Below are 57,671 nucleotides of genomic sequence, written 5' to 3'. Positions count from 1 at the left end.
GCAGTTCGGCGCCCTCCAGGACGTCCCGCAGATGTTTCTCGACGACGGGCAGCACCTCGGCGATGGTGATCTCGCGGCCCAGCTCGTTGGCCAGCGAGGCGACGCCGGCGTCACGGATGCCGCACGGCACGATCTTGTCGAACGAGGTGTTGTCCGGGTTCACGTTCAGCGCGAAGCCGTGCATCGTGACGCCCTTGGCGACGCGGATGCCGATCGCGGCGAGCTTGCGGTCCTCGCGGCGCTGGCCGGCGTTGGACGGCGCGTACTCCGGGCCGTTCAGACGGGGGTCGAACAGCTCGTCGGCCGTCCGCGGGTCGAAATCGAGGTTCAGCCCGCCCAGGGCCGCCCGCTGCTCGGCTGCGCCCACGGTGTCTCCCAGGATCCACACACCGCTGCGGCCCTCGACCCGGGTGCCCTCCACACCGAACTCGGCGCAGACCCGGATCAGGGCCTCTTCGAGACGGCGGACATGGGCCACGACGTCAACCGGGCGCGGCAGCTTCTGGATGGGGTAGCCCACCAGCTGGCCGGGCCCGTGCCAGGTGATCTTCCCGCCGCGGTCCACGTCGACGACCGGGGTCCCGTCCAGCGGGCGCTCGTCCTCGGACGTACGGCGGCCCGCGGTGTAGACGGCCTGGTGCTCCAGCAGCAGACAGGTGTCGGGCAGCTCGTCGGCGAACCGGGCGGCGTGCACCCGGCGCTGCTCCTGCCAGGCCGATGCGTAGTCCACGGCGTCGGCGCCGAAGCCCAGATGCACAAAGCGCAGCCCCTCGGGTGCGGGGGTCTCCCCCCGAGAGATCGCAGTCACGGCAGCTCCTCTTCGAACCTCTGTTGCACTTTGCTGCAACGTTGATGCCACTTCGCGCCCATGCCACTGTACGGCCGCCTCGCCCGGACCCCGCAGGCGGCCGGTGTCCCGCCCTCCCGTCCCTGCTCACACGATCGGATGAACGCGAGGGACAGGCGGCGATTGGAGGGCCGAAGGCCGTTACATTCACGCCGTTCCACAAGGGCGATGAGCATGCCGGACAGGGTCCGCCGAACCCGGCAGCGGCCCGGAAGGCAGGAGACCGGTAAAGCTGATGACGGAACGACCCCCGCACCACACGCCCAACCGCCAGCTCGCCGCGCTCATCGCCGAGGCGGGATTCTCCAATGCCGGCCTGGCCAGACGGGTTGATCAGCTCGGCATCGAGCACGGCCTCGACCTCCGTTACGACAAGACGTCGGTGACCCGCTGGCTGCGCGGCCAGCAGCCCAGGGGCACCACCCCCGCCCTGATCGCGGAGGTGTTCACCCGCCGGCTGGGACGCCGGCTGTCCGCCCAGGACCTCGGCCTGGACGCCTGTGCGCCGGTGTACGCCGGGCTGGAGTTCGCCGCGAGCCCCAGTGAGGCGGTGGACATCGTCAGCGGGCTGTGGCGCAAGGACTCCGGCAGCCACGCGGAGCTGCGCAAGATCGCCTTCACCCCGGCCGGACTCGTCGTGCCCAGCCGGGACTGGTTGATCGGGCGCGCGGACGAACGTGTCGCCCGCGGCGACACCCACGACGACGGGGCGGGCCGGGTGCCGGTACAGGGCCGGGTCACGGTGCCCCGTCAGCGCCGCACCGACCGGGTCGACCGCACCCAGGGCTCCCGGGTCACCTCCGGCGACATCGCGGCGCTGCGCTCGGTCGGCGAGCTGTTCCGGGCGCTGGACCACGCCTACGGGGGCGGCCACGCCCGCCAGGCCCTGGTGCGCTATCTGGAGCACGAGGCCGAGCCGATGCTGCGCGGCAGCTACGGGGAGGCCACCGGCCGCCGGCTGTTCGCGGCCGCCGCCGATCTGACCCGGCTGGCGGGCTGGACCTCGTACGACATCGCGGCCCACGGCCTGGCCCAGCGGTACTTCGTCCAGGCCTTGCGGCTGGCCCAGGCCGCCGGGGACCGGGCGTACGGGTCCTACGTCCTGGTGACGATGAGCCGGCAGGCCGTCTACCTGGGGCACGGCAGGGAGGCCGTGCAGCTGGCGCGGGTCGCCCAGCAGGGCATCGGCAGCAGCGCGCCGCCCGCCGTGCAGGCGTTGCTGCACTCCGCGGAGGCGCGCGGCCACGGCGTCCTGGGCGAGGTCCGGGCCTGCACGGCGGCGCTGGCCCGCGCCGAACGGGCGCTGGAGAGCGTCCGCCCCGGCGACGACACCCCGTACTGGGCACGCTTCTTCGACGAGGCGCAGCTCGCCGACGAACTGGCGCACTGCCACCGCGATCTCCAGCAGTACCGCGCGGCCTCCCAGCACGCCGAACGCTCCCTCCAGCTGCGCGCGGCCGGCTTCGCCCGCAGCCGGCTCTTCTGCCGGGTGGTGCTGGCGACCGCACGGCTGGGCCTGGGCGAGCTGGAGCAGGCCTGCACACTGGGCGCCGAGGCGGCGCTCCAGGCCTCCGAGATGCGCTCCGTACGGGCCCATGAGTACGTCAGGGAGTTCGAGCGCCGCCTGGAGCCGTACCGGGACGCGGCGGCGGTGCGGGGGTACCGGGAACGGGTGGCGGCGCTGGGGTGAGGCGGGCCGGGCCGCCGGGCTCAGGCCGCCGTGGGCAGGGTGTCCGGTTCCGTCGTGAAGGCCGGCAGTCCGAAGTCCTGGAGGAGCGCGCGGGCGGCGCGGCGGCCCGAGTTCAGCGCGCCCTGGAGGGTGCTGGTGTCGCGGTGATCCCCGCACACATAGAGACCGGAGAGCACCCGCACCGTCCGTTCCGGATCGTGCGGAGCCGGCATCGCGGGTACCGCGTACGGGTCGTGATGGGCGGTCAGCAGCTGCCAGTCGTCGGTGTGCGCCCCGTAGATCCGGCCGAGCTGCGGGCGGACGGTCTTGTCGAGCACGGACAGCGGCAGCATCGCCGCGGCGCCGAGCACGGTCGTGGTGAACAGGGACCGGCCCGGCGGCGTACGGGACGGGTCGATGGCACCGGCGGCGTAGGTGTAGGCGACGGGGCCGTCCGCCGGCAGGATCAAGGTCGTGTCGCGCGACGGTGCGCCGCGGCCCGCGGAGGCCGTCGCCGCGGTGTGGTGCAGCACGGCGACCGGGTGGAAGGCGGGCACCCGCAGGCCCGGCAGCAGCTCGGCCGCATCGCGCGCCCCGGTGGCCACCAGCACCGCCCGACAGGGGATCTGGCCGTGCTCCGCGGTGCTGACGCCAGTGGTGGAGACGGCCGTGACCTGCACGGACGTCCGGACCGTGCCGGGCGGCAGGGAGGCGGCTAGCAGCTCGGGGACGGCCGCGGCGCCGCCGGCCGGGAGCCACAACCACCCCTGGGCGTAGCCGCGGAGGGCCGCCGTCGCGCCCCGGCTGGAGCCGCGCAGCTGCGGATCGCACAGCAGCGCGGCCAGCAGGGGCCGCAGGAACGCGTCATGGCCGCGCGGCAGGAAGGCGGGGCGGCTCGCCAGGGCGTCGCGGATCGGCCGGTCGGCGGGCGGGGCGTGGGTGACGGCGGACGGGGGAGCGGCGGGGTCGGCGCGACGGTCCGTACGGCGGTCGATACGGCGGACCGTACGGCGGTCCGCGGGCTGGTCGGTCCGCCGGTCGGTGAGGCGGACGGTCTGACGGTCCGTACGACGGTCGGCCCGCGAGAGGGCTCGTGCGGCGGCGAGCGCGCCCTTCGTGCTCCGGGGCGCGCTGACGCGCTGTGTCCGTTGGCCGTTGTGGACGCTCAGGCCGGGGGCGAACGGACGGAGCGTCAGATCGCCGAGGCCCGGGGTGCGGTGCAGCTCGGCGGCGGAGACGGCCAGCGGCCGGCCGCAGCGGTCCAGCCGGAAGCCGTCGAGACGGTCGGTGACGGACCGGCCGCCGATCCGTGGGGCGGCCTCCAGCACGGTGACCGACACTCCCGCGCCGGTCAGATGGCGCGCGGCGGCGAGCCCGGCCGGACCGGCCCCCACGATGACGACGTCCACGGCCGATGCGGTGCGCAGCACATGACCCTCCCGAGGTCGGTCCCAACGGCGGCGCACCCGAGTCGTGCCGGTGCCGCCGTGAGGGCTACCGAGAGGGGGTGCGGGGACGGTGAGAAGACGGCGGACCGTTCGACAGGGGGCGTCCAGGGGGCGCATCCACACGCCCCTTGGCCAAAGCTTCCCGTGTGGCCCCGCAGCTATGCCGTCCGGAGCGCGGTGTGACGCGGACGACTCCGCGGCCCGGACGGCTACGTGGCCCGAATGACTCCGAGGCCGGCCGGCTACGCGGCCCGGACCGCCTCGATGATGCGGGGACGGTGGAACGTGAACCCGGAGTCCAGCAGCCGCCGCGGAACGACCCGCTGGCTGCCCAGCACATCACCGGCGAACTCGCCCAGGGCGATCCGCAGGACCGGTGCCGGAACGGTGAACAGCGTCGGGCGGTTGAGGAACCGGCCCATCACGGCGGTGACCTCGCGGTTGGTGACCGGTTCGGGGGCCGTGAGGTTGACCGGCCCGGTCAGGGCCTCGGTGTCGATGAGGTGGCGGAGCGCCCTGATGTGGTCCTCCAGGGAGATGAAGCTCCAGTACTGGCTGCCGTCGCCGAGCCGGCCGCCCAGGCCGAGCCGGAAGAGGGGGAAGAGCCGGCCCCAGGCGCCGCCCGAGCGCGCCACCACCAGGCCGGTGCGGGCGAAGACGGTACGGATGCCCGCGTCCCGGGCCGGCTGCGCGGCGTCCTCCCAGGCCACACAGAGCTCCGGCAGAAACCCGCGGCCGGCCGGCGCGTTCTCGTCCGTGCGCCGGTCGCCGGTGTCGCCGTAGTAGCCGATCGCGCTGCCGCACACGAAGACTTTCGGCGGGGTGTCCATGGCGGCGAGGGCCGAGGCGAGCGTCCGGGTGCCCAGGACCCGGCTGTCGTAGAGCTCCTGCTTGTAGGCGGCCGTCCAGCGGTGGTCGCCGACCCCGGCGCCGGCCAGATGGACGACCGCCTCGCAGCCGGCCAGCCCGGCCGTGTCGATCTCCTGGCGCTTGGGCTCCCAGCGCACCTCGTCGGCGGCCGTGGGCTCGTGCCGGACGAGCCGGACGACGTCATGGCTGTCCGCGCGCAGGGACTGCACGAGCGCCGTGCCGATGAGTCCGGTCGAGCCGGTGATCGCGATCCGCATGGGTCCATACTGCCCGCAGCGACGGGCCGGCGGGGCACCCGGGCCCCGGCGAGCCCGCCATGATCCGTACGACACGCCTTACGGCTTGAAGCGGTCCCAGAGGGTGGGGAAGCGCTCCGTCAGGGCCTGGGAGTCGTCGAAGTCGAGGTAGGTGCCGAGCGGTTCGCGCGGCGCCGGGGGGAGTCCCAGGTCCGGCATCACCCCGCCGGTCAGCTGCTCGTACGCCTCGTCGGCCGCGTAGCCCAGCTCCTCGGCGTCGCCGTCCACCGCCTCGTCGAAGTCGTCCAGCAGCTCCGCGAGCTGGTCCGGGTCGTGCAGTGCGCCCTCGAAGACCTCCCGGCCCTGGCCGATCAGCCAGCAGCGGAAGTAGTCGAAGGCGTCGTCGCTGGCGCCGCCCAGCATCACGGAGGCCGCGGCCCACAGCTCCCAGGAGTACGCCCGGTTGTAGCGGGCCTCGAAGTGGCGGGCGAAGTCCACGACGGCATCCGGGTCGAGCCCGAGGAGCCGCTCGACCAGCGCGTCGGCCTGCTCCTCGGGGTCGCCCTCGGCGGCCTCGCGGGAACCGTCGATCAGTTCCCAGAACTCCGTCTCGTCCATCACCGCTCCAGCATCTGCCCTGGCGGCGCCCGTCGCATGCGGACTCCCCCGGATGCGACGGGTCGTTATCCGGATCGGTGACGTGCGGTGCAACACGGTGACGCGATGTTCGGGTCGGGCTCGCTCACCCCGGACGGTGCTCCTGTGACCGTCCCAAGAATCACTCGTTGGAAGCCGTGCAACGACCGAACGACGGCATATCCACCACTTCGCGAAGGGCTGTTCCAGGCCATGCCCATGGACGAACGCACCCGGGCCGAGGTCGAACGGGCCGAGGCGGCCATCGTCGAGCACTATCCACGGCTCGTCCGCCTCACCTACCTCGTCCTGCCCCCGTCGATGGGCCGCCACCGCCGGGTCCTGACCGCGCACCGCCTGGTCCAGCGGGCGCTGCCCCGGACCCGGCTGCGCCGGCCGGACGGCGGACTGCCGGCGCAGCGCGGCCCGGCGGCCGAATCGGGTTACGACGAGGTGCGGCTGCGGGCCCTGCGGCCCGCGCTGGCGCACGAGGGAGGGCCGGGCCGCGGAGTGGCGGTCATGCCGCTGGTCTGGGGGCTGCGGCTCTTCCCGCGGGCCGGCGGCGCCGATGAACTCGCCCTGGACCAGGCGCTGTCCGTCGTGCCGGCGCCGGTACGGGCCGCCCTGGGGCTGTGGCATCTGGAAGGCCTGGACGAGGACGCCGCGCGCAGCGTGCTGTCCCGGGCCGGGGCCGAGGACCCGGACGCGGCGCAGCGGGCGGCGGCGCAGCTGGACCGGGAGACCGGGGCCGGGGCCGCGACGCTGCTGAACTCGGCGGAGTTCGATCCGTGCACGGTGCAGACCCGGCCGACGGACCTGCTGCGCCGCCGGCAGCGGGTGCGCGCGGTGGCCGCGCTGGCGGCCGTACTGGTGGCCGGCGCGGTGGCGGCCGGGGCGCTGCGCGGCGACGGGGAGCGGGTGCGGCCTCCGGAGACCACCGCGGAGCAGGCCCTGGACCCGGGCCGGCTGCTGCGCACCCCCAACGAGCAGTGGACGGACACCTCCCGGGTGGACTTCACCGCCTGGCCCGCCCGCGGCCGGCAGGCCGGCGACCGGGAGCTGCTGGCGCGGGCGCTGCGGGTCTGGGCGGCGCCGCCCGCCGATGCCCGGATCACGGCGGCCGCCGGCGCCTCCACCCGGCCGCCGGACCATCCGCCGCAGCTGCTGTACGCGGGACTGATCGACAACGTGCTGGTCGTGGTCCTCCACGACGGTGAGCGGCTGGTGCGCTACGCCGAGCCCGAAGACGCCACACCCACACTGCACTTCGCACGGGTCGACGGCGCGGACCTGACGACCGCCGCCGCGCTGGTGATCGGGCGCGGCAACGGCTGGATGCGCTATCTGCTCGCGCCGTGGATCTCCGACATCGCCACCCGCGACCTGCTGGCACCGGCCGCCCCGGTACACGGGCTGCATGTCGCCCCGGACGGGGTCACCGACCGGATCCCGACACCGCCCGAGGAGGGTGCGGGCTGCGGGCGCTGGCCGGTGGCCCAGTTCCGGACCTCTACGCGCATCGGGGCGAGCGGCCAGGTCCCGCCCTTCCTGGTGGCCGACCTCGACGACCTCGTCCCCGTCCACCTCACCTATCTGCCACCGCCGTCCGGCGGCGCACCGGCCGCCGGGCCGGGCGAGGCGACCGGCGCTCCGGCGCTGGCGAGCTGGGCCCGTACGGCCTGCTCGCTCGGGTCGCTGCGGGGCGCGGGCGTACGGTCCGTCAACGACTGGGCCTTCGCCGGGCAGCGCCTCCCGGAGGACGGCGGCAGCGCGACCTGGGTGTGCACCCGTGCCGACACCTGGCGCGGGCCGGGCAGCGTAATGCTGCGGTTCCTGCCGCCCGCCGCGCGCCCGGCCGACCCCGGGCAGCTCGCCGGACGGGCCGCGAACACCGCCGCCTGTAGCCGCTTCGGATCGCCTGTGGTGGGTGGCGTCCACTGGCAGGCGAAGTCCGGCAAGTGGTACCTGCTCGCGGCGGGCAGCCAGGGGGTCGGCGGCCTCGACGCCACCGGCGGCGTACGGGCCACCGGCGACGGGAACACGCTTGCCGCACCGGCCGGGCGGGATGCCCCGGCCGAGGTCGCCGGACGGCTGGCCGACGGGGGGAGCGTGCACGCACTCCGTCCGTAGGCGGTACGCCCTCCGTCCGTGAGCGTGCATGCCCGCCGTCCGTGGAGGTGGGCGGATCGCCGTACGGCGCCCGATGAATCCGGACAGGAGATGTCGGGTTTCGCTGCCAGGGTCGCTGTGCAGGGATGCGAGACACCGGACAGCGAGGAGTGGCGTACGTGACGGAACAGCAGGAGCTGACGGGACAGGTGGCGCTGGTCGCCGGGGCGACCCGGGGCGCCGGCCGGGCGATGGCGGTGGAGCTGGGGCGGGCCGGGGCCCTGGTGTATGTGACGGGGCGGACGACCCGGGAGCGGGTCAGCGAGGTGGGCCGGCCCACGGAGACGATCGAGCAGACCGCGGAGCTGGTGACCGCCGCGGGCGGCATCGGCATCGCCGTACCGACCGACCACCTGGACCCGGCACAGGTCAAGGCGCTGACCGAGCGCATCGACCGGGAGCAGGGGCGGCTGGATGTGCTGGTCAACAGCGTCTGGGGAGGTGACCGGCTGCTGGAGTTCCACACCAAGCTGTGGGACCTCGATCTGGAGAACGGGCTGCGGATGTTCCGTCTCGGCATCGACACCCACGTCATCACCAGCCATTACGCACTGCCGCTGCTGATCAGGCGGCCCGGCGGCCTGCTCGTCGAAGTCACCGACGGCACCGACACCTTCAACCGTACCTACCGCGAGAACCTCTGCTTCGACCTCACCAAGAACGCCCCGCACCGCATCGCCTTCGGCCTCGCCGCCGAGCTGAAGGAGTACGGCGGCACGGCGGTCTCGCTCACCCCCGGCTTTCTGCGGTCCGAGGAGATGCTCGACCACTTCGGGGTGACGGAGGAGACCTGGCGCGACGCGGTCGCCGCGGAACCGCACTTCGCCATCGCCGAATCGCCGGCCCTGATCGGCCGCGGCGTCCGCGCGCTGGCCGCCGACCCGGACAAGGAGCGCTGGAGCGGGCAGTCGCTCTCCAGCGGGCAGCTGGCGAAGGAGTACGACTTCACCGACACGGACGGTTCGCGGCCCGACGCCTTCGGCTACTTCGAGGAGGTCGTCTTCGGCGGGAAGGACGCGGGCGCGGACGACTACCGATGAGGGGGCGCCGGTACCGGTAGGGGGCCGCGGGCCGGATCGCACTGCTCCCGCCCGTGCCTCGCCGGCCCACGCCCCGCCGCGGGCCGTGCCACGGCCCCGCCTACTCGTACAACGCGGCCATCCGGCGGGCGGCCGACGCCAAGCGCTCTCGCAGCTCGGTGGGTGCGAGTACCTCGCCCTCCGGGCCGAGCGCCAGCAGCTGCGCACAGGCGACCTCCACGGACTCCACGGCGAGCGTCACCGTCAGCCGGCCGTGCTCGTCGGGGCCGCCCTCGGCCTGCGCCCGGGCGATCGCCTCGCGGGCCGCGGCGCGTTCGGTGGCGTACGGCAGCTGGAGGACGCCGCGCGGGGAGAGCCGCAGCACCACCTCCTCGCGCAGGATCGACCGGGCGAACTGGGCCGCCCGCTCCGCCCAGAACGCCGGGAGGTCGAAAGAACCGTCACGGGTGAACCGCTCCCCGGCGTCGTCGGTGCCGGAGGTGCTGCCGCTCCCGGCGCGCGCCACGGCGGTGAACCGGTCGACCCGGTAGACGCGGTAGTCCCCCTGCGTGCGCGCCGCGAGATACCAGACCCCGGCCTTCAGCACGAGGCCGTACGGCTCCAATTCCCGCTCCACCTCGGTGTCCTTGCGGAGGTAGCGGGCGGTGATCCGGCGGTCGTCCCAGACCGCGTCGGCGATCTCGGGCAGCAGGGCGGGGGTCTCGGGTTCCTGATACCAGGCGGGTGCGTCGAGGTGAAAGCGCTGGGCGGCGCCCGTCGCGGCATCGCGCAGCTCGGGCAGGAGGGCGGCGGAGACCTTCAGCCGGGCGGCGGACGCGGCGTCCGCCAGGCCCATCTCGCGCAGGGCCAAGGGCACTCCGGACAGGAAGAGCGCTTCCGCCTCGCTGCGGCCCAGGCCCGTGAGCCGGGTGCGGTAGCCGCCTATGAGGCGGTAGCCGCCGGCCCGGCCGCGGTCCGCGTACACGGGCACCCCGGCCTCGGAGAGGGAGAGGACGTCCCGGGCGACCGTACGCTCGGAGACCTCCAGCTCCCGCGCCAGCTCAGCGCCCGTCATCGACGGCCGCGTCTGGAGCAGCAACACCATCCTGATCAGCCGGGCAGCACGCATGGGTCCATGATGCGGGGGGCCACTGACAATGGTCGGGGTGGTGGGGGCCGGCGCCTTCTGGGCCCGTGGAGTGAGCCGGTGGGGGCCGGGGCTTGCGGGTCTCGTGCGTTCCGCTGGTGCCGGTGGGGCTTGGCGGCTTTCGGGGTTCGTGAGTGCCGCGGGGGTCGGAGGGGACGCACCGGGGCCCTCCCCCAGCCTTCGGCCGGGAGGTGCCCCCACGGCGCGGGCGCATCTGGTCCATGGGATTGCGTACCCCGGCGTGTGCTCCGGTCCTGCGGGCGGTCCCCGGTACATCCCCTCCGACCTACGCCCGTTCCCGGCTGCGGGCCGGTGGCACTGTCCGTCACCGGATCGCATGCGTCGGCGTCGGCCAAGCCTCACCCGGGGCGGGGCGGCCCGGATGACGACTGGGCTGGGTGGCCAATCACCTGCGGCATGCGCGGCCGGCGTCCTGCCAAGGCTTGGTGTGGTTCGTACCTGGCTGTCGCCCAGTGTCCTGCCAAGGGGTGAGTGCTCGGGGCCGTAACGGTCATCGGTACGGCGGGTGGGTCGCCAACGTGCGGCGGTCGGAGGGGATGTCCGGTGCACCGCCCGCAGGACCGGAGCGAACGCCGGGGTGCCTTTGTCAGGGACCAGATGCGCCCGCGCCGTGGGGGCACCTCCCGGCCGAAGGCTGGGGGAGGGGTACCGGGCGTCCCCTCCGGCCCACCACCCGCAGGGGGTGGGCGAGACGGCCTCAGCCACAGGCAACGCGCACCGATCCACGCCGCGAAGCGAGCACGGCCACGACGCAGGGCAACACACAACTCGCTGCCCGGAAGACAGCCCGGTCCGGCCGTAGCCAGGGCGTGGTCGGCCGGACCGGTGGTGGGTTCCCGTGCGGAGGCCCCGGGCGCGGGAAGGTGGCCTCCGCACGGGAGTCGGGGTGCCCCGGAGGGCGGGCGGACCCGATGACGGGTCCGCCGAGGGGTCACAGCCCGTAGCGCTCCCGGGCTTCCTTGACGGTCTCCGGCTTGACCTGGCCGCGGCGGGCGAGGGCGGCCAGCGCCTGGACGACCACCGACTGCGGGTCGACGCCGAAGTGCCGGCGGGCCGCCTCGCGGGTGTCGGACAGACCGAAGCCGTCGGTGCCGATGGAGGTCCAGTCCTGCTCGACCCACGGCGCGATCTGGTCGGGAACCGCCCGCATCCAGTCGCTGACCGCGACGACCGGGCCGGGGGCACCGGCCAGCGCACGGGTGACGTACGGGATCCGGTCCTCGCCCTCCAGCCGGGCGGCGTCGCACTCCAGGGCGTCCCGGCGCAGCTCCGTCCAGGACGGCGCGGACCACACGTCCGCCGCCACACCCCAGTCGGCGGCCAGCAGCTGCTGCGCCTCCAGGGCCCAGTGGATGGCGGTGCCGGAGGCCAGCAGCTGGAGCTGCGGGCTGTCGGCCTGCGGCTTGGTGCCCTCGTTGAAGCGGTACAGGCCCTTGAGGATGCCCTCTTCGACGCCCTCCGGCATGGCCGGCTGGACCTTGGTCTCGTTGTAGACCGTGAGGTAGTAGAAGACGTCCTCGGCGTCCGGGCCGTACATGCGGCGCAGGCCCTCCTTGACGATGACCGCGACCTCGTAGGCGAAGGCGGGGTCGTAGGAGAGCGCCGCCGGGTTGGTGGAGGCGATCAGGTGCGAGTGGCCGTCCGCGTGCTGGAGGCCCTCACCGGTCATCGTCGTCCGGCCGGCCGTCGCGCCGATGACGAAACCGCGGCCCAGCTGGTCGGCGAGCGCCCAGAACTGGTCGGCGGTGCGCTGCCAGCCGAACATCGAGTAGAAGATGTAGAAGGGGATCATCGGCTCGCCGTGCGTCGCGTAGGACGTCGCGGCGGCGGTGAAGTCGGCGAGCGAACCGGCCTCGGTGATGCCCTCGTTGAGGATCTGGCCGTCCTTGGCCTCCTTGTACCAAAGGAGCTGGTCACGGTCGACCGGGTCGTACGTCGCGCCCTTGGGGGAGTAGAGGCCGGCCGTCGGGAAGAGCGACTCCATGCCGAAGGTACGGGCCTCGTCGGGGACGATCGGGACCCAGCGCTTGCCGGTCTCCTTGTCCCGCATCAGGTCCTTGATCAGCCGGACGAACGCCATGGTGGTGGCGATCTCCTGGCTGCCGGAGCCCTTCTTCAGGGAGTCGAAGGCCTTGTCGGCGGGCATCGGCAGCGGCTTGGCGACGACCTTGCGGGCCGGGGCCGGGCCGTCGAGGGCGGCGCGCCGCTCGCGCAGGTAGACCATCTCGGGGGAGTCCTCGGCGGGGCGCCGGTACGGCACCGTGTCGCCCTCCAGGGCGCTGTCCGGGATGGGGAGTTCGAGGACGTCACGCATGGCGCGGAACTCGTCCATGGTGAGCTTCTTCATCTGGTGGTTGGCGTTACGGGACTCGAAGCCCGCGCCGAGGGTGTAGCCCTTGACGGTCTGCGCCAGGATGACGGTCGGCGCGCCCTTGTGCGTGACGGCGGCCTGGTAGGCGGCGTACACCTTGCGCGGCTCGTGGCCGGCCCGGGAGGTCTGGAACAGCTCCAGCAGCTTGGCGTCGGTCAGGGTACGGGCGAGGGCCTGGAGCGACTCGTTCGCGCCGAAGAAGTGCTCGCGCAGGTAGGCGGCGTCGCGGGTGGCGTACGTCTGGAACTGCGCGTCGGGGGTCTCGCCGAGGCGGCGGATCAGCGCGCCGTCGGTGTCCAGGGCGAAGATCTCGTCCCAGGCCTGGCCCCACAGTGACTTGACGACGTTCCAGCCGGCCGCGCGGAACTGGGCCTCCAGCTCCTGCACGATCTTGAAGTTGGGGCGGACCGGCCCGTCCAGGCGCTGGAGGTTGCAGTTGATGACGAAGGTGAGGTTGTCCAGGCCCTCACGGCCGGCCAGCGCCAGGGCGGCGGTCGACTCGGGCTCGTCCATCTCGCCGTCGCCCAGGAAGGCCCAGACGTGGGAGTTGGCGGTGTCCTTGATGCCGCGGTGCTCCAGGTAGCGGTTGAAGCGCGCCTGGTAGATCGCGGAGAGCGGGCCCAGGCCCATGGAGACGGTGGGGAACTCCCACAGCCAGGGCAGCCGCCGCGGGTGCGGGTAGGAGGGCAGGCCCTCGCCGCCGGCCTCCTGGCGGAAGTGGTCGAGGTGGTCCTCGGTGAGGCGGCCTTCGAGGAAGGCGCGGGCGTAGACGCCGGGGGAGGCGTGGCCCTGGATGTAGAGCTGGTCGCCGCTGCCGTCGCCCTCCTTGCCGCGGAAGAAGTGCTGGAAGCCGGTCTCGTAGAGCCAGGCGGCGGAGGCGAAGGTGGCGATGTGGCCGCCGAGGCCCAGCTTGGAGCCGCGGGTGACCATCGCGGCGGCGTTCCAGCGGTTCCAGGCGGTGATCCTGGCCTCCAGCGCCTCGTCGCCCGGGAACGCGGGCTCGGCGGAGGTCGGGATGGTGTTGACGTACTCCGTCTCCAGGAGGGACGGCAGGGCGGTGCCTTCGGTGCGCGCGGTGTGCTCCAGGGCACGGCGCATCAGGTAGGCGGCGCGCTGGGGGCCCGCCGCCTCGGTGACGGCGTCGAGCGACTCGCGCCACTCGGCGGTCTCCTCGGGGTCGCGGTCCGGGAGCTGGTCGAGCTGGCTGTACGGCAGGCGCACGGGATCGGGCATGGGTGGCCCCTTTCCGGACGGGAGGTAGCTCGGGGGTGCCGTCGTGATGGGGCCGCGTCCACAGGGTTGGACGGCGGCCTCGACGACACCCCCTACGAGTTCGGCAGGCAGGGTTGTCGCGCCCCGACGCAAGACGATACGCCTCTGATCGATGATCGATCAACGCTTCGCGAACGAATAACCGCAGGTCGGCACGGGGTGCCGCATTTTTGGGCACCGCGTGCCAGAAGAAAGGGGGGTTGCAGGGCCCGTGCGGGAGGGGCCGACGGCCCCCTTCCGGACGCCTCTCAGACCCGGGGTGCGCAGCTCAGCACGTGTGACTTGAGCAAGGCGCCGATCTTGGGGTCGCGCCGCCGGAAGGCGTCCACGATCTCCTGGTGGTCCTGGGCGTGCGAGCGCGGCTCCGGGCTGAACCAGCGGATCGACAGCGTCGTCCAGACCTCGATGCCCAGCGACTCCCAGGTGTGCAGCAGCACGGCGTTCCCGGCGGCCCGCACGATCTCCCGGTGGAAGGCCACCGTGTGCCGTACCTGCGCCTCCCCGTCACCGGCCAGATCCGCCTCACGCAGCGCCGCCACCTCGCGCTCCAGCGCCACGGTGTCCTCGGACAGCCGCCCGGCGGCCAGTTCGGCGGCCACCTGCTCCAGCCCGGCCCGCACCGGATAGCTCTCCTTGAGGTCGTCCGCGGTCAGATTCCGTACCCGTACGCCCTTGTTCGGTGCCGACTCGATCAGCTGAAGCGACTCCAGCTCGCGCAGCGCCTCCCGTACGGGCGTCTGGCTGACCTCCAGCTCCACCGCGATCCGCCGCTCCACGATCCGCTCGCCCGGCTGCCAGCGGCCGCTGACGATCCCCTCGAGGATGTGCTCGCGGATCTGCTCGCGCAGCGAATGGACGACGGGCGGGGTCATGAGGTGCTCCTTCAGAGCGGGTGGTGACGAGGGGGCCATTATCCGGGACGGACGGGAGCCCCCGGGCGGCAACGGGGATCGGGGACGCGCAAAGGGGCCGGCCCCGGCTCGTACGACGAACCGGGGCCGACCCCTGATGCACACCTACGGCGTGACGGCCGGACTCAGAGACCGATCTCGGTCTCGAACTCGGCGGCCTCCAGGATCTGCTTGACCGTGGTCAGGTAGCGGGCGGCGTCCGCGCCGTCCACCAGACGGTGGTCGTAGGAGAGCGCGAGGTAGGTCATGTCGCGCACCGCGATGGTCTCGCCGAGCTCCGGGTGGTTGATGACCACCGGGCGCTTGACGGTCGCACCGATGCCCAGGATGCCGACCTGGTTCGGGGGCACGATGACGGTGTCGAACAGGGCACCGCGCGAACCGGTGTTGCTGATGGTGAAGGTCGCACCGGACAGCTCGTCCGGCGTGATCTTGTTCGCGCGGACCTTGCCCGCCAGGTCCGCCGTCTTGCGGGCGATACCGGCGATGTTGAGGTCACCGGCGTCCTTGATGACCGGGGTCATCAGGCCCTTCTCCGCGTCCACCGCGATACCGACGTTCTCGGTGTCGAAGTAGGTGATGGTGCCCTCGTCCTCGTTGATCCGGGCGTTGACGACCGGGTGGGCCTTCAGCGCCTGGACGGCGGCCTTGACGAAGAACGGCATCGGCGAGAGCTTGACGCCCTCACGCTGCGCGAAGGTGTCCTTGGCCTTGTTGCGCATCCGCATGATCTTGGTGATGTCCACCTCGACCACGGAGGTCAGCTGCGCCTGGCCGTGCAGGGCCTTCATCATGTTGTCGCCGATGACCTTGCGCATCCGCGGCATCTTGACGGTCTGGCCGCGCAGCGGCGACACCTCGATGACCGGGGCCTTGGAGGCGGCGGCCGGGGCGGCGGCCGGAGCCGGCGCGGCGGCCTTGGCGGCCTCGGCGGCGGCGATGACGTCCTGCTTGCGGATACGGCCACCGACACCGGTGCCCTTGACCGTCGACAGGTCGACGCCGTTCTCCGCGGCGAGCTTGCGCACCAGCGGGGTGACGTAGGCGCCGTCGCCGTCGCCGACGGCCGGAGCCGGGGCGGCCGGAGCGGCCTTGGGGGCCGGAGCCGGAGCGGGCGTCGGAGCCGGAGCGGCCGGAGCCGGGGCGGCGGGCGCCGGGGCAGCAGCGGCCGGGGCCGGAGCCGGAGCGGGCTCCGGAGCGGCGGCCGGGGCCGGGGCGGCCGGAGCGGGCGCGGCGGCCGGAGCGGCGCCGGCCGCACCGATGACGGCGAGCTTGGCGCCGACCTCGGCGGTCTCGTCCTCGCCGACGACGATCTCCAGCAGGGTGCCGGAAGCCGGCGCCGGGATCTCGGTGTCGACCTTGTCGGTGGAGACCTCCAGCAGCGGCTCGTCGGCCTGGACCTCCTCGCCGACCTCCTTCAGCCAGCGGGTGACGGTGCCCTCGGTGACGCTCTCGCCGAGCGCGGGGAGGACGACGTCGGTGCCCTCGGCGCCGCCCGCGGGGGCAGCGGCGGGGGCGGGGGCCTCGGCGGCCGGAGCCGGGGTGGGCTCGGGCTGCGGCTCGGCCGCGGGGGCCTCGGCCGCGGCCGGGGCCGCCTCGGCCGCGGGCGCACCGCTGCCGTCGTCGATGAGGGCCAGCTCGGCGCCGACCTCCACGGTCTCGTCCTCGGCCACCTTGATGGCGGACAGGATGCCCGCGGCCGGGGCCGGGATCTCGGTGTCGACCTTGTCGGTCGACACCTCGAGCAGCGGCTCGTCGGCCTCGACGCGCTCACCCTCGGCCTTGAGCCAGCGAGTGACGGTGCCCTCGGTGACGCTCTCGCCGAGCGCCGGCAGGGTTACGGAAACCGCCATGGTTTCAGTTGCTCCTTACGGTGGGTCTCCCAGCTCGAGCGAGGTCGAGATCCTGGGGAAGTGCGGATGTGGTCGCGCCCGGGACTGGGGTCAGTCGTGGGAGTGGAGAGGCTTGCCGGCCAGGGCCAGGTGGGCCTCGCCGAGGGCCTCGTTCTGCGTCGGGTGCGCGTGTACGAGCTGCGCAACCTCGGCCGGCAGGGCCTCCCAGTTGTAGACCAGCTGGGCCTCACCGACCTGCTCGCCCATACGGTCACCGACCATGTGGACGCCGACCACGGCACCGTCCTTGACCTGGACGAGCTTGATCTCGCCCGTGGTCTTCAGGATCTTGCTCTTGCCGTTGCCCGCGAGGTTGTACTTGAGAGCGACGACCTTGTCGGCGCCGTACAGCTCCTTGGCCTTGGCCTCGGTGATGCCCACCGAAGCGACCTCGGGGTGGCAGTACGTGACGCGCGGAACGCCGTCGTAGTCGATCGGCACGGTCTTCTCACCGGCCAGCCGCTCCGCCACCAGCATGCCCTCGGCGAAGCCGACGTGGGCGAGCTGGAGGGTGGGAACGAGGTCACCGACGGCCGAGATGGTCGGCACGTTGGTCTGCATGTACTCGTCGACCAGGACGTAGCCGCGGTCCATCGCGACGCCCTGCTCCTCGTAGCCCAGGCCCGCCGAGACCGGCCCGCGGCCGATCGCGACCAGCAGCACCTCGGCCTCGAAGGTCTTGCCGTCGGCGAGGGTGACCTGCACGCCGTCGGCGGTGTACTCGGCCTTGTCGAAGAAGGTGCCGAGGTTGAACTTGATGCCACGCTTGCGGAAGGCCCGCTCCAGCAGCTTGGAGCTGTTCTCGTCCTCGACCGGGACGAGGTGCTTGAGGCCCTCGATGATGGTCACGTCGGTGCCGAAGGACTTCCACGCGGAGGCGAACTCGACGCCGATGACGCCGCCGCCCAGCACGATCGCGGACTTCGGCACGCGGTCCAGCGTCAGCGCGTGGTCCGAGGAGATGATGCGGTTGCCGTCGATCTCCAGGCCCGGCAGCGACTTCGGCACGGAGCCGGTCGCCAGCAGGACGTGGCGGCCCTGGACACGCTGGCCGTTCACATCGACGGAGGTCGGGGAGGAGAGCCGGCCCTCGCCCTCGATGTAGGTCACCTTGCGGGAGGCGATCAGGCCCTGGAGGCCCTTGTACAGGCCCGAGATGACCTCGTCCTTGTACTTGTGGACCGCCTCGATGTCGATGCCCTCGAAGGTGGCCTTGACACCGAACTGCTCGCTCTCGCGAGCCTGGTCGGCGATCTCACCGGCGTGCAGCAGAGCCTTGGTGGGGATGCAGCCGTTGTGCAGGCAGGTGCCGCCGACCTTGCCCTTCTCGATCAGGGCGACGTCCAGGCCCAGCTGCGCCCCGCGCAGGGCAGCGGCGTAACCACCGCTACCGCCTCCGAGGATCACTAGGTCGAAAACGGTGCTGGCGTCGTTCGCCACGTCACGTCCTCCATGCATGGGTACGCCGGAGCCGGTCTCCAATGACCGGACGGCGGCTGTGGTTCGGCCGCTTTTACTTCGGCCCTGGGTAAGGGGGGCCCTGTCCTGCCGAGAACCCATCTTCGCACTTGTTCCACGAAGCCGGGACGGCGGGCCGGGCCTGGGGCGGACGATCAACCGCCCCGTAGGGGTTACTGGCGCGTACTGGCGTACGGATTTCGTTGAGGGCGAACACGGGCGCAGACGCACCTACGGCCCCGGGCGGTATGCCCGGGGCCGTACGGATATAACGGGCAAGGGGGAGGAATCTCCCCAGGTTGACCGTCAGCCCAGGTCGCCCGTGGCGGTGCGCTCGGCCAGGCGTACCAGGGTGCGCACCGCGGATCCCGTGCCGCCCTTGGGGGTGTAGCCCCAGGGAGCGCCCTCGTGGAAGGCCGGGCCGGCGATGTCGAGGTGGGCCCAGGTGATGCCCTCGCCGACGAACTCCTTGAGGAAGAGTCCGGCGACCAGACCGCCGCCCATCCGCTCACCCATGTTGGCGATGTCGGCAACCGGGGAGTCCATGCCCTTGCGCAGCTCGGACGGCATCGGCATCGGCCAGGACTGCTCGCCGACCTCCTCCGCGATCTCGTGCACCGAGGTGCGGAACGCGTCGTCGTTGGCCATGATCCCGAAGGTGCGGTTGCCCAGCGCCAGCACCATCGCACCGGTGAGGGTGGCGACGTCCACGATCGCGTCCGGGGTCTCCTCCGAGGCGCGGGTCAGCGCGTCGGCCAGCACCAGACGGCCCTCGGCGTCGGTGTTGAGCACCTCGACGGTCTTGCCGCTGTACATGGTCAGCACGTCGCCGGGGCGGGTGGCGGAGCCGGACGGCATGTTCTCGGCGAGCGCCAGCCAGCCGGTGACGTTCACCTCCAGGCCCAGCCTGGCGGCGGCCACGACGGCGGCGAAGACCGCGGCCGCGCCGCTCATGTCGCACTTCATGGTCTCGTTGTGGCCGGCCGGCTTGAGCGAGATGCCGCCCGAGTCGTAGGTGATGCCCTTGCCGACCAGCGCCAGGGTCTTGGTGGCCTTGGCGTGCGTGTGCGCGATCCGCACCAGCCGCGGCGGGGCCTCCGCGCCCTGGCCGACGCCCAGCAGGCCGCCGTAGCCGCCCTTCTTGAGCGCCTTCTCGTCCAGCACCTCGACCTTGAGGCCGAACTCCTTGGCCGCCGCCTGCGCCTCGGCCGCGAAGGCCTTCGGGTCGAGGTCGTTGGGGGGCATGTTGATCAGGTCGCGGGCGCGGTTGATCTCCGCGGCCAGCGCCTGGGAGCGCTCGGCGGCGGCCTTGAACTCCTTGTCGCGCGGCTTGGTGCCGAGGAGCGCGACCTCCGCGAGCGGCGCCGACTTGGCGTCGTTCTTCTTGCCGCCCTTGGCGTTCTGCCCGTTGCCGTTGCTGCGGTAGGCGGTGAAGGAGTACGCGCCGAGCAGCGCGCCCTCGCTCACCGCGGCGGCCGCCTCGGCGTCCTCGACGGGCAGCGCGAAGCCGGCCTTCTTGCTGCCGGTCAGTGCGCGGGCGGCGCTGCCCGCGGCGCGCCGCAGCGCCTCGTTGTCGTAGCCGTCGTCCTTGCCCGGCGCCTCGCCGAGGCCGACCGCCAGCACGACCGGAGCCTTGAGGCCGTCCGCGGCGGGCAGCTTGGTCACCTCGCCCTCGGCACCACTCGCGCCGAGGGTCTCCAGCACGGCAGCCAGCTTGCCGCCGAAGGCCTTGTCCACGGCCTCCGCGCCGGCGGCGACAACGACGCCCTTGGCGCCCTTGGCCACGCCGACGACGACGGCATCCGCACGCACCGTTGCGGCGGAAGAAGTACTGAGGGTCAGTGCAGTCACGGTGATAAAGGTCCTGTTCCGTCCGGGAAATCCGTCTGCGCCCAGGGCGCTGCTGCGGCCGAGCCTACGCTCGGCGGCGCCGCAAGGCCCGTCCAATACCACACCGGCACATAACGGGGCCTCGGCAGTTGTCGCCGTTCCGGGTCAACTCGCTTTCCTGCCAGGCGAGTTGGGCGGACGCAGGGGCGCGCTCAGACGTTATCCGAGAGTCATCGCGACCAGCGCCGTGAGCCCGGCGCTCTCCGCGAGCGCGCCGAACACATCACCGGTCACCCCGCCGAACCGCCGCCGGCAGTGCCGCAGCAGCAGTTCGCCCAGCCCGAGGCCGAGCAGCGCCGCGAGCCCGGCGTGCAGCGCGCCGTACGGGCCGAAGGCGGCGCCGGCGCCCGCGCATCCGGCGGCCACCAGTGCCGCGCACAGCAGCGCCGCCCGCACCGGGACGGTGCCCGCGACCGCCGCGCCAAGTCCCTCCGGGCGGGCGGCCGGAACCCCCGCGCGCGAGGCGAGGGTCAGGGCGCAGCGGGCGGTGACCGCCGCAACGACCGCCGCGACGGCGCCGGGTGCCCAGCCGTCCGCGTACAGCTGGTCCAGCGCGGCCACCTGGGCCAGCAGGGCGAACAGCAGCGTGATGACCCCGAACGGGCCGATGTCGGACTGCTTCATGATGCGCAGCGCCTCCGCGGCGGGCTTGGCGCTGCCCAGACCGTCGGCGGTGTCGGCGAGCCCGTCCAGATGCAGTCCGCGGGTGAGCACGGCGGGCACCACGGCGGTGGCGACCGCGGCGAGCAGCGGACCGCCGCCGAGCAGCAGCAGCGCCGCGCCGAGCGCGGCCGCGCACAGCCCGACGACCAGACCGGCCAGCGGCGCGCAGAGCATTCCGCCGCGCGCCGCCTCCCGGTCCCAGCGGGTGACGCGTACCGGCAGCACGGTCAGCGTCCCGAAGGCGAAGCGCAGGGCGTCGGAGGGGGCCGGGGGAGCGGGGGAGTCGGTCACCGCGGCAGGCTATCCGGGCGTCCGACGCGTTTGGCTGCCGGTCCTGGCCGCCGGAACAGGGCCTAATGGTGGTGAGGTGTCCATACGCGACACATGGGAGCGTGCGGGATGGGCCACTGGTGGTACCGCAATATCGTCGAGCCGGGGAAGCTGCCGCTGCTGCTGGCCCTCGTCTCGTTCGTGCTGACCTTCCTCGTGACCCGGGCCATCACCCGGCTCATCCGCGCGGGCAAGGGCCCCTTCCGCAACGTCACTCCCGGCGGCGTGCACGTCCACCACGTCGTGCCCGGAGTGATCCTGATGGTCGTCGGGGGCTTCATCGCCCTTGCGGGCGGCCGGCGCGGCTTCGGCGCGGGTGTCGCGGCGGTGCTCTTCGGCATGGGCGTCGGCCTCGTCCTGGACGAGTTCGCGCTGATCCTCCACCTCGACGACGTGTACTGGACCGAGGAGGGGACCAAGAGCGTCGAGATCGTCATCCTCACCTTCGCCCTGGTCGCCCTGATCCTGGGCGGCTTCCTGCCGTTCGGCGTCAATGAGATCGGCCCGGGGGAGGCGACCGACCGCTTCACGGTCGTGCGGACCGTGGCCGTCAACTTCCTCTTCGCGCTGATCGCGCTCACCAAGGGCAAGGGCCGGATCGCGGTCATCGGGGTCTTCGTGCCGTTCGTCGCGCTCTTCGGCGCGATCCGGCTGGCCCGGCCGAACTCGCCCTGGGCCAGGCGCTTCTACCGCACACGCGCGAAGGCGCGGGCCCGTGCCCGGGTCCGCGCCTACCGTCACGACCGCCGCTGGTCGGCGCTGCGCCGCAAGGTCGAGCATGTCATCGGGGGTGCCCCCAGCCGCTGACCCGCCGGCCCTCGCGCGGCTCGCGCGGCCGCCACACCTCCCCCAGCGCACACACCGCCAGCACCGCCAGCACCGCCGCGACATGCTCCTTGCCCGCCAGGTTGTTCTTGATGGACACCACCTCGACGACCATCGCCACGACGACCAGGGCACAGGTGAACCGCGCGCGATAACGCCAGCACACGAACACCGCCAGCCCCACGACGGCCGCCGACGGCCCGGTGTCGATGACGTACTTGTCCGAGTCGGGCAGCCCGACGGGGCTCACCGGGCCGATCCAGATGCCGATCCGGGCGTACATCGTCCCGGCGAGCGTGGCGACGTAGGCGACCACCAGCGTCTGCCGCCAGCCCACACAGATCTCCGCGATCCCGAAGACCACCAGGATCTGCGCCAGCGCCCCCCACACCGGAAGGTCCAGCGCCGGTACGAACAGCGACAGCGGGGTGCGCAGCAGCGCCACCCACAGATGCTCATAGGCCTGTACGGAGCCGATGTTCTGGACCGTCTGATAGCCCCAGGCCTGGTTCTGCACGAACTGGAACGCCAGGGTCAGACACACCGCGGTGAGCGTCAGCGGAATCGCCCGCAGCTTGTCCGTGACCAGCGAGGAGCGCACCGTCCGCAGGAGCGGGCCCCACTCGGCACGCGCGAAGCGACGCAGGGCACGTGCCTCCGGCTGCCCCGGCACGGAGATCTCCCGCGGTCCTGGCACGGGCCCCTCCCGCCGCCCCGCCCCAGCAGAGCTCATCTCACGTTCTCCAGGTGCTTGCGGTTCAGCCACTTGGGCAGACCCGGCGCTTCCAGGAAGCCTTCCGCCCGGCCGGCGGCGATTCCGATCCGCAGCAAATCGGTGCTCTTTTCGAAGAGCATGTACCGCGGTTCCCAGATCGGCCGGTATTTCGCATTGGCGCGATAGAGCGATTCGATCTGCCACCACCTGGAGAAGAAGCTGAGCAGCGAGCGCCACAGGCGCAGCACCGGGCCCGCGCCGAGCCGCGATCCACGTTCGAAGACGGAACGGAACATCGCGAAGTTGAGCGAGAGCTGAGTGATCTCCACCTCTTTCGCCCGCTGGATCAGCTCCAGCACCATGAACTCCATCAGGCCGTTCTCGGAGTTCCGGTCCCGCCGCATCAGATCCAGCGAAAGGCCCTTCTCGCCCCAGGGAACGAAGCTGAGCAGCGCCCGCAGCTCGCCCTCCGCCCCGTCCGTGCCGCCGTCCCGGCATTCGAGCATCACGCAGCGCCCGTCACCCGGGTCGCCGAGCCGGCCCAGAGCCATCGAGAAGCCGCGCTCGGTCTCCCCGTCGCGCCAGTCGTCGGCCAGCCGCAGCAGGTGCGCCATCTCCGGTGCCGGGATGTCCTCGTGGCGCCGGATGGTGACCGTGTAGCCGGCCCGCTTGATGCGGTTGTAGGCCTGCCGCACGGTGCGCATCGCCCGGCCGTCGAGGGTGAACTCCGCGGTGTCCACGATCGCTTCGTCGCCGAGCTCCAGGGCGTCCAGACCGTGCCGGGCGTAGATCGTGCCGCCCTCCTCACTGGCGCCCATCACCGCGGGGGCCCAGCCGTGCTCCCGTGCCTCGGCCAGCCACACCTCGATCGCCCCGGGCCAGGCCTCGGGGTCGCCCAGCGGATCGCCGGAGGCCAGCGACACCCCGCCCACCACGCGATAGGTGACCGCCGCCTTGCCGCTGGGGGAGAAGAGCACGCTCTTGTCGCGGCGCAGCGCGAAGTAGCCCAGCGAATCGCGGTCGCCGTGCCGCGCCAGCAGGGCACGCAGCCGCTCCTCGTCGTCCTCGGTGATCGGGTCGGTGCTGCGCACGGACCGGAACGCCGCCCACAGGACCGCGACCAGCAGCAGCGTGCTGAGCACGTTGATCGCCACATTGACCCAGTTCGGGGTGGCGATCTCCGGGAACGCGCGGTCGTCGGCGGCCAGCGACACCAGCCGCATCAGGCCGTAGCGCCAGCGCTGCACGAACGTCGAGGAACCGTCCCCGGCGGTGTTCGTGACGGTGACCAGCAGCGCCGCCAGCAGCGAGGCGATCAACAGACCGCCCGCCGCGACCGTCGCCGCCAGCTTCGGGTTCGCGCGGTCGCCCTTCGCCGAGAACTCGCGGCGCCCGACCACCAGCGCGGCGGCGAACAGCACGGTCAATACCAGCGACACCCAGTTCTGCGCATGCCCGCGGAACTCCGGGGCCGCCACCATCCCGAATCCGAAGAGCAGCGCCAGCAGCCCGGACAGCACCAGATTCAAAATCCAGGACGCCCGCTTGCGCCGCCGCAGGGTCACCGACAGGAAGAGCGAGAAGGCGCCGGAGGCGAACCCCGCCGTCAGCAGATACGGAGTGAAGAATTCCGCGATGTTGTGCCTGCGGATGTCATTGCCGAACGACACCCATACCGCGCTCAGCAAATTGATGAAGGTGACCGTGCGCAGATACCAGATGCCGAAAGCGGCACCACGCTGTGACCACGTGCCGCGAGGGCGGTCTTCGTCCGGACTCAAGCGATGTCTCCCATAAAACGTGTAAAGCGTGATCTTATGGGGCGCCGCCGGTGGTCCGGTGCGGGCGTGAAGTGAGGAGCGCCCGGCCGGGCGCTCATCAGGTCGCTGCGTACGACGGCCGGCCGGGCCGGCGCCGGGTCAGTCGCGTACGGGCAGTTCTGCCGCCAGGGCCGCGGCCGCCTGCACCAATGGCAGGGCCAGCAGCGCCCCCGTCCCCTCTCCAGCAGTGACGCCGTGGTCGAGCAGAGGGTTGAGTGCGATCCGGTCCAGCGCCTTGGCCTGCGCCGGCTCCCCGCTCGCCTGCCCGGCCACCCACCAGTCCGGCGCCCGGAACGCCACCCGCTGCGCCACCAGCGCACAGGCCGCCGAGACCACCCCGTCCAGGATCACCGGCGTACGGCGCACCGCACTCTGGAGCAGAAAACCGGTCATGGCGGTCAGGTCCGCGCCGCCGATCGTGGCCAGCAGCTCCAGCTGGTCGCCGAGCACCGGACGGGCCCGCCGCAGCGCGTCGCGGATCGCCGCGCACTTGCGCATCCAGGCCAGATCGTCGATGGGGGCCCCGCCCCGCCCGGTGACCACCGAGGCGTCCGTCCCGCACAGCGCGGCGATCAGCGTGCTCGCCGCCGTCGTCCCGCCGACGCTCAGATCGCCCAGCACCACCAGGTCGGTCCCGGCGTCCGCCTCCTCGTCCGCGACGGCCATCCCGGCCCGGAACGCCGCCTCGGCCTCCTCGGCCGTCAGCGCGTCCTCGATGTCGATCCGTCCCGAACCGCGCCGCACCCGGTGCCGGGTGACGTCCTCCGGCAGCTCCTCCGGGTCGCAGTCCACGGACAGATCCACCACCCGCAGCTGCGCCCCGGCGCCACGGGCCAGCACCGCGGCCGGGCTCGCCCCGTCCAGCACGGCCCGTACGAGGTCCTTGGTGCCGCCGGCCGGCCGGGCCGACACTCCCAGCTCCGCCACCCCGTGATCGCCCGCGAACAGCAGCACCCGCGGGCGCCCGACGGGCCGTACCGGCACCTGCTGCTGCGCGGCGGCCAGCCACTCGCCCAGCTCGTCGAGGCGGCCGAGCGCCCCCGGCGGCAGGGCCAGCCGTGCCCGCCGCTCCTCGGCGTCACGGCGCACACCGCCGTCGGGGCGCTCGATCAGGTGGGCGAAGTCATCGAGGTTCAGGGCGCTCATTGGGCGCAGATTACCGTCAACTCACGGCTGACGAGGCGCGCCGGGGGGAACCGGCCGGTGCGAAGCGCACCTCGCACACCAGCGGCGTCAGCGCGCCCAGCACCGGGATGCGGCGCACCGGCCACATGAGCCGGGCCGGCAGACGGCCCGGCGCCGACCGCCGCGGCGAAGCCGGCGCCGGGCCGACTTCGCGGACCGCGACGATGCCCGGGTGCGCACCGGCCACCCGCGGCAGTTGGGCACGGTCCAGCCCCCAGCGCACCGGCGCCGGCCACCGGCCACCCGCCCCACCGGCCCACCGGGCCCGCACGGTCGCCCGCCGTGGTGGTGCGTCAAAGACCAGCGCACCACCGGGAAACCGCTCCGCACAGGCCGCCAGCAGCGCGCGCACCGCGGGCGGCGGCAGCCGCATCAGCACCCCCGGCGCCGTCACGATGACCCCGCGCTCCGGCTCCCGTACCGCGTCCAGCCAGCCGTGATCGGTCACCGCGCGGGCGACGGTACGCCGCCGGGCGCTGTCCGGCAGCAGTATCCGGCGCACCGCGGCGGTCTCCGGCGGCACCACCGTCAGCCAGTTCAGCAGCCCGTTGTCCAGCCGCCAGAAACCGGTCCCGAGCCCCTCGCCGAGCGCGACCACCGTCGCCTCCGGACGCCGCTCCAGATAGGCGCGTACGGCCGCGTCGAAACGCCGCCCGCGCGCCCCCGGCTCCCGGCCGGGCCCGGCTTTCCACCCGGCCGGCGCTTCGGATTCGGTCCGCTCGGATTCGGTCACGGGTCAAGAGCACCCGGTGCCGCGCCGCCGGGCAAGCGGACACGGGCCCCACCGGGCCTCCGTCATCCACGCAGCGCAGCGGACCCGGGCCCCGCCGGGCTTCCGTCATCCACGCAGCACCAGCGCCTGGCCCGCGACGACCAGCAGCAGCTGCTCGCACTCCGCGCCGAACGCCGCGTTCAGCCGCCCCAGTTCGTCACGGAACCGGCGGCCCGCCGGGGTCGCGGGGACGACGCCGGATCCGACCTCGTTGCTCACCGCCACCACGGTCCGGTGCGTCTGCCGCACCGCCGCCACCAGCGCGTCGGTCCGCTCCCGCAGCGCCCGCCGGCCACCGGCCTCCCAGGTCGCGTCGTCCCACGCCCCGACGTCGTCCATGACATGCGTCAGCCACAGCGCCAGACAGTCGATGAGCAGCGGCGATGTCTCGCCCGCCGGGCCGGCGCCGGGCCCCTCGGCCTCCGTGCCCGGCGCCTCGGCCTCCGTTCCCGTCCTCCCGGGCTCCGTGCCCGACGCCCCGGCGTCCGCAGCCGGCCTCGCGGCGTCCGCACCCGGCCTCCCGGCGTCCGCACCCGCCCTCCCGGCGTCCGCACCCGGCCTCGCGGCCTCCAGGAGCGGCACCAGATCGCAGGTCTCGACCGTGCGCCAGCTGCCGGGGCGCCGCTCGCGGTGCAGCGAGACCCGCTGTGCCCAGTCCTGGTCGCCGTCCCGGGTCCCCCCGGTGGCCACGTACATCACGTCGGGAAAGGCCGCGAGCCGCCGCTCCGCCTCCACCGACTTCCCGCTGCGCGCCCCGCCCAGCACCAGGGTCCGCCGCGGCAGATCCGGCACCGCATGGAACTCGCCGACCACCAGCGTGCTGCCGTCGGGCACCGCACGGGCTCCCACCGCCGCCAGCCGCCGGTGCAGCTCGGGCCCCGGCGGCACGTCGTGGTCGATGTGCACCGCGACCACATCCGTCGCCGCGTCGACCGCCCCGCTCGCCCGCAGCTTGGCCAGCGCATCGGGCCGCGCCGCCACGTCGAGCAGCACCAGGTCGTAGGGGCCGGTGCCGCCCGTGCCCCCGCCGCCCGCCGTCCGCCCGTTCCCGTTGGCCGGTCCGGCCGGGGCGGCGCCCGGCGGCAGATACAGCAGCCGCTCGCCCGTGGCGCCGGAGATCTCGTAGCCGGTACCCGGGATGTCCACGGCGACGGCCCGCACCCGGTGTCCGTCGAGCAGCGCCAGCTCCCGCCCGTCCGCGACCCGGCCCGGCTGCGGCAGCCCGGCCGGCACCTCCATCACCGGACCGTCGTGCGGATGCGAGAGCAGCACCTGGCGGACGCCCGTCAGCGACTGCCCGGCGCGGGCGGCCGCGAAGGCCGGTCCGGGCGTCAGGTCGATCATCAGCGCACCGTCGACGAGCAGCGCGGTCGCCGCCCGCGCCTCGTCGCCGACGGCGGTCGCGCAGGCGGCACACGGGCAGCCGGGCTGCGGCAGCCCCTGAGGGGCGCCGGTGCCGAGGAGAGTCACATCCACACCGCCGAGTTTCTCGCGTCCGCGTCCGGCGGGCGCGGCGGGGGCGGACTCGACACGGCCGTTAGGCTGCCGATCAGCACGGAAGCACGGCACGGCGGAGTGCGTCAGGACGCGCTCCGCGGTGGCACAGATTCGTACTCGGTGGGATCCAGGAGGCGCACATGGCGTGGACGTGGCGGTTCGAGAAGGCCGACGGTTCGGAGACGGCGCCGGCCGTGCAACCGGAGGAGTTCACCACCCAGGGCGACGCGGAGTCCTGGATCGGCGAGGAGTGGAAGGCCCTCCTCGAAGGCGGCGTCGACCAGGTCAGGCTCTTCGAGGACGGCACCGAGATCTACACGGGCCCCATGAGCCTGCACGCGGACGCGGAGGCCTGACAGCCGAAGACGCCGGGCCGGACCCCTCAGGGGTCCGGCCCGGCGTCAAAGAATCCATCCCGCCGCGACGGCGCGCAACCACGACGGCGAGGGCCCGGCGGCATCAACGACGGTCGGCACCCCCACGCACGACTACGGCTTCTCGCCCCGCTTCACCTGCGGCTTCGGCAGCCGCAGCCGCCGCATCTGCAACGTGCGCATGACCGCGTACGGCTTCACGCCCTTGAGGTTCTCGTTCGGGAAGCGCTCCTGGAGCAGCTTGCCCAGGCGGACCCAGATCAGCGCCGAGTCGATCACGATCAGCACGATGATCACGAGCCACAGCAGCAGCGCGATGCTCTGGATCGACGGCACCCGGATCATGGTGAGCACCAGGATCACCACAGCCATCGGCAGGAAGAACTCGGCGACGGCCCAGCGGGAGTCGACGTAGTCGCGCGCGAACCGGCGTACCGGTCCCTTGTCGCGCACCGGCAGATACCGCTCGTCACCGCTGGCCATGGCCTCGCGCTGGCGGGCCATGTCGGCGCGGCGGGCCTCACGCTGGGCCTTCGTCGCGTCCTTGCGGTTGGTCGGCGTATGCGCACGGGAGCGGCGCTGCGACTGGGAATCGCTGCGTTTGGGCGTCGGGCGGCCCTTGGGGGCCTGCGGATCGCGGGGCTGCTGGGGCTGGTCCGCGGTCACCTTGGCGGTCGCGGCCTGCTCATCCTTCGAACGGCTTCGGAACACAAGGCCCAAGGGTACGTGCTCGCAGCGGCTGAACCATGGTCCGACGGGGCACGATCCGGCAACGGCACCCGCGGGACCCGCACGCGGCCGGCCCGGAACCGCTGCCCTACCGGGACAGAGCAGACATCGTGTGGCTTGTCCGGACTCTCCCTACTCCTTGCGCGGGAGGCGACGCGCTCCCGATCGTCCTGGAGGAGGAGCGCATCCGGGCGCGAACAGTGCGGTAATGGAACCAGGGCCCGTACTGTGGGGTCTGTAGATGTGCTGGAGCCTAAGCCCGAGGTGACTCGGCCAGAAGGGGGCGCGCGAGGCCCATGAGCGATGGTGTCATGAAGCGGATGGGGATGATCTTCCGCGCGAAGGCCAACAAGGCCCTGGACCGGGCCGAAGACCCGCGCGAAACCCTCGACTACTCGTACCAGAAGCAGCTGGAGCTGCTTCAGAAGGTGCGCCGCGGCGTCGCCGACGTGGCGACCTCCCGCAAGCGCCTGGAGCTTCAGCTCAACCAGCTCCAGGGCCAGTCTTCCAAGCTGGAGGACCAGGGCCGCAAGGCGCTGGCGCTCGGCCGCGAGGACCTGGCCCGCGAGGCGCTGAGCCGGCGCAGCGCGCTGCAACAGCAGGTCACGGACCTGGAGACGCAGCACCAGACGCTCCAGGGCGAGGAGGAGAAGCTGACGCTGGCCGCGCAGCGGCTCCAGGCCAAGGTCGACGCCTTCCGTACGAAGAAGGAGACGATCAAGGCCACGTACACGGCCGCCCAGGCGCAGACCCGGATCGGCGAGGCCTTCTCCGGCATCTCCGAGGAGATGGGCGACGTCGGCATGGCCATCCAGCGTGCGGAGGACAAGACCGCACAGCTCCAGGCCAGGGCCGGTGCGCTCGACGAGCTGATGGCCTCCGGCGCGCTGGACGACCCGACCGGCATGGCCAAGGACGACATCACGGCCGAGCTGGACCGTCTCTCCGGCGGCAGCGATGTCGAACTGGAGCTACAGCGGATGAAGGCCGAGCTCGCGGGAGGCTCGTCCGGCCAGCAGGCGATCGAGGGCGGTCAGAACGGCGAGGGGCAGTCCGCCCCGCAGCAGGACCGGCCGCGTTTCGACAAGCAGTGACGGCCGGCGGCGGATAGCCTCGCAGGGATCGTCGGACCGGACCAAGGGAGACCGTCGTGATCGTACGGATCATGGGGGAGGGCCAGGTGAAGCTGGACGATGCCCACTTCGCCGAGCTCAACAAGCTGGACGATGAGCTGCTCGCCGAGATGGAGAGCAACGACGAAGCAGGCTTCCAGCGCACTCTCGGGGCCCTGCTGGACGCGGTGCGCCGGCTCGGCACGCCGCTTCCCGACGACGCCCTCGAACCCTCCGAACTCATCCTGCCGTCCCCGGACGCCTCGCTCGACGAGGTCCGGGAGATGCTCAGCGACGACGGCCTCATCCCGGGCTGAGTCCTGGGCCGCTCCCGGCCCGACCGCTCCACTCCAGCGCACAGCGCCCCGGCCCCTCGGTGGACCGGGGCGCTACCGTTTGCTCTTGTGAGCCTCCTCGACCCCCGCCCGGACGCACCCCGTGCCGGCCGCTTCCAGTGGCACCGGACGCATCCGTTCGCCTTCGACGCCGCCCTGGCCGTGGCCGTCTTCGCGTGCATCCTGTGCGGTGCGGTGGCCGACCCGCACGGTCCGCACGGCCCGCGGTTCGCCGGCCACCACCTGACCGCCACGACCGTGGTGCTCGCCGCGCTGGCCTGCGCCGCCCTGGTCCTGCGCCGCCGGCTGCCCCGTACGGTCCTGGCCGTGACCGGCTCGCTCACCATCGTCGAGCTGCTCGCCCGCTCCAGCGATCCGCGCGCCCCCGTGGCCGCCTCCGCCGTGATAGCGCTCTACAGCCTGGCCTCGCGCACCGACCGGCCCACGACCGGGCGGGTCGGCGCCCTGACCGTGGTCGTCCTGACCGCCGCGGCGATGCTCTACGGGCCCCGCCCCTGGTACGCGCAGGAGAACATCGCCATCTTCGCCTGGACGGGTATGGCCGCGGCCGCCGGTGACGCGGTCCGCAGCCGCCGTGCCTTCGTCAGCGCCATCCGGGAGCGCGCCGAACGCGCCGAGCGCACCCGTGAGGAGGAGGCCCGGCGCCGGGTCGCCGAGGAGCGCCTGCGGATCGCCCGTGAGCTGCACGATGTCGTCGCCCATCACATCGCCCTGGTCAACGTCCAGGCGGGCGTCGCCTCGCATGTCATGGACAACCGTCCCGACCAGGCCAAGGAGGCGCTGGCGCACGTCCGTGAGGCGTCCCGCTCGGCGCTGGAGGAACTCCGCGCCACCGTCGGCCTGTTGCGGCAGTCCGACGATCCCAAGGCGCCGACCGAGCCGGCTCCGGGGCTCGGCGTCCTCGACCAGCTCGTCGACGGTTTCGTCCGGGCCGGCATCCCGGTCGATCTGGAGGTCCCGCACTCGCCCCGGCCGCTGCCCGCCTCCGTCGACCTCACCGCCTACCGCGTGGTCCAGGAGGCGCTGACCAATGTCCACAAGCACGCCGGTGAGGGGGCCCGCGCCACGGTGCGGATCGTCGACGCCGACACCGCGCTGACCGTGACCGTCCTGGACGACGGCGCGGGCCGGGCCGGCATCCCGCGGCAGAAGGGCGGCGACCGGCCGCCCGTGGAGCCCGGCGGGCCCGGCGAGCCGGAGGACAGCGGCGGCGGCCACGGCCTGATCGGGATGCGCGAGCGGGTCTTCGCCCTGCGCGGCACGGTCGTGACGGGACCGCGGGCGGCCGGCGGTTTCCAGGTCCGGGTCACCCTTCCGCTTCAGGCCGTCCGTACGGGGGAGTCGGTATGACGATCAAGGTGCTGCTCGCCGATGACCAGGCCCTGCTGCGCAGCGCGTTCCGGGTGCTGGTCGACTCCGAGCCGGACATGCGGGTGGTGGGGGAGGCCTCCGACGGCGCCCAGGCGTACGAGCTGACCCGGGCCCAGCGCCCCGATGTCGTCCTGATGGACATCCGGATGCCCGGGGTGGACGGCCTGGCGGCCACCCGCATGATCAGCGAGGATCCGGAGCTCACCGACGTCCGGGTGGTCATCCTGACCACCTTCGAGGTCGACGACTATGTGGTGCAGTCGCTGCGGGCCGGTGCCAGCGGCTTCCTCGGCAAGGGCGCCGAACCGGACGAGATGCTGGGCGCGATCCGGATCGCGGCGGCCGGGGAGGCGCTGCTCTCGCCCGTCGCGACCAAGGGCCTGATCGCGAAGTTCCTCGCGCAGGGCGGCAGTTCCGGGGACGGCGGGCCCGGCGGCCGGGGTGCCGAACGGCTGGCGACGCTGACCGGCCGCGAGCGCGAGGTGCTGACCCTGGTGGCCGGCGGGCTGTCCAACGACGAGATCGGCGAGCAGCTCGCGGTCAGCCCGCTCACCGTCAAGACGCATGTCAACCGTGCGATGGCCAAGCTGGGCGCCCGGGACCGCTCCCAGCTGGTGGTCATCGCCTACGAGTCGGGACTCGTACGCCCACGGGTGCAGTGAGGGTGGAGCCTCCCGTACTCCCAACGCGGTACGGGCACCGGCCGGAAACCGACCTGCGAGCGAGGAAAACCGGCCAGGGCATGGCGGAAGGTGTATGTGGGCCCGTGAAAGGCCCCGCCGTCCGTTTCAGAACAGAAGAGAGACCCCACCCATGTCCTGGCTGTCCCGACTCAGCCTCGTACAACGGGGCCTGATAGCGCTGATGTCGATCGTGGCGATCGCCTTCGGCGCCATCGCGATCCCGCAGCTCAAGCAGCAGCTCCTGCCGTCCATCGAACTCCCGATGGTGTCCGTGCTGGCGCCGTACCAGGGCGCCTCCCCCGATGTCGTCGAGAAGCAGGTGATCGAGCCGCTGGAGGACGGTGTCCAGGCGGTCGACGGCATCAAGAGCGTCACCTCGACGTCGAGCGAGGGCTCGGGCGTCATCATGGCGCAGTTCGACTACGGCAACGACTCCGATCGCCTGGTCGCCGACGTCCAGCAGGCCGTGAACCGCGCCCGTGCGAAGCTGCCCAAGGACGTCGACCCGCAGGTGGTGGCCGGCTCGACGGACGACATCCCCACCGTCGTCCTCGCCGTCTCCTCCCGGGACAAGGATCAGCAGACGCTCGCCGACCAGCTCAAGCGCAGCGTCGTCCCGGACCTGAAGAACATCGACGGCGTCAGCCAGGTCACGGTGGACGGCGTCCAGGACCGGATCGTCGCGGTCACCCCCGACGAGAAGAAGCTCGCCGCCGCCGGACTGAACTCCCAGGCGCTCGGCCAGGCGCTGGAGGCCGGCGGGACGTCGGTGCCCGCCGGTTCGTTCGCCGAGGGCGGGCAGAGCAAGACCGTCCAGGTCGGCGCGGGCTTCACGTCCGTCAAGCAGATCAGGGACCTGACGATCGCGCCGTCCCCGGCAGCCGGTGACGCCGCCGCGGGCGCCGGCCGGCCGGCCGGGCCGGTCCGCCTCGGCGACGTCGCCACCGTCAAGGAGCAGTCGGCCACCCCGACCTCGATCACCCGCACCGACGGCAGGCCCAGCCTCGCCGTCATGGTGACGATGGACCAGGACGGCAGCGCGGTCGCGATATCCGACGCGGTCAAGGACAAGCTCACCAAGATCCGTCAGGACCTGGGCAAGGGCACCGAGGTCACGGTTGCCTCCGACCAGGGCCCGGCGGTCTCCAAGTCGATCGAGTCGCTGACCACGGAGGGCCTGCTCGGCCTCGCCATGGCGGTCATCGTCATCCTCGTCTTCCTGCTCAGCCTGCGCTCGACGCTGGTCACCGCGGTCTCCATCCCGCTCTCGGTCGTCATCACGCTGATCGTGCTGTGGACCGGGGACCTCTCCCTGAACATGCTCACCCTCGGCGCGCTGACCATCGCGATCGGCCGCGTCGTCGACGACTCCATCGTCGTCCTGGAGAACATCAAGCGGCACCTGGGCTACGGCGAGGAGCGCCGCGAGGCCATCCTCTCCGCCGTCAAGGAGGTCTCCGGAGCGATCACCTCCTCCACCCTCACCACGGTCGCGGTCTTCCTGCCGATCGGCGTGGTCGGCGGCATGGTCGGTGCGCTCTTCGGCTCCTTCTCGCTGACGGTGACCGTCGCCCTGCTCTCCTCCCTGATCGTCTCCCTGACGGTCGTACCGGTCCTCTCCTTCTGGTTCCTGCGCGCCCCGGAGATCCCCGAGGGCACGACCCAGGACGACCTGCGCCGCGAGGCCGAGGAGAAGGAGGCCAAGAGCCCGCTCCAGCGCCTCTACGTCCCCGTCCTGCGGTTCGCGACCCGCCGCCGGATCACCAGCCTGGTCATCGCCGTCGTCATCCTCATCGGCACCTTCGGCATGGGCCCGCTCCTGAAGACCAACTTCTTCGACCAGGGCGACCAGGACACCCTCACCGTCAAGCAGGAGCTGGAGCCGGGCACCAGCCTGGACGCGGCCGACAAGCAGGCCAAGAAGGTCGAGAAGCTGCTCGCGGCCAACGACGACATCGCCGACTACCAGGTCACCGTCGGCTCCTCCGGCTTCATGGCGGCCTTCGGCGGCGGCACCGGCGCCAACCAGGCCTCCTACCAGCTCAAGCTGAAGGACGCCGCGGACTCCGGCAAGGTCACCGACGACCTGCGGGCCGGCCTCGGCAAGCTCGGCCCGTCCATCGGCGACACCACCGTCACCGCGGGCGGCGGCTTCGGCAACCAGGACCTGAGCGTGGTCGTCAAGGCCGCCGACGGCGACGTGCTGAAGAAGGCCAGTGAGCAGGTCCGCAAGACCGTCGCCGGTCTCGACGACGTCACCGACGTCCAGAGCGACCTCGCCCAGAGCGTGCCGCGGATCTCCGTGAAGCCCAACGAGAAGGCGGCCGCGGCCGGTTACAACCAGACCACCCTCGGCGGTGCGGTCACCCAGGCGGTCCGCGGCACCACCAGCGGCAAGGCCGTCCTGGACGACACCGAGCGCGACATCATGATCAAGTCGGCCCACCCGGCGACCACCGTGGCCGAGTTGAAGAAGCTGGCCATCCCGACCCCGGCAGGCCCGGCCGAGCTCGGCACGCTCGCGACCGTGCGGACCGTCCCCGGCCCGGTCCAGATGACCCGGATCGACGGGGCCCGTTCGGCGACCATCACCGCCAAGCCGACCGGCGACAACACCGGCGCGGTCAGCGCCACGCTCCAGAGCAAGATCAACGAGCTGAAGCTGCCGGACGGTGCCACCGCGGAGATCGGCGGCGTCTCCCAGGACCAGACCGACGCGTTCTCCTCGCTCGGCCTGGCGATGCTGGCGGCCATCGCCATCGTCTTCATGCTCCTGGTCGGCACCTTCCGCTCGCTGATCCAGCCGCTGATCCTCCTCGTCTCGATCCCCTTCGCGGCGACCGGTGCGATCGGCCTGCTGGTCGCCACCGGCACCCCGCTGGGCGTCCCGGCGATGATCGGCATGCTGATGCTGATCGGCATCGTGGTCACCAACGCCATCGTGCTGATCGACCTGATCAACCAGTACCGGGCGCAGGGCTACGGCGTCGTGGAGGCGGTCATCGAGGGCGGCCGCCACCGCCTCCGCCCGATCCTCATGACCGCCCTGGCCACGATCATGGCGCTGCTCCCGATGGCGCTGTCCATCACGGGCGACGGCGGCTTCATCTCCCAGCCGCTCGCCGTGGTCGTGATCGGCGGTCTGATCACCTCCACCCTGCTCACCCTCCTCCTCGTCCCGACGCTCTACGCGATGATCGAGCTCCGCAAGGAGCGCCGGGCGAAGAAGAAGGCCGCCAAGAAGGCCGGTCCGCAGGCCGAGGAGACCGACCGCGCCCCGGAGCCGGCGGGCGTCTGACGCCGACGACGGGACAGCGCGGCACACGAAGAGAGAGCGCAGCAACGAAGAAAGAGCGCAGAAACGATGCCCCCGCAGGCCGGTGCTTGCGGGGGCATCGTGCTGGGCATGCCCGTGGCGGGGTGTGACCGCCCCACCACCGACGAAGGGGGATATCCATGGGGAAGCACGGTGACGGCAAGGGCGGCGAGGAAGGCGACAAGCAGCAGAGCCCGAAGGAGTCCGACGGCCGGTGGACCAAGCCGGTGACCCAGCCGCCGAAGAAGTAGGGGAGGCCGCCATGTCCTCGCCGAGCCGGCTGGTGGAAATCCTGCGCAACAAGGGCGCGTTGGCGCCGGAATGGGCCCCGGCCGTCGCCGCGGTCGACCGCGCGCACTTCGTCCCGGACACCTTCGAGGTGGCCGACCGCACGGTCTCCCGCTCCGCGGACGAGGCGGAGTGGCGCCGGATGGTCTATGCCGACCTGCCGCTCATCACCCAGCACAACGACGGCCGGCGCGCGGCGGGCGAGGTCGCCGTGCCCACCTGCTCGACGTCCATGCCCTCCCTCATGCTGGCGATGGCCGCGATCGTCCGGGACGGCGACGCCGTACTGGAGATCGGCACGGGAACCGGCTATCACGCCGCCTGGCTCGCGCACCGGCTCGGCGAGGACCGTACGACCACGATCGAGACCGACAAGGCCCTGCACGACATCGCCCGCGACAACCTGGCACGTGCGGGCCTGCATCCGCACATGACGTGCGGCAACGGCCTGGCGGGCGTCCCCGGACGGGCCCCCTTCGACCGCACCATCGCCACCTGCACGGTCCGCGACATCCCCTACGCCTGGGTGGAGCAGACCGCCCCGGGCGGCACGATCCTCACCCCGTGGGGCTCGTCGTTCCACTCCTACTCGTTCGCCACCCTGACCGTCCGCGACGGGCAGGCCACCGGCCGCTTCTCCGGCCGCCCGGCCTTCATGTGGGCCCGTCAGCAGCGCCGCTCCTACGGCCGCATCAGGGACTGGTACCACGGCGAGGAGGGCGACCACGGCACGACCACGCTCGACCCCCGGGTGCTGGAGGAGGATCTGCACGCCCGCTTCGCCGTGGGTCTGCGGGTGCGGGACGCCTGGCCGCTGCTGTGCCCCGCCGACGACGGCAGCGACGAAGCCACGTACTGGCTCTTCGACGACGCCCGCACCTCCTGGGCCACGGCCGAGTACGTCCCCGGCCGCGCGGCCTACGAGACCGAACAGCACGGCCCGCGCCGCCTGTGGGACGAGGTGGAGGGCGCCTACCGGTCCTGGACCGCCGAGGGCAGCCCCGCCCGGGGCCGCTATCGCATCACCGTCACCGCCGAAGGCCAGACCGTGTCACTGTGACGCCCCGTCCCGGCGGTGCACCGGGACGGGCCGAACTGCACGCCTAGCCCTGGTCCTTGAGCGAAGCCACGAACGCCGTCCAGGCCGCCGCCGGGATGAGCAGCGCGAGGCCGTGGGGGCCCTTGCTGTCGCGTACGGGAACGAGGCCGGGGAAGTCGTCGGCGACCTCGACGCAGCTGCCGCCGTTGGGGTTGCTGTAGATGCTCTTGCGCCAGCGGGCTGAGTTCAGCTCGGGGGTGTGTCGCATGGCGTGTGGTCCTCCATTACCTTCCGGATCAGCTCTGCCGACTCCGCCAGTGAGAGCGAGTTCGCGCGCAGCACTTCGTACTTGCGCCGCCACGTTTTCACGGCTTCCGCATCCTCGTAGAGGTGCGCGGTCTCGTTGCCCTCTTCGTAGGCCACGGTGGAACCGTCAGGAAGCGTCAGCAGATTCAGAGCGCCGCCCATCAGCGGGTGAAGACCCGCGCTGAACGGCATCACCTGCACCTTGCTGTCCGGAAAATCCACCTGTTCGAGCAGCCGGGCCAGTTGTTTGTACGTGCACTCCCCGCTGCCCATCTGCCGCCGGCCGCGCTCCGCAACGCACTGCGGGACGTGTTGCGGATCGCGGTCAGCCGGGGCGACCGGCTGCCGGAGCCGTGCGACCACGGGGAGACGAGGCTGTGCGAGGGCCGGACCTGCTGCCGCGCCTGCCGCCGGCAGATCTATCTGTGACCCGCCGACCTGCCCGGGCCGCGGACCGTGGGGCGTACGCATTCGGCGGTGCACCTCTCGCCGATCACCGGGAGTGATGGTTACGTGGCCTGTGGTGTCGAACCGACGAAAGGTGAGCGAGCGTGCCGTCCTCCCTGGTCCGCAAGGCCGCCCCCGTAACCGCCGCCGGGCTCGCCTGTGCGCTGGCCTTCGCGGCCGCTCCGCCCGCCGCGGCCGGGCCTGCCGCCGCCCTGCCCACCGTCGGCGTCCGGGTCGGCGTCACGGGCGGGGCCTACACCGGCAGCGTGGGAATCGTCCGGACGTCCGCCCGCACCGTCTTCGGCGGCTACTACTGCGCGGCCAACGGCACCGACCCCACACCGCTCACCGCCCTGGCCGACGCCCAGGAGCAATACGGCCTCGGCGGGGTGCGGGCGTACTGGGACGCCGCCAAGAAGGACTTCGTCGTCACCGACATCCATGGTGATGTCGCGGACAGCAAGAAGAAGTGGAACGCGTACGTGAACGAGAAGAAGATCACGACCGGGCCCTGCGGGACCGCGATCAAGGACACCGACAAGGTCCGCTGGACCCTGGAGGCCTGACCGGCCGCCGCCCCGCTCCGGGGCCGGGCGGCCGTCAACGCGTCGCGCTGGCGGCCGTCACGGCCCGCGGGGCCTACGGCAGCGCCAGCATCCGCTCCAGCGCCAGCTTCGCGAAGCTCTCGGTCTCCCTGTCGACCTCGATGCGGTTGACGACCTTGCCCGCGGCGAGGGACTCCAGCGTCCACACGAGGTGGGGGAGGTCGATGCGGTTCATCGTCGAGCAGAAGCAGACCGTCTTGTCGAGGAAGACGATCTCCTTGTCCTCCGCGGCGAAGCGGTTGGCCAGCCGGCGGACCAGGTTCAGTTCGGTGCCGATGGCCCACTTCGAGCCGCGCGGAGCGGCCTCCAGCGCCTTGATGATGTACTCCGTCGAGCCGACGTAGTCCGCCGCCGCCACGACCTCGTGCTTGCACTCGGGGTGGACGAGGACATTGACGTCCGGAATGCGCTTCCGCACATCCTCCACCGACTCCAGCGAGAAGCGGCCGTGCACCGAGCAGTGCCCGCGCCACAGGATCATCTTGGCGGCCCGCAGCTGCTCGGCGGTCAGGCCGCCGTTCGGCTTGTGCGGGTTGTAGACCACGCAGTCGTCCAGGGACAGGCCCATGTCGCGGACGGCGGTGTTGCGGCCCAGGTGCTGGTCGGGCAGGAAGAGGACCTTCGTCGCACCGGGCTCTCCCTGCTCGAAGGCCCAGTCCAGCGCGCGCTTGGCGTTGGAGGACGTACAGATCGTGCCGCCGTGCTTGCCGGTGAAGGCCTTGATGTCGGCGGAGGAGTTCATGTACGAGACCGGCACGACCTGCTCGGCTATGCCGGCGTCGGTGAGCACGTCCCAGCACTCGGCGACCTGCTCGGCGGTGGCCATATCGGCCATCGAGCAGCCCGCGGCCAGGTCGGGGAGGATGACCTGCTGGTCGTCGCCGGTGAGGATGTCCGCGGACTCCGCCATGAAGTGCACACCGCAGAAGACGATGTACTCGGCGTCCGGCCGGGCGGCGGCGTCCCGCGCGAGCTTGAAGGAGTCGCCGGTCACATCGGCGAACTCGATGACCTCGTCGCGCTGGTAGTGGTGCCCGAGGACGAAGACCTTGTCCCCGAGCTTCTCCTTGGCCGCGCGGGCCCGCTCGACGAGGTCGGGGTCCGACGGCGTCGGCAGATCGCCGGGGCACTCCACACCGCGCTCGCTCTTGGGATCGGCCTCACGGCCGAGGAGCAGCAGGGCCAGCGGGGTCGGCTGGACGTCCAGGGGCTGGGCGGTGGTCACAACACGCACCCTCTCTTCTTCGATGAGCGCGGCGGGGCCGCAGCGGGGAGCCGGCTTGCACCGGGAGCCTTTTCGTCTATTTGACGCTATCTATCATAGCTGCTTCACGTCACTTTGACGATGGCCATTGTGTCGATGTGACGCATCCGTACCGCCGTGTGCGGTCGGCCACGTGTTCCCGGCCGCCGGTGTGCGAGCATGAGGAGAGAACGATGCGAGAGGCTGCCACCGGCGGCGTCCGAAAAGGCTTCTCGACAAATTGCGCCCAGCCGGAATTAATCCGGGACGTCCCCGGTTGCAGCTGGTTGCAACCGATGACAAGCGGTCCGTACAACCCGGGAGAGATCTAGATGAGCGTTCAGGACGAGACCACCGTCAGCGACGGCATCATCCTGTCCGACGCGGCCGCGTCGAAGGTCAAGGGCCTTCTGGAGCAGGAAGGCCGGGACGACCTCGCGCTGCGGGTGGCCGTTCAGCCCGGCGGCTGCTCCGGACTGCGCTACCAGCTCTTCTTCGACGAGCGTTCGCTCGACGGCGATGTCGTCAAGGACTTCGACGGCGTCAAGGTCGTCACCGACCGGATGAGCGCCCCCTACCTGGGCGGTGCCTCCATCGACTTTGTGGACACCATCGAGAAGCAGGGCTTCACGATCGACAACCCGAACGCCTCCGGCTCCTGCGCCTGCGGCGACTCCTTCAGCTAAGGAGCACGGGCAGTACGTACGAAAGGCGGCGCCCCCCCCGAGTGGGGGAGCGCCGCCTTTCGTCTTCCCGTCTCCGTGCGGCCCGCCGCGGTGGTCTCCGCGGCGGCGGACCCACGGCGTCCGCTCACTGCTTCGGCACGGACTCACCGCTCGACACATCGACCACCTTCCGGCCGTCCAGCGGCTTCTGGAGCGTCACGGTCTTGGTGAACTCCTTGGCGATCTTCACGCAGACCTGGCCCGGCTTCTTGTCCTTGCCGACGACCTTGGTCTTCACGGTCGAGCCGGACTCCTCGGCGCTCACCGAGTAGACGCTGCACACCCCGCCCCAGAAGTGCACCGTCAGCTTCTTGCCACCGTCGCTCACGGCGTACGACTCCAGGGACATCGCCCCGGGCTTCCCGGACGGCTTCCCGGACGGCTTCTGCGGGCTCTGCGACGTGCCGCCGCCGTCCCGGTGGGCCAGGTACTTCGGGTTCACCGCCGGGTGCGCGACCGTCGAGGCGGAGTCCGGGCCGCTCCCGGCGCCCGGCTGGCGCACCGTGTAGAGCCACGACGGCACCAGCGCCTGGCTGCCGTCCACGTACTGCACCGAGAGCCCGAAGACCGCGCCGGTCACCTCGGTCGGGTGCTGCCCCTTCGTCGGCGCCGGCTCGCACGGTGCGATCCCGTCGCCCTTGCCGCTCTTGCCGTCCTTGCCGGCGGGCGTCGAGGGGCAGCCGGCCGGCGTGCGGCCGTCGCCCGAATTCAGCCGGTCCAGCGTCTTGTCGGCGCTCAGCACCGGATAGTCCGCACCCTTGACCGGGTTCGCCAACTGTCCGCTGCCGCCCACCACTTGACCGTCCGAGCCGACCTGTATGTCGCTCTGCCAGCCGTACGTCGGCAGCCCGCCGAGCACCGGATTCGCGCTGACGATGCGCACCGCACCGGACAGCCCGCCCGCGTCGAGCTTGGCGTTCTCCTGGCCGAGCGCCTTCAGCACCGGCCGCACCGCCTGCTCGGCCTTCTTCGGCGAGACCGCGCCCTTGCCGCTGCTGTCGTCCTCGGTCGTGACGTCCCCGCCGCCGCGGTACGACGGACAGCCGGGCCGGCCCGACGGCGCGGCGCCGTCGCCCTTGTCCTGGCCCGTCCCGCCCTTCGGGGAGGCCGGCAGCGCACAGTTCGTGCCGCCCGGGGTGCCGTACTGCGAGTACGTCCAGGCGCCCGAGCCGGACTTCTTCACCTCCAGGACGGGGCTACGGGCGTCCCGCGTCAGCCCGCCGACCTTCCAGGACGCACCCTCCGAGCGGACCTTTCCGGACACATCCAGTGCCTTCGCCAGTCGTTCCACCGACTCGCGGCTGATCTCGCCCTTGGGGCGGTACACCGGCGCGGACGCCGGGCCGCCGGGAAGCTTCTTCACCGCGCGGTACTTCGCACCCTGGGGATTGGGCTCACCGGCGGCGATCGAGCCGCCGCCGGCGTATCCGTCGAGTGCCAGCGGCGGCGGGTCGCCCGCGGCCGCGGAGCCCGCGTCGCTGGACGCGGACGAAGCCCAGTACGCCGCGCCGCCCCCGGCGAGAAGTACCGCCGCGGCCATCGAGGCGACCACCACTGGGGTGCGCCGCCTGCGCTCCTGGGGGTTCGGGGTGTCGGTGGTGTCCTCGGTGTTCACCGCATCGCTCCTTCGCTCCGCTGAACATCTGACGTGCCATCCTCCGTGAGGGGACGTCGATGGGACGGAGCGGGGGGCTATACGGTTCCGGCCGGCCGGCCGGTCAGTCGCCGTACTCGGACATTCCGTCCACGAGTGCGGCCGAAGCGGAGGGGACCTCGACGCCGTGCAGATCGGCGGCACGCCCCGGCGGCGGCGCGGAGCGACGTCCGCCCTGCCAGCGACCGGCCATCCGTGCACAGTCGCCGCGCAGCTCGTCGAGCGATTCGGGGTCCGGCGCGGAGGGCGATGTGCCCTTGCGCGGTGTGACGGCTTTCACAGGCTTGGTCATAGGGGCACCGTACGCAGCCATGTACCGAGGAGAAAGACCTACTATTGGGTAGTTTCAGCCATTCCAAGTGTCCGGGATGACCGGGTGGCGCGCGACCCCGGCGGGTAGCGTTGCTACACGTCCGCCCGCCCCTACGCCTTCCGCAGGAGCAGACCCGTCGTGCGTATCGCAGTCACCGGCTCCATCGCCACCGACCACCTGATGACCTTCCCCGGCCGTTTCGCCGATCAGTTGGTCGCCGACCAACTGCATACGGTCTCCCTCTCGTTCCTGGTGGACCAGCTCGACGTCCGCCGCGGCGGGGTCGCCGCCAACATCTGCTTCGGCATGGGCCAGCTCGGCACCGCGCCGATCCTGGTCGGTGCCGCCGGCAACGACTTCGAGGAGTACCGCGCCTGGCTCGACCGCCACGGCGTCGACACCCGCTCCGTACGCATCTCCGAGGTCCTGCACACCGCGCGCTTCGTGTGCACCACCGACGCCGACCACAACCAGATCGGCTCCTTCTACACCGGCGCCATGAGCGAGGCCCGGCTGATCGAGCTCCAGCACGTCTCCGCGCGGGTCGGCGGCCTGGACCTCGTGCTGATCGGCGCGGACGACCCCGAGGCGATGATCCGGCACACCGAGGAGTGCCGCAGCCGCGGTATCCCGTTCGGCGCCGACTTCTCCCAGCAGATCGCCCGTATGGACGGCGAAGCCATCCGCACCCTCCTGGAGGACGCGGCCTACCTCTTCTCCAACGAGTACGAGAAGGGCCTGATCGAGTCCAAGACCGGCTGGACCGCCGACGAGATCCTCGCCAAGGTCGGCACCCGCGTCACCACCCTCGGCGCCAACGGCGTCCGCATCGAGCGGGTCGGCCAGCCGGCCATCGAGGTCGGCGTCCCGGAGGAGAACGCCAAGGCCGACCCGACCGGCGTCGGCGACGCCTTCCGCGCCGGCTTCCTGTCCGGCCTGGCCTGGGGCGTCGGCCTGGAGCGTGCCGCGCAGGTCGGCTGCATGCTGGCGACGCTGGTCATCGAGACCGTCGGCACCCAGGAGTACGAGCTGCACCGCAGCCACTTCATGGACCGCTTCACCAAGGCCTACGGCCACGAGGCCGCGGCCGAGGTCCAGCAGCACCTGGCCTGACCGGCCCTTCAGGCGCGGCGCCGCACGACATACGCGGCGCCGCGCTCGGCCGCCCGCTCGCCCACGTACTCCTGGCCGCGCATGCTGCACCAGGCCGGGATGTCCTGCCGGGCCGCCTCGTCGTCGGAGAGCACCGTCACGGTGCCGCCGACCGGCACCTCGCCGATCACCTTCGCCAGCTCGATGACCGGGATCGGGCAGCGCTTGCCGAGCGAGTCGACGACCAGGCCGCCGGACTCGGTCTTGCTGCCGGATCCGGCGGGTCCTGCGGCGGGCTCCGCGGCCTCCGGGGACTCCGGCGCCCCGGTGGCGTGCCCCGCCCCGCCGGCCGTCGCCCGCGCGGCCCCGGCCTCCGCCGCCGGGACCCCCAGCCGCTCCCGCACCGAGCGCACCACCTGGGGCAGCACCTCCAGGAAGCGCTCCACCTCCGCCTCGGCCGTGCCGTACGGCAGCGAGACCCGCACATTCCCCTCGGACAGCACACCCATCGCACGCAGCACATGGCTCGGCGTCAGGGTGCTGGACGTGCACGACGATCCGGACGACACCGAGAAGCCCGCCCGGTCGAGCTCGTGCAGCAGCGCCTCCCCGTCGACATAGAGACAGGAGAAGGTGACGAGATGGGGGAGGCGGTGCACCGGGTCGCCGACCACCTCCACGTCCGGGACCAGCTGCGGCACCCGCTCCCGGATCCGGTCCACCAGCCGCCGCAGCCGCGCCGCTTCGTCCCCGGTCTCCGCTCCCGCCCGCAGCGCGCGCAGGGACGCCGCGGCGGCCACCACCGCCGGGATGTTCTCGAACCCCGCACTACGGCCCGACTCCCGCTCGTCGTGCGGCCCCTGAGGTGCGAACCGGGTCCCCTTGCGGACCGCGAGCAGCCCCACGCCGGGCGGGCCGCCCCACTTGTGGGCGCTCGCCGCCAGCAGCGACCAGGCGCCGGGCACCGGCCCCCACGGCAGCGACTGCGCGGCATCCACCAGGAGGGGGACGCCCGCCTCCCGGCAGAGCGCGGCCACCTCTTCGACCGGCTGTTCGGTTCCCACCTCGTGGTTGGCGGACTGGAGGCAGACCAGGGCGGTGTCCGGGCCGAGCGCGGCGCCGACCTCGCCGGCCGCCACCCGGCCCGTACGGTCCACCGCCAGCTCCCCGCGGGTGCCGCCGGCCGCCTCGTGGACCTCGGCGGCATGCAGGACGGCGGAGTGCTCGACGGCGGAGTGCAGCAGCCGGCGGCCGACACGCCGACGGGCCGCCAGCGCGCCGGACACTCCCGCGTGCACGGCCTGCGTCCCCGAAGGGGTGAAAACCAATTCGTCCGGGCGGCAGCCCACGGCCTCGGCCGCCGCCTCCCGCGCGGCATCCAGCAGCAGCCGGGCGCGCCGTCCCTCCCGGTAGAGGCGGGCCGGGTCGGCCCAGCCTTCGTCGAGCGAGGCGAGCAGGGCCTCACGGGCGACGGGGTGCAGCGGGGCGGCGGACGCCGCGTCGAAATAGGACATGTACGAGACGTTAGCCCCCGGGCCCACGCGGCGAGGCGTCCTCATCGCGGTGCGGTGGCACGGGCTCCGGGGCGCCGGGGCCCGGTCGGACGGGCCGCCGGGCGCGACCCCGCGGACCGCGCGGGAGCACTCCAGGGCACGGCGTCAGATGCCTGGTGGAAGCGGGTATTCGGGGGTTCGGGGGGTGTCTTCCGTAGGCCTCGGCCACCCCTTAGGGGTGCGTCGCGGCGCGTTGGGCACCCTCCCCGCGCGACCCCAAATAGCGTCCAGTAGGGTTTGGTCCGCATAAACATCCAAACCCCTGCCCGTGCCAGGGCCGGCGACCGACCAGCGAGACGGCCGCAGCCGGTCTCGCGGGCGAGACTCTCGGGAAGGCGCTACGTGAGTCCCAACGGCTCCGACCGCTCGTCGCGGCGCCCGATGCGGCGGAAGCTGCCGCAGGTGCTTGCTGCGGGCCTGGTCCTGGCGACCGCTACTGGTTGCACATATAAGGACTTCCCCCGCCTCGGCATGCCAACGCCCGTCACCGACGAGGCGCCGCGGATCCTCTCTCTTTGGCAGGGCTCCTGGGCCGCCGCCCTCGCAACGGGCGTGCTGGTCTGGGGCCTGATCATCTGGAGTGTGATCTTCCACCGCCGCAGCAGGACCAAGGTGGAGGTCCCCGCGCAGACGCGGTACAACATGCCGATCGAGGCGTTGTACACGATCGTCCCGTTCATCATCATCGCGGTGCTCTTCTACTTCACCGCGCGTGATGAGAGCGCAATTCTCAAGACTTCCAAGAAGCCGGACCACATCGTCAACGTGGTGGGCTTCCAGTGGAGCTGGGCGTTCAACTACCTGGAGGACGTGGACGGCGACAAGGCGCGCTCGAACATCAACTCCAGCGCACTGGACGCGATCCCGGACAAGTGGAAGAAGGGCGCTCCGGCCGGTGCCGACGGCGTCTACGACGTGGGTACCCCCGGCGAGCGCAACCCGCAGACCGGTAACCCGGGCCCGACGCTGTGGCTGCCCAAGGGCGAGACGGTTCAGTTCGTGCTGACCTCGCGTGACGTCATCCACTCCTTCTGGGTGGTGCCGTTCCTGATGAAGCAGGACGTCATCCCGGGCCACACCAACGTCTTCGAGGTGACCCCCAACAAGGAGGGCACCTTCATGGGCAAGTGCGCCGAGCTCTGCGGTGTCGACCACTCCCGGATGCTCTTCAACGTCAAGGTCGTCTCCCCTGAGCGGTACCGGGAGCACCTGAAGGACCTGGCGAAGAAGGGCCAGACCGGATACCTGCCGTCGGGCATCAAGCAGACGGATCACGCCAGGAATGCGGAGACCAAGAACCAGTGAGCATCCTCAACGAACCTCAGGGTGCCGCCGCCGATACGGCTCCGGCAGCACCGCCCGTACGCAAGAAGCAACCCGGCATCGCCGCGGTGAAGTGGCTGACGACCACTGACCACAAGACCATCGGCACGATGTACCTGGTCACGTCGTTCGCGTTCTTCTGCGTCGGCGGACTGATGGCGCTGCTCATGCGCGCCGAGCTCGCCCGTCCCGGCACGCAGATGATGTCGAACGAGCAGTTCAACCAGGCGTTCACGATGCACGGCACGATCATGCTGCTGATGTTCGCGACGCCGCTGTTCGCCGGTTTCGCGAACTGGATCATGCCGTTGCAGATCGGCGCGCCCGACGTGGCGTTCCCGCGGCTGAACATGTTCGCCTACTGGCTGTACCTCTTCGGCTCGCTGATCGCGGTGGCCGGCTTCCTCACCCCGCAGGGTGCGGCGGACTTCGGCTGGTTCGCGTACTCGCCGCTCTCGGACGCGGTGCGTTCGCCGGGCGTCGGTGCCGATATGTGGATCATGGGTCTGGCCTTCTCGGGCTTCGGCACGATCCTCGGTTCGGTCAACTTCATCACGACGATCATCTGCATGCGGGCGCCTGGCATGACGATGTTCCGGATGCCGATCTTCACCTGGAACGTGCTGCTGACCGGTGTGCTGGTTCTGCTGGCCTTCCCGGTGCTGGCGGCGGCGCTGTTCGCGCTGGAGGCGGACCGTAAATTCGGGGCGCATGTCTTCGATGCGGCGAATGGCGGGGCGTTGCTCTGGCAGCATCTCTTCTGGTTCTTCGGCCATCCAGAGGTGTACATCATCGCGCTGCCGTTCTTCGGCATCATCTCCGAGGTCATTCCGGTGTTCTCCCGGAAGCCGATGTTCGGTTACATCGGTCTGATTGCGGCGACGATTTCGATTGCCGGTCTTTCGGTCACGGTGTGGGCGCACCACATGTATGTGACGGGCGGCGTGCTGTTGCCGTTCTTCTCGTTCATGACGTTCCTGATCGCGGTGCCGACCGGTGTGAAGTTCTTCAACTGGATCGGCACGATGTGGAAGGGCTCGTTGTCCTTCGAGACGCCGATGCTGTGGACGATCGGGTTCCTGATCACCTTCACCTTCGGTGGTCTGACCGGTGTCATCCTGGCTTCGCCGCCGATGGACTTCCACGTGTCCGACTCGTACTTCGTCGTGGCGCACTTCCACTACGTGGTGTTCGGTACGGTCGTCTTCGCGATGTTCGCCGGCTTCCACTTCTGGTGGCCGAAGTTCACCGGCAAGATGCTGGACGAGCGGCTCGGCAAGATCACTTTCTGGACGCTGTTCGTGGGCTTCCACGGCACCTTCCTCGTCCAGCACTGGCTGGGCGCCGAGGGCATGCCGCGGCGTTACGCGGACTACCTCGCGGCCGACGGCTTCACGACGCTGAACACCATCTCGACGATCAGCTCGTTCCTGCTGGGCCTGTCGATCCTGCCCTTCATGTACAACGTCTGGAAGACGGCGAAGTACGGCGAGAAGGTCGAGGTCGACGACCCGTGGGGCTACGGCCGCTCGCTGGAGTGGGCGACGTCCTGCCCGCCGCCGCGGCACAACTTCCTCACCCTGCCGCGTATTCGCTCCGAATCCCCGGCGTTCGACCTGCACCACCCGGAGATCGCAGCCCTCGATGCGCTGCACAACGGCCGCGCCTCCGAGGACGACAAGGCCCTCGCCGGCGGCAAGGAGGCGGGCAAGTGAAGATCCAGGGCAAGATGTTCATCTGGCTCTCCGTCTTCGTCCTCGCCATGGCGATCGTCTATGGCGTCTGGTCGAAGGAGCCGGCGGGTACCACCGCTCTGTTCCTCGCCTTCGGCCTGTGCATCATGGTCGGCTACTACCTGGCCTTCACGGCCCGGCGGGTCGACGCGGGTGCGCAGGACAACGAGAACGCCGAGGTCTCGGACGACGCCGGTGAGCTGGGCTTCTTCAGCCCGCACAGCTGGCAGCCGCTGTCCTTGGCCGTCGGCGGCGCGCTCGCCTTCCTGGGCGTCGTCTTCGGCTGGTGGCTGCTGTACTTCTCCCTCCCGGTGATCCTCGTCGGCCTCTTCGGCTGGGTCTTCGAGTACTACCGCGGCGAGAACCGCACGCAGTAACCACGGCGCATGTGCCGTACGGCGGGCCCGGACACCTCAACAGGTGTCCGGGCCCGTCTCGTTTGGCGGCCGGGGGCAGACCCGTTTGCAGTCCTCCAGCGCGCTGAGACAGGTGATTCTTCATATTTTTGGGGCATGAGTCACAGACCTCGAACCCGGACGGTGCTGAGCTGCGGCCTCCTGCTCGTGCCCCTTGCGGTGAGCGCCACCGCGTGCGGGGGCTCGGATTCGGAAGCGCTCTCCGCCAATCCCTACGACGCGGCCGACCAGATCACGGCCAACACCCCCGACGGCAACAAGAAAGCGGACCCCGACAAGCCGCTGGAGGTGTCCGTCAAGGGGGACGAAGCGCGGATCACGGACGTGACCGCCACCGACACCACCGGGCGCGCCGTCCGCGGCGAGCTGAGCGCCGACGGCAGGCACTGGCGCACCACGGTGCCACTGGCCGCCGGCAGCCGCTACACGGTGCGGGTGAGCACCGAGGAGGAGGACGGCTCGCCCGGCCGTAAGACGCTCGTGGTCAACACCCGCGGCGCGGACGGCCAGTTGACCGCCACCTTCGGCCCGAAGGAGGGCGAGTACGGCGTCGGCCAGCCGGTCACCGCCGAGCTGAGCCAGCCGATCAAGGACCAGAAGGCCCGTGCCGTCGTCGAGAGCGCCCTGAAGGTCGACTCCATGCCGCGGGTCCAGGGCTCCTGGCACTGGGTGGACGACAAGAAGCTGCACTTCCGCCCGAAGGAGTACTGGCCCGCCCACGCCACCATCTCCGTGCACAGCAACCTGGCGGGCCTGAAGGTCGCCAAGGGGCTCTACGGAGGCCCGTCCAAGCCCGTGAAGCTCACCACCGGCGACCGGGTGGAGGCCATCACCGACGCGGCGACGCACCAGATGACGGTGCTGCGCAACGGTGAGTCGATCAACACCATCCCCGTGACCACCGGCAAGCCCGGCTTCTCCACCCGCAACGGCGTCAAGGTCGTCCTCGGCAAGGAGAGCTTCGTACGGATGCGCAGCTCGACGGTCGGCATCGCCGCCGGGAGCGGAGACTCCTACGATCTGCCGGTCTACTGGGCCACCCGGGTGACCTGGAGCGGCGAGTACGTCCACGCCGCACCCTGGTCCGTCGGATCGCAGGGCGCGGCGAACGTCAGCCACGGCTGCACGGGCATGTCGACGAGCAACGCCCAGTGGTTCTTCAACACCGTGCGGGTCGGCGACATCGTCAAGGTCGTCAACAGCGGCGGCGACACCATGACGCCGTTCGACAACGGCTTCGGCGACTGGAACATGCCCTGGCAGGAATGGCGCGACGGCAGCGCGGTGAAGAGCAAGGCCTCCGGCACCACAGGAGCGGCCGAGCGCGCCCAGAACCCCGCCGACGACGCCAGGCTGCGCCCGAAATTCTGAGCGCCGCCCAGCGGGCCGCTCAGGCCTGTACGAGGTGCCTGCGGCGCAGCAGGCCGGCCAGGGCGTCGGCGAAGGCCACCGGGTCCAGCGGATGCGTCACCGCGGCGTCCGCACGGCTCCAGGTCGCCAGCCAGGCGTCCTGGGGACGGCCGATCAGCAGCAGCACCGGCGGGCACCGGAAGATCTCGTCCTTGATCTGCCGGCAGACACCCATCCCGCCCGCGGGCGCCGTCTCGCCGTCCAGCACGCAGACGTCGATGCCGCCCTGCTCCAGGGCGGTGAGGACGGCGGGCGCGGTGGCGCACTCCAGGATCTCGATCTGCGGGGCATCGGCGGCGGGGCGCCGTCCGGCCGCCAGCCGGACCTGCTCGCGGGTGTTGGCGTTGTCGCTGTAGACCAGCACCGTGGCAGTCGCCTGCATCGTTCCTCCACGCTTCGTAGCGGCACAGCATCGGGTGGGGCGGATGCTACTCCCGCGGCGGGTGTCCGCAGGAGGGGTTGGCCGGAACCAAGATCTGCCCGACGGGCCGTCAGGGCGGGCTCCGGCGGCGCGGGCGGGTGGGTGGCGCGCCCGGTGCGTCCCCCCTTCGAGCGACCGCCGAAATGGCCCGTACGAGCAGGGCATACGCCCTTGACACACCGAACGGCACCCCCCGGAGTGAGGGCGGGATAAGCGACCGACATAATGTCGGTCGTGGCGACAGCAACGACAGTAGAAACCGGGCACGCGCACCCGTCGGTCAATCGGCCGAACCTCACCAGCGTCGGAACCATCATCTGGCTGAGTTCCGAGCTGATGTTCTTCGCGGCCCTCTTCGCGATGTACTTCACCCTTCGTTCGGTGACCGGATCCGAGTATTGGAAGGAATCCGCCAGTGCGCTGAATCTTCCGTTCTCAGCGACCAACACCACGATCCTGGTGCTCAGCTCTCTGACCTGCCAGCTCGGCGTTTTCGCGGCCGAGCGTGGCGATGTCAAGAAGCTCCGGGCCTGGTTCGTGGTCACCTTCATCATGGGTGCGATCTTCATCGGCGGTCAGGTCTTCGAGTACACGGAGCTGGTCAAGCACGAGGGCCTGTCGCTCTCGTCCGGCCCGTACGGCTCGGTGTTCTACCTGACCACCGGCTTCCACGGACTGCATGTGACGGGCGGTCTGATCGCCTTCCTGCTGGTCCTGGGCAGGACGTACGCGGCCAAGAGGTTCACCCACACGCAGGCCACCGCGGCCATCGTCGTGTCCTACTACTGGCACTTCGTCGATGTCGTCTGGATCGGCCTCTTCGCCACGATCTACCTGATCAAGTAGTCCGGGCCCGTACCGGCTCGCATCAGACAGACATATCCAAAGCATCGACGCAGAAGATCCTGACACCGGGGTAATCCGTGAAAAAGCTCTCCGCACGACGGCGCCATCCGCTGGCGGCGCTCGTCGTCCTACTCTTCGCGCTGGCGGTCACTGGGGGGCTGTACGCCGCGTTCGCGCCGGCGGACAAGGCTCAGGCCGATGACACCGCCCAGTCCCTTGCCGTCAAGGAGGGCAAGAAGCTCTTCGCCGTGGGCTGCGCCAGCTGCCACGGCACCGGCGGTCAGGGCACCTCCGACGGCCCGAGCCTGGTCGGCGTCGGCGCCGCAGCCGTGGACTTCCAGGTGGGCACCGGCCGTATGCCGGCCCAGCAGCCCGGCGCCCAGGTGCCGCGGAAGAAGAACATCTACACCAACGCCCAGATCGACCAGCTCGCGGCCTACGTCGCGTCGCTGGGCCCCGGCCCGAGCGTGCCGTCCAAGGAGCAGTACAGCCCCGAAGGCGCCAACATCGGCAAGGGCGGCGAGCTGTTCCGCACCAACTGCGCGCAGTGCCACAACTTCACCGGCAAGGGCGGCGCCCTCACCGACGGCAAGTTCGCACCGACGCTCGAGGGCGTGGACCCGAAGCACATCTACGAGGCCATGGAAACCGGCCCGCAGAACATGCCCTCCTTCGGTGACGGCTCGCTGTCGAAGGAGAACAAGAAGGACATCATCGCGTACCTCGGCGCCGTCAACGGCGATGATTCCGAGAGCCCCGGCGGCCTCGACCTCGGTGGTCTCGGTCCGGTCAGTGAGGGTCTCTTCGGCTACATCTTCGGCCTGGGCGCGCTGATTGCGGTCGCCATCTGGGTCGCAGCCCGGACTACGAAGGCCAAGAAGTCATGAGCGAGACTGGACGACACGAAGACGTGCCAGAAGAAACCCTTCCCAGTGAGCGGGAGACGGCTCACGAAGGCGCGGTGGCCACGGCGGAGAACCCGTTCGCGGACCCGGGCCTGCCGCCCCACGAGCACCGTGCCCAGGACATCGACGAGCAGGCCGCCCGGCGCTCCGAGCGCACCGTGGCCTTCCTCTTCCTGGTGTCCATGGTGGCCACGGTCGGCTTCATCGCCTCGTACGTGGCGATCCCGATCGACAAGATCGTCTACATCTGGCCGCTGGGTCACATCAGCGCGCTGAACTTCGCGCTCGGTCTGACGCTCGGCGCGGCGCTCTTCTGCATCGGCGCCGGTGCGGTCCACTGGGCCCGCACGCTGATGTCGGACGAGGAGGTCGCCGACGAGCGCCACCCGATCGAGGCCGCGCCCGAGGTCAAGGCCAAGGTCATGGCGGACTTCGCACAGGGTGCGAAGGAGTCGCAGTTCGGCCGCCGCAAGCTGATCCGCAACACGATGTTCGGTGCGCTGGCCCTGGTGCCGCTCTCCGGTGTCGTCCTGCTGCGCGACCTCGGGCCGCTGCCCGGGAACAAGCTGCGCACCACGGGCTGGAAGAAGGGCGTCCGCCTGGTCAACCAGGCGACCAACCTCCCGCTGCGTCCCGAGGACATCGCGGTCGGCTCCCTGACGTTCGCCATGCCCGAGGGCCTGGAGGAGGACGACGAGGAGTTCGCCGAGAAGATCGCCAAGGACGCCCTGATGATCGTGCGGATCCAGCCGCAGAACATCAAGGACAAGCACGAACTCTCCTGGTCGCACGAGGGCATCGTGGCGTACTCGAAGATCTGCACCCACGTGGGTTGCCCGATCAGCCTGTACGAGCAGCAGACGCACCACGTGCTCTGCCCCTGCCACCAGTCGACGTTCGACCTCTCTGACGGCGGTCGGGTGATCTTCGGTCCCGCCGGGCACGCCCTGCCGCAGCTGCACATCACAGAGAAGGACGGCTTCCTGGAGGCCGCAAACGGCTTCGAGGAGCCCGTCGGCCCGAGCTTCTGGGAGCGCGGATGAGTAACGAGACAACCGCGACCACCACACGTCGTGGCCAGGCGCCACGGGGCGAGCGGATCGCGGACTGGGCGGACGGCCGGCTGGGCATCTACAGCCTCGCCAAGTCCAACATGCGCAAGATCTTCCCGGACCACTGGTCCTTCATGCTCGGTGAGGTCGCGCTCTACAGCTTCATCATCATCATCCTGACCGGTGTCTATCTGACGCTGTTCTTCCACCCGAGCATGGCCGAGGTGACCTATCACGGTTCCTATGTGCCCATGCAGGGGATCCGGATGACGCAGGCCTTCGAGTCGACGCTGGACATCAGCTTCGACGTCCGGGGCGGGCTGCTTATAAGGCAGATCCACCACTGGGCCGCGCTGGTGTTCCTGGCCGCGATGATGGTCCACATGATGCGGGTGTTCTTCACGGGCGCCTTCCGCAAGCCGCGCGAGGTCAACTGGCTGTTCGGCTTCCTGCTGTTCGTGCTGGGCATGTTCACCGGCTTCACCGGCTACTCGCTCCCCGACGACCTGCTCTCCGGCACCGGTGTGCGGTTCATCGAGGGCGTCATCCTGGCGATGCCGCTGGTCGGTTCGTACCTCCAGTTCTTCATCTTCGGCGGGGAGTTCCCGGGGCACGACATCATCCCGAGGTTCTTCACGGTGCACGTCCTGCTGCTGCCGGGCATCATGCTCGGCCTGCTGGTGGCGCACCTGATCCTGGTCTTCTACCACAAGCACACCCAGTTCCCGGGTGCCGGCAAGACCAACAACAACGTCGTGGGCATGCCGCTGCTGCCGGTCTACATGGCCAAGGCCGGAGGCTTCTTCTTCCTGGTCTTCGGTGTGATCGCCGCGATCGCCGCGATCGCCAGCATCAACCCGGTGTGGGCGATCGGCCCCTACCGGCCCGACCAGGTCTCCACCGGCGCCCAGCCCGACTGGTACATGGGCTTCGCCGAGGGTCTGGTGCGTGTCATGCCGGGCTGGGAGTGGAACTTCTGGGGTCACACCGTCAACTTCGGCGTGCTGATCCCGATCATCATCTTCCCGCTGGTCCTGGTCGCGATCGCGGTCTACCCGTTCGTCGAGTCCTGGGTCAAGGGCGACAAGCGCGAGCACCACATCCTGGACCGCCCGCGCAACGTCCCGACCCGGACCGGCTTCGGTGTGGCCTGGCTGATCGCGTACTTCGTGATGCTGATCGGTGGCGGCAACGACCTGTGGGCGACGCACTTCCACCTGTCGATCAACTCGATCACCTGGTTCGTCCGGATCGCGTTCTTCGTCGGGCCGGTGCTGGGCTTCATCGCCACCAAGCGGATCTGCCTGGGCCTCCAGCGCCGTGACAGGGACAAGGTGCTGCACGGACGCGAGTCCGGCATCATCAAGCGCCTGCCGCACGGTGAGTTCATCGAGGTCCACGAGCCGCTCGACCAGGAGCAGCTGCACGTGCTCACGCAGCACGAGCAGCCCGCGCCGCTCGAGCTCGGCCCGGAGGTCGACGAGAACGGTGTGGCACGCAAGGTGTCGCGCTCGCAGAAGCTCCGCGCCAAGCTCTCGAAGAGCTACTACGGCGAGGACAGCGTCATCGCCAAGCCCACGGTGGAGGAGTACAAGGAGATCACCAGCGGCCACGGCCACCACTGATCACCTCGGCGCCGCGTAGCGCACCGTAGGGAGTACGCCACCCAGAGGGCCCCGTCCGATCACCGGACGGGGCCCTCCGGCGTCCGGGGCGGCTCGATAGGGTGACGGCATAAGCAGGAGACAAACCAGGAGTGTGGACCATGAACGTTGTGACCCCGGTTGGCGGCGACAGCGTGGCGGCCCACACCTGGCCGGCCCTGCTCAACGCCCTGCTCGACGGCCGTGACCTCGCCGCGGACGACACCGCATGGGCGATGGACAAGATCATGCGGGGCGAGGCCAGCGACGCCCAGATCGCCGGCTTCGTGGTGGCGCTGCGGGCCAAGGGCGAGACCGTCGCGGAGATCTCCGGCCTGGTGCGCACCATGTACGCCCACGCCCGGCTGATCGAGGTACCGGGCCCCAGCGTCGACATCGTCGGCACCGGCGGCGACGGCGCCAAGACCGTCAACATCTCCACGATGTCCTCGATCGTGGTGGCCGGCACCGGCGCCAAGGTCGTCAAGCACGGCAACCGCGCGGCGTCCTCGGCCAGCGGCGCCTCCGACGTGCTGGAGAAGCTCGGCGTCAATCTCGACCTCACCCCGCAGCGGGTCGTCGAGGTCGCCGAGGAAGCGGGCATCACCTTCTGCTTCGCGGTGAAGTTCCACCCCTCGCTGCGGCATGTCGCCAACGCCCGGGGCCAGCTCGGCATCCGTACGACGTTCAATGTGCTGGGCCCGCTGACCAATCCCGCGAAGGTCCGCGCCCAGGCGACCGGAGTCGCGGACGCCCGGATGGCGCCGATCCTGGCCGGGGTGCTCGCCGAGCGCGGCTCCTCCGCGCTGGTCTTCCGCGGCGACGACGGCCTGGACGAGCTGACCACGACCGCGACCTCCCGGGTCTGGATCGTCCGGGACGGCACGGTGCGCGAGGAGGCCTTCGACCCGCGGGACGTGGGGATCGAGCTGGTGCCGGTGGAGGCGCTGCGCGGCGCGGACGCCTCGTACAACGCGGAGGTGGCCCGCCGGCTGCTGGACGGCGAGACCGGTCCGGTGCGTGATGCGGTGCTGCTGAACTCCGCGGCGGCACTGGTCGCGCTGGAGCCGTCCGACGCCCCGCTGGCCGCACAGATCCGGGCCGGCATCGACAAGGCCGCCGCCGCGATCGACTCCGGAGCGGCCCGGCAGGCGCTGGAGCGCTGGGTGGCCGCCAGCAACGCATGAGCCAGCGGTGACGCAGAGTGTGACGCAAGCCCCGGTCCGGTATACGGACCGGGGCTTGCGTGATGTTGCCCGTGTGGCATGATTCTGCCCAGGTCACGAGTGACAGCGATGCAGGCCCCGGCCCGCTGTCCGGCAACCCTCCTTCCGTGGCGGGGTGCCCCGGGTGATGACCAGGCCGTAGGCAGCGAGGTCTGCGGCAAGCGCGGATCCCTCGCCAGGGATCCTGGTCGTCGAGGGAGAACTTCCGTGAATCAGCGAATGCGATAGGGCTCGACGGCCCCTTTTCCGCATCCCTTTTTCTTCCCCGTTGCGGCGCCGTGCGGTGCGCTCCTTGCGCCCCCGCCCGCAGCGAATTCGCTTACCTCTTACGGGAGTTCGCCATGTCTGTTTCCGTCGTTGCCGCCGACCGTTCCGTCTGTGCCCCGCTGCCGGTCCTCGGCCGGGATGTCCGGGTCCCGCTCGTGACCGGCGGCGAGGTCGACTACGCCGCGCTGGACTACGCCGCCAGCGCCCCCGCGCTCCAGCGGGTCTGGGACGACGTCGCGGCCTACGCCCCGTACTACGGCAGCGTGCACCGCGGCGCCGGGTACCTCTCGCAGCTGTCCACCGACCTCTTCGAGAACAGCCGCCGGACCATCGAGGAGTTCCTCGGCTGCGGAGCCGAGGACCAGGTGATCTTCACCCGCTCGACCACCGACTCCCTCAACCTGCTCGCCGCCGTCCTCCCGCAGGACACCCGGGTGTTCGTCTTCGAGACCGAGCATCACGCCTCGCTGCTGCCGTGGGAGCAGCGCGCAGACGTCGCGGTGACGTACCTCAATGCGCCGCGCACCCCGCAGCAGGCGGTGGACACCCTGGAGAAGGCGCTGGCCGAACGCGAGCCCTACGGCCCCGCGCTGGTCTGCGTGACGGGCGCCTCGAACGTGACCGGTGAGCTGTGGCCGGTACGGGAGCTGGCGGCCGCCGCGCATGCGCACGGCGCGCGGATCGTGCTGGACGCGGCGCAGCTCGTCCCGCACCACCCCGTGGACCTCGCCGAACTGGACGTCGACTGGGTCGCCTTCTCCGGCCACAAGCTGTACGCGCCGTTCGGCGCCGGCGTGCTGGCCGGCCGCGCGGACTGGCTCCAGGACGCCGCACCGTACCTGGCCGGCGGCGGCGCCAGCCGCAAGGTCTCCCGGCGGACGGACGGCGGCGTGGACGTCGAGTGGCACACCACCGCCGCGCGGCACGAGGCCGGTTCGCCGAACGTCATCGGCGCCTACGCGATCGCCTCGGCCTGCCGGGCACTGTCCGAGGCCGGTTTCGAGGGCCTGATCGCCCGCGAGCAGGCCCTGATCACCCGGGTGCGGGAGGGCCTGACCGAGGTGCCCGAGGTCAACGTCCTCTCGCTCTTCGGCGAGGACGCCGCGCGGGTGGGGGTCCTCTCCTTCGTCGTCGAGGGCTGGAACAGCTCGCACTTCGCGGCGGCGCTCTCGGCGGAGTACGGCATCGGCGTCCGCGACGGCCTGTTCTGCGCACACCCCCTCGTACGGACCCTGCTGGGCAGCGAGCCGCAGGAGCCGGGCGAGTGCGGCGCCCCGGACTCGGCACCCGGCGAGCGCTCACTGAACGCCATCCGCGTGAGTTTCGGCGCCGGCACCCCCGACGAGCACGTCGAGCGCTTCCTCCGCGCCGTCAAGGAACTGGTGACGGACGGCGCCCGCTGGAACTACCGCACGGAGGGCGGGCGTTGTGTGCCCGCCGTTTAATCCCACGTTGTTGTCTGCGGCGCCGTAGTGGTTTGTCGCCGTTGCTCCCCCACTGCCTAAAGGGCGTGGGAGGTACCCCCAGCGGCGGGCGGGTCCGCTGCGCGGGGCTGTGGGT

General features: G+C 71.4%; 48 protein-coding genes and 1 riboswitch (1 of these 49 running past the window's edge). Of the genes, 24 read left to right on the top strand and 24 right to left on the bottom strand.

What is annotated here, in order from left to right:
* Positions 1–808: the 5' portion of a lipoyl(octanoyl) transferase LipB gene (gene lipB, locus M8I34_RS23040; RefSeq protein WP_250051922.1), read on the bottom strand. 17 nt of this gene lie to the left of the window's left edge; the window shows 808 of its 825 coding nt (coding positions 1–808); its start codon is at positions 806–808; its stop codon lies beyond the left edge, outside the window.
* Between the two features lie 274 nt (positions 809–1,082).
* Here lipB and M8I34_RS23035 point away from each other — a divergent pair, with 274 nt between their 5' ends.
* Positions 1,083–2,537: a regulator gene (locus tag M8I34_RS23035; RefSeq protein WP_250051920.1), complete on the top strand. Its 1,455-nt coding sequence runs from the start codon at positions 1,083–1,085 to the stop codon at positions 2,535–2,537.
* Positions 2,538–2,557: 20 nt separating this feature from the next.
* Here M8I34_RS23035 and M8I34_RS23030 read toward each other — a convergent pair whose 3' ends face one another.
* The 3 genes from M8I34_RS23030 to M8I34_RS23020 all read right to left on the bottom strand — a co-directional run bounded on the left by M8I34_RS23030 (position 2,558) and on the right by M8I34_RS23020 (position 5,688).
* Positions 2,558–3,946: an FAD-dependent oxidoreductase gene (locus tag M8I34_RS23030; protein WP_250051918.1), complete on the bottom strand. Its 1,389-nt coding sequence runs from the start codon at positions 3,944–3,946 to the stop codon at positions 2,558–2,560.
* A gap of 260 nt (positions 3,947–4,206) precedes the next feature.
* Complete coding sequence (locus M8I34_RS23025; RefSeq protein ID WP_250051916.1) at positions 4,207–5,091, bottom strand: TIGR01777 family oxidoreductase; 885 nt, start codon at positions 5,089–5,091, stop codon at positions 4,207–4,209.
* A 78-nt stretch (positions 5,092–5,169) separates the two neighbouring features.
* Positions 5,170–5,688 (bottom strand): DUF4240 domain-containing protein, encoded by a 519-nt coding sequence (locus M8I34_RS23020; RefSeq protein ID WP_030990790.1) that lies wholly within the window; start codon positions 5,686–5,688, stop codon positions 5,170–5,172.
* A gap of 237 nt (positions 5,689–5,925) precedes the next feature.
* On the opposite strand from M8I34_RS23020, the gene M8I34_RS23015 reads away from it, so the two are divergent.
* Both M8I34_RS23015 and M8I34_RS23010 read left to right on the top strand, forming a co-directional pair.
* A complete protein-coding gene (locus tag M8I34_RS23015; protein WP_250051914.1) occupies positions 5,926–7,836 on the top strand; it encodes a hypothetical protein in 1,911 nt (636 codons plus the stop codon).
* Positions 7,837–7,994: 158 nt separating this feature from the next.
* Positions 7,995–8,915: an SDR family oxidoreductase gene (locus tag M8I34_RS23010; protein ID WP_244415243.1), complete on the top strand. Its 921-nt coding sequence runs from the start codon at positions 7,995–7,997 to the stop codon at positions 8,913–8,915.
* A gap of 100 nt (positions 8,916–9,015) precedes the next feature.
* On the opposite strand, the gene M8I34_RS23005 is transcribed toward M8I34_RS23010, so the two are convergent.
* The 7 genes from M8I34_RS23005 to M8I34_RS22975 form a co-directional block, all read right to left on the bottom strand.
* The gene (locus tag M8I34_RS23005) at positions 9,016–10,023 is read right to left on the bottom strand and encodes a YafY family protein (RefSeq protein WP_250051912.1); all 1,008 of its coding nucleotides are present in this window, start codon (positions 10,021–10,023) and stop codon (positions 9,016–9,018) included.
* 970 nt (positions 10,024–10,993) lie between these two features.
* Positions 10,994–13,666: a pyruvate dehydrogenase (acetyl-transferring), homodimeric type gene (aceE, locus tag M8I34_RS23000; protein WP_250051910.1), complete on the bottom strand. Its 2,673-nt coding sequence runs from the start codon at positions 13,664–13,666 to the stop codon at positions 10,994–10,996.
* A 287-nt stretch (positions 13,667–13,953) separates the two neighbouring features.
* Positions 13,954–14,577: a GntR family transcriptional regulator gene (locus M8I34_RS22995; RefSeq protein WP_030990799.1), complete on the bottom strand. Its 624-nt coding sequence runs from the start codon at positions 14,575–14,577 to the stop codon at positions 13,954–13,956.
* 164 nt (positions 14,578–14,741) lie between these two features.
* Positions 14,742–16,469: a 2-oxoglutarate dehydrogenase, E2 component, dihydrolipoamide succinyltransferase gene (gene sucB / locus M8I34_RS22990; RefSeq protein WP_250051908.1), complete on the bottom strand. Its 1,728-nt coding sequence runs from the start codon at positions 16,467–16,469 to the stop codon at positions 14,742–14,744.
* A gap of 90 nt (positions 16,470–16,559) precedes the next feature.
* Positions 16,560–17,948 (bottom strand): dihydrolipoyl dehydrogenase, encoded by a 1,389-nt coding sequence (lpdA, locus tag M8I34_RS22985; protein WP_030083720.1) that lies wholly within the window; start codon positions 17,946–17,948, stop codon positions 16,560–16,562.
* 324 nt (positions 17,949–18,272) lie between these two features.
* On the bottom strand, positions 18,273–19,817 hold the full coding sequence (locus tag M8I34_RS22980) for a leucyl aminopeptidase (RefSeq protein ID WP_250051906.1): 1,545 nt from the start codon (positions 19,815–19,817) through the stop codon (positions 18,273–18,275).
* Between the two features lie 198 nt (positions 19,818–20,015).
* On the bottom strand, positions 20,016–20,810 hold the full coding sequence (locus tag M8I34_RS22975) for an adenosylcobinamide-GDP ribazoletransferase (RefSeq protein ID WP_250051904.1): 795 nt from the start codon (positions 20,808–20,810) through the stop codon (positions 20,016–20,018).
* A gap of 108 nt (positions 20,811–20,918) precedes the next feature.
* Here M8I34_RS22975 and M8I34_RS22970 point away from each other — a divergent pair, with 108 nt between their 5' ends.
* Positions 20,919–21,656, top strand: a complete 738-nt coding sequence (locus tag M8I34_RS22970; RefSeq protein WP_250051902.1) for a hypothetical protein — start codon at positions 20,919–20,921, stop codon at positions 21,654–21,656.
* Here the strand turns inward: M8I34_RS22970 and M8I34_RS22965 are convergent.
* From M8I34_RS22965 to M8I34_RS22945, 5 genes are all read right to left on the bottom strand, one after another.
* The gene (locus tag M8I34_RS22965; RefSeq protein ID WP_250051900.1) at positions 21,631–22,407 is read right to left on the bottom strand and encodes a hypothetical protein; all 777 of its coding nucleotides are present in this window, start codon (positions 22,405–22,407) and stop codon (positions 21,631–21,633) included. The two genes, M8I34_RS22970 and M8I34_RS22965, sit on opposite strands and share 26 nt — an antisense overlap.
* Positions 22,404–24,170, bottom strand: coding sequence for a phosphatidylglycerol lysyltransferase domain-containing protein (locus tag M8I34_RS22960; protein ID WP_250051898.1), 1,767 nt, complete (start codon positions 24,168–24,170; stop codon positions 22,404–22,406). The genes M8I34_RS22965 and M8I34_RS22960 overlap by 4 nt, the downstream gene beginning before the upstream one ends.
* 138 nt (positions 24,171–24,308) lie before the next feature.
* Positions 24,309–25,355 (bottom strand): nicotinate-nucleotide--dimethylbenzimidazole phosphoribosyltransferase, encoded by a 1,047-nt coding sequence (gene cobT / locus M8I34_RS22955; RefSeq protein WP_250051896.1) that lies wholly within the window; start codon positions 25,353–25,355, stop codon positions 24,309–24,311.
* Between the two features lie 16 nt (positions 25,356–25,371).
* Positions 25,372–26,127, bottom strand: coding sequence for a class I SAM-dependent methyltransferase (locus M8I34_RS22950; protein ID WP_250051894.1), 756 nt, complete (start codon positions 26,125–26,127; stop codon positions 25,372–25,374).
* Positions 26,128–26,232: 105 nt separating this feature from the next.
* Entirely contained in the window at positions 26,233–27,642 is a 1,410-nt protein-coding gene (locus tag M8I34_RS22945; protein ID WP_250051891.1) for a bifunctional adenosylcobinamide kinase/adenosylcobinamide-phosphate guanylyltransferase, read from the bottom strand.
* Positions 27,643–27,803: 161 nt separating this feature from the next.
* Between M8I34_RS22945 and M8I34_RS22940 the strand changes: the two genes are divergently transcribed.
* Complete coding sequence (locus M8I34_RS22940) at positions 27,804–28,019, top strand: hypothetical protein (protein WP_159480490.1); 216 nt, start codon at positions 27,804–27,806, stop codon at positions 28,017–28,019.
* A gap of 132 nt (positions 28,020–28,151) precedes the next feature.
* Here the strand turns inward: M8I34_RS22940 and M8I34_RS22935 are convergent, their stop codons facing one another.
* The gene (locus M8I34_RS22935) at positions 28,152–28,748 is read right to left on the bottom strand and encodes a DUF3043 domain-containing protein (RefSeq protein ID WP_030990823.1); all 597 of its coding nucleotides are present in this window, start codon (positions 28,746–28,748) and stop codon (positions 28,152–28,154) included.
* A 314-nt stretch (positions 28,749–29,062) separates the two neighbouring features.
* On the opposite strand from M8I34_RS22935, the gene M8I34_RS22930 reads away from it, so the two are divergent.
* The 6 genes from M8I34_RS22930 (at position 29,063) to M8I34_RS22905 (ending at position 36,952) form a co-directional block, all read left to right on the top strand.
* Positions 29,063–29,860, top strand: a complete 798-nt coding sequence (locus tag M8I34_RS22930) for a PspA/IM30 family protein (RefSeq protein WP_244415269.1) — start codon at positions 29,063–29,065, stop codon at positions 29,858–29,860.
* Positions 29,861–29,916: 56 nt separating this feature from the next.
* The gene (locus M8I34_RS22925) at positions 29,917–30,195 is read left to right on the top strand and encodes a hypothetical protein (protein ID WP_030083745.1); all 279 of its coding nucleotides are present in this window, start codon (positions 29,917–29,919) and stop codon (positions 30,193–30,195) included.
* 87 nt (positions 30,196–30,282) lie between these two features.
* Positions 30,283–31,584 (top strand): sensor histidine kinase, encoded by a 1,302-nt coding sequence (locus M8I34_RS22920; protein WP_250051889.1) that lies wholly within the window; start codon positions 30,283–30,285, stop codon positions 31,582–31,584.
* Positions 31,581–32,267 (top strand): response regulator transcription factor, encoded by a 687-nt coding sequence (locus tag M8I34_RS22915; RefSeq protein ID WP_244415273.1) that lies wholly within the window; start codon positions 31,581–31,583, stop codon positions 32,265–32,267. Before M8I34_RS22920 ends, M8I34_RS22915 begins: the two co-directional genes overlap by 4 nt.
* A gap of 151 nt (positions 32,268–32,418) precedes the next feature.
* Positions 32,419–35,586 (top strand): efflux RND transporter permease subunit, encoded by a 3,168-nt coding sequence (locus tag M8I34_RS22910; RefSeq protein WP_250051887.1) that lies wholly within the window; start codon positions 32,419–32,421, stop codon positions 35,584–35,586.
* A gap of 280 nt (positions 35,587–35,866) precedes the next feature.
* Positions 35,867–36,952: a methyltransferase domain-containing protein gene (locus M8I34_RS22905; RefSeq protein ID WP_250051885.1), complete on the top strand. Its 1,086-nt coding sequence runs from the start codon at positions 35,867–35,869 to the stop codon at positions 36,950–36,952.
* A gap of 43 nt (positions 36,953–36,995) precedes the next feature.
* On the opposite strand, the gene M8I34_RS22900 is transcribed toward M8I34_RS22905, so the two are convergent.
* Together M8I34_RS22900 and M8I34_RS22895 are read right to left on the bottom strand one after the other, a co-directional pair.
* Positions 36,996–37,199, bottom strand: coding sequence for a DUF397 domain-containing protein (locus M8I34_RS22900; RefSeq protein WP_250051883.1), 204 nt, complete (start codon positions 37,197–37,199; stop codon positions 36,996–36,998).
* Positions 37,178–37,600 (bottom strand): Scr1 family TA system antitoxin-like transcriptional regulator, encoded by a 423-nt coding sequence (locus M8I34_RS22895; RefSeq protein WP_250051875.1) that lies wholly within the window; start codon positions 37,598–37,600, stop codon positions 37,178–37,180. Before M8I34_RS22895 ends, M8I34_RS22900 begins: the two co-directional genes overlap by 22 nt.
* A 188-nt stretch (positions 37,601–37,788) precedes the next feature.
* Between M8I34_RS22895 and M8I34_RS22890 the strand changes: the two genes are divergently transcribed.
* The gene (locus tag M8I34_RS22890; protein WP_250051873.1) at positions 37,789–38,250 is read left to right on the top strand and encodes a DUF4430 domain-containing protein; all 462 of its coding nucleotides are present in this window, start codon (positions 37,789–37,791) and stop codon (positions 38,248–38,250) included.
* 73 nt (positions 38,251–38,323) lie between these two features.
* Here M8I34_RS22890 and nadA read toward each other — a convergent pair whose 3' ends face one another.
* Positions 38,324–39,523 (bottom strand): quinolinate synthase NadA, encoded by a 1,200-nt coding sequence (gene nadA / locus M8I34_RS22885; RefSeq protein WP_250051871.1) that lies wholly within the window; start codon positions 39,521–39,523, stop codon positions 38,324–38,326.
* Positions 39,524–39,864: 341 nt separating this feature from the next.
* On the opposite strand from nadA, the gene M8I34_RS22880 reads away from it, so the two are divergent.
* On the top strand, positions 39,865–40,218 hold the full coding sequence (locus tag M8I34_RS22880; RefSeq protein WP_030990843.1) for an iron-sulfur cluster assembly accessory protein: 354 nt from the start codon (positions 39,865–39,867) through the stop codon (positions 40,216–40,218).
* 124 nt (positions 40,219–40,342) lie between these two features.
* Here the strand turns inward: M8I34_RS22880 and M8I34_RS22875 are convergent, their stop codons facing one another.
* Entirely contained in the window at positions 40,343–41,872 is a 1,530-nt protein-coding gene (locus tag M8I34_RS22875; RefSeq protein ID WP_250051869.1) for a hypothetical protein, read from the bottom strand.
* 103 nt (positions 41,873–41,975) lie between these two features.
* Positions 41,976–42,203, bottom strand: coding sequence for a hypothetical protein (locus tag M8I34_RS22870; protein ID WP_244415282.1), 228 nt, complete (start codon positions 42,201–42,203; stop codon positions 41,976–41,978).
* Positions 42,204–42,362: 159 nt separating this feature from the next.
* Here M8I34_RS22870 and M8I34_RS22865 point away from each other — a divergent pair, with 159 nt between their 5' ends.
* Positions 42,363–43,337 (top strand): carbohydrate kinase family protein, encoded by a 975-nt coding sequence (locus tag M8I34_RS22865; protein ID WP_250051867.1) that lies wholly within the window; start codon positions 42,363–42,365, stop codon positions 43,335–43,337.
* A gap of 8 nt (positions 43,338–43,345) precedes the next feature.
* Here the strand turns inward: M8I34_RS22865 and M8I34_RS22860 are convergent, their stop codons facing one another.
* A complete protein-coding gene (locus tag M8I34_RS22860; protein WP_250051858.1) occupies positions 43,346–44,830 on the bottom strand; it encodes a cysteine desulfurase/sulfurtransferase TusA family protein in 1,485 nt (494 codons plus the stop codon).
* Positions 44,831–45,211: 381 nt separating this feature from the next.
* Between M8I34_RS22860 and coxB the strand changes: the two genes are divergently transcribed.
* From coxB to M8I34_RS22840, 4 genes are all read left to right on the top strand, one after another.
* Entirely contained in the window at positions 45,212–46,174 is a 963-nt protein-coding gene (gene coxB, locus M8I34_RS22855) for a cytochrome c oxidase subunit II (protein WP_250051856.1), read from the top strand.
* Entirely contained in the window at positions 46,171–47,907 is a 1,737-nt protein-coding gene (gene ctaD, locus M8I34_RS22850) for a cytochrome c oxidase subunit I (RefSeq protein ID WP_244415290.1), read from the top strand. The genes coxB and ctaD overlap by 4 nt, the downstream gene beginning before the upstream one ends.
* Positions 47,904–48,302: a cytochrome c oxidase subunit 4 gene (locus tag M8I34_RS22845; protein WP_030083935.1), complete on the top strand. Its 399-nt coding sequence runs from the start codon at positions 47,904–47,906 to the stop codon at positions 48,300–48,302. The genes ctaD and M8I34_RS22845 overlap by 4 nt, the downstream gene beginning before the upstream one ends.
* 135 nt (positions 48,303–48,437) lie before the next feature.
* A complete protein-coding gene (locus M8I34_RS22840; RefSeq protein WP_244415292.1) occupies positions 48,438–49,712 on the top strand; it encodes an Ig-like domain-containing protein in 1,275 nt (424 codons plus the stop codon).
* 19 nt (positions 49,713–49,731) lie between these two features.
* Here M8I34_RS22840 and M8I34_RS22835 read toward each other — a convergent pair whose 3' ends face one another.
* Entirely contained in the window at positions 49,732–50,133 is a 402-nt protein-coding gene (locus M8I34_RS22835) for a response regulator transcription factor (RefSeq protein ID WP_030083933.1), read from the bottom strand.
* 264 nt (positions 50,134–50,397) lie between these two features.
* Here M8I34_RS22835 and M8I34_RS22830 point away from each other — a divergent pair, with 264 nt between their 5' ends.
* The 6 genes from M8I34_RS22830 to M8I34_RS22805 all read left to right on the top strand — a co-directional run bounded on the left by M8I34_RS22830 (position 50,398) and on the right by M8I34_RS22805 (position 57,556).
* The gene (locus M8I34_RS22830; RefSeq protein ID WP_030083931.1) at positions 50,398–51,018 is read left to right on the top strand and encodes a heme-copper oxidase subunit III; all 621 of its coding nucleotides are present in this window, start codon (positions 50,398–50,400) and stop codon (positions 51,016–51,018) included.
* Between the two features lie 77 nt (positions 51,019–51,095).
* Positions 51,096–51,905 (top strand): c-type cytochrome, encoded by an 810-nt coding sequence (locus tag M8I34_RS22825; protein ID WP_244415293.1) that lies wholly within the window; start codon positions 51,096–51,098, stop codon positions 51,903–51,905.
* On the top strand, positions 51,902–52,966 hold the full coding sequence (locus tag M8I34_RS22820; protein WP_250051854.1) for a ubiquinol-cytochrome c reductase iron-sulfur subunit: 1,065 nt from the start codon (positions 51,902–51,904) through the stop codon (positions 52,964–52,966). The genes M8I34_RS22825 and M8I34_RS22820 overlap by 4 nt, the downstream gene beginning before the upstream one ends.
* Complete coding sequence (locus M8I34_RS22815; RefSeq protein WP_250051851.1) at positions 52,963–54,600, top strand: ubiquinol-cytochrome c reductase cytochrome b subunit; 1,638 nt, start codon at positions 52,963–52,965, stop codon at positions 54,598–54,600. The genes M8I34_RS22820 and M8I34_RS22815 overlap by 4 nt, the downstream gene beginning before the upstream one ends.
* Before the next feature lie 140 nt (positions 54,601–54,740).
* Positions 54,741–55,805 (top strand): anthranilate phosphoribosyltransferase, encoded by a 1,065-nt coding sequence (gene trpD, locus M8I34_RS22810; RefSeq protein ID WP_250051849.1) that lies wholly within the window; start codon positions 54,741–54,743, stop codon positions 55,803–55,805.
* 91 nt (positions 55,806–55,896) lie between these two features.
* A riboswitch (SAM riboswitch) is annotated at positions 55,897–56,014 on the top strand.
* Positions 56,015–56,185: 171 nt separating this feature from the next.
* A complete protein-coding gene (locus tag M8I34_RS22805) occupies positions 56,186–57,556 on the top strand; it encodes an aminotransferase class V-fold PLP-dependent enzyme (protein ID WP_250051847.1) in 1,371 nt (456 codons plus the stop codon).
* The last annotated feature ends 115 nt before the right edge of the window (positions 57,557–57,671 follow it).

Origin of the sequence: Streptomyces sp. MCA2 (assembly GCF_023544705.1) — a bacterium.
Taxonomy (GTDB): domain Bacteria; phylum Actinomycetota; class Actinomycetes; order Streptomycetales; family Streptomycetaceae; genus Streptomyces; species Streptomyces decoyicus.
Note: the sequence above shows the minus strand (reverse complement) of the source record. Positions and strands in the feature narration are given on the sequence as shown.

Bases quoted from the DNA above. Each gene is read 5' to 3' on its own strand.
- M8I34_RS22965 (WP_250051900.1), bottom strand. From the start codon at position 22,407: ATGAGCTCTGCTGGGGCGGGGCGGCGGGAGGGGCCCGTGCCAGGACCG.
- M8I34_RS23015 (WP_250051914.1), top strand. From the start codon at position 5,926: ATGGACGAACGCACCCGGGCCGAGGTCGAACGGGCCGAGGCGGCCATC.
- M8I34_RS22930 (WP_244415269.1), top strand. From the start codon at position 29,063: ATGAGCGATGGTGTCATGAAGCGGATGGGGATGATCTTCCGCGCGAAG.
- M8I34_RS22915 (WP_244415273.1), top strand. From the start codon at position 31,581: ATGACGATCAAGGTGCTGCTCGCCGATGACCAGGCCCTGCTGCGCAGC.
- M8I34_RS22905 (WP_250051885.1), top strand. From the start codon at position 35,867: ATGTCCTCGCCGAGCCGGCTGGTGGAAATCCTGCGCAACAAGGGCGCG.
- M8I34_RS22815 (WP_250051851.1), top strand. From the start codon at position 52,963: ATGAGTAACGAGACAACCGCGACCACCACACGTCGTGGCCAGGCGCCA.
- M8I34_RS22830 (WP_030083931.1), top strand. From the start codon at position 50,398: ATGTCGGTCGTGGCGACAGCAACGACAGTAGAAACCGGGCACGCGCAC.
- M8I34_RS22880 (WP_030990843.1), top strand. From the start codon at position 39,865: ATGAGCGTTCAGGACGAGACCACCGTCAGCGACGGCATCATCCTGTCC.
- M8I34_RS23005 (WP_250051912.1), bottom strand. From the start codon at position 10,023: ATGCGTGCTGCCCGGCTGATCAGGATGGTGTTGCTGCTCCAGACGCGG.
- M8I34_RS22970 (WP_250051902.1), top strand. From the start codon at position 20,919: ATGGGCCACTGGTGGTACCGCAATATCGTCGAGCCGGGGAAGCTGCCG.
- sucB (WP_250051908.1), bottom strand. From the start codon at position 16,469: ATGGCGGTTTCCGTAACCCTGCCGGCGCTCGGCGAGAGCGTCACCGAG.
- M8I34_RS22805 (WP_250051847.1), top strand. From the start codon at position 56,186: ATGTCTGTTTCCGTCGTTGCCGCCGACCGTTCCGTCTGTGCCCCGCTG.
- M8I34_RS22860 (WP_250051858.1), bottom strand. From the start codon at position 44,830: ATGTCCTATTTCGACGCGGCGTCCGCCGCCCCGCTGCACCCCGTCGCC.
- M8I34_RS22910 (WP_250051887.1), top strand. From the start codon at position 32,419: ATGTCCTGGCTGTCCCGACTCAGCCTCGTACAACGGGGCCTGATAGCG.
- cobT (WP_250051896.1), bottom strand. From the start codon at position 25,355: ATGAGCGCCCTGAACCTCGATGACTTCGCCCACCTGATCGAGCGCCCC.
- M8I34_RS22840 (WP_244415292.1), top strand. From the start codon at position 48,438: ATGAGTCACAGACCTCGAACCCGGACGGTGCTGAGCTGCGGCCTCCTG.
- M8I34_RS22940 (WP_159480490.1), top strand. From the start codon at position 27,804: ATGGCGTGGACGTGGCGGTTCGAGAAGGCCGACGGTTCGGAGACGGCG.
- M8I34_RS22900 (WP_250051883.1), bottom strand. From the start codon at position 37,199: ATGCGACACACCCCCGAGCTGAACTCAGCCCGCTGGCGCAAGAGCATC.
- aceE (WP_250051910.1), bottom strand. From the start codon at position 13,666: ATGCCCGATCCCGTGCGCCTGCCGTACAGCCAGCTCGACCAGCTCCCG.
- M8I34_RS23020 (WP_030990790.1), bottom strand. From the start codon at position 5,688: ATGGACGAGACGGAGTTCTGGGAACTGATCGACGGTTCCCGCGAGGCC.
- M8I34_RS22835 (WP_030083933.1), bottom strand. From the start codon at position 50,133: ATGCAGGCGACTGCCACGGTGCTGGTCTACAGCGACAACGCCAACACC.
- M8I34_RS23025 (WP_250051916.1), bottom strand. From the start codon at position 5,091: ATGCGGATCGCGATCACCGGCTCGACCGGACTCATCGGCACGGCGCTC.
- M8I34_RS22995 (WP_030990799.1), bottom strand. From the start codon at position 14,577: ATGACCCCGCCCGTCGTCCATTCGCTGCGCGAGCAGATCCGCGAGCAC.
- M8I34_RS22870 (WP_244415282.1), bottom strand. From the start codon at position 42,203: ATGACCAAGCCTGTGAAAGCCGTCACACCGCGCAAGGGCACATCGCCC.
- M8I34_RS22820 (WP_250051854.1), top strand. From the start codon at position 51,902: ATGAGCGAGACTGGACGACACGAAGACGTGCCAGAAGAAACCCTTCCC.
- trpD (WP_250051849.1), top strand. From the start codon at position 54,741: ATGAACGTTGTGACCCCGGTTGGCGGCGACAGCGTGGCGGCCCACACC.
- M8I34_RS23035 (WP_250051920.1), top strand. From the start codon at position 1,083: ATGACGGAACGACCCCCGCACCACACGCCCAACCGCCAGCTCGCCGCG.